This is a genomic window from Alteromonas sp., from assembly GCF_984505615.1.
On sequence record NZ_CFHOXV010000001.1, the window covers coordinates 1 to 57,671 of the forward strand.

A 57,671-nucleotide genomic window follows, 5' to 3' on the forward strand; every position below is an offset into this window, starting at 1 on the left:
TTGCCTAACTCTAAGACTAGCTTAGAGGTGAGGCGGACCATCTAATTAAACCGCCTGTAAAAGGCGGTTTTCAAACAAGATTTTATTTATGCTATGACGGGCTCTGCGTACCGGATGGGCATCTCATCCTGGTTTTCATAAGTGATATATTCCCAGCAATCTTTCTGCTCCAGCACAGCATTCAATAATTTGTTGTTCAGGCCGTGACCGGTTTTATAGGCTGCCAGTTCACCAATGATGCTGTGTCCACCCATATAAAGGTCGCCCACAGCGTCCAGAACCTTATGCTTCAGGAATTCGTCATCATAACGCAAACCTTCAGGGTTCAGAATACGGAACTCGTCCAGAGCAACAGCATTTTCCATGCTGCCACCCAGTGCCAGATTATTCGCGTTCATGTACTCAAGGTCGCGCATGAAACCGAATGTCCGGGCACGGCTGACTTCTTTTACATACGAACAACTGTCAAAATCCATCACCATATGCTGATTAGTCTGGCTAATCACAGGGTGATCGAAATCGATACGGAAATCCACACGGAAACCATCGTAAGGACGTAACTCGGCCCACTTGTCTCCGTCTTCAACCCGCACTGTCTTCGTAATTCGGATAAAACGCTTAGGCGCATTCAGCTCTTCAATACCTGCAGATTGCAGTAAGAAAACGAACGGGCTGGCGCTGCCATCCATAATCGGCAGTTCGTTGCTGTCTACTTCAACAATGATGTTGTCAATGCCCAGACCAGCTAACGCTGAAGCAAGGTGTTCCACAGTGTGGATACTGACACCATCTTCATTGTTTACACACGTACACAGCATGGTATTACCCACCGCGTTTGCACGCGCATGGATATCCACATAAGGTTCCAGGTCAATGCGTCGGAACACAATTCCTGTGTTCGCAGGCGCAGGCCGGAGAGTCATAGTGACCTTTTCCCCTTTGTGTAAACCAATACCGGTCTCTTGTACCGATTGTTTGATTGTACGTTGTCTAATCATTTCGTTGCTTTTACCTGTTCAAAAAGCGGTCGCGTACTATATAGACAAAAGTTTATTTTGTCAAATTTCTGTCACACTTGACCTTGGTTAAACACCAACTTCTTATACATTGACAACAATTCCGGAGAAAAATTCCCCGAAATGAACAGCTTAGTCTGCCTGTTTACGCAAGAATGCCGGGATATCCAGGTATTCTAAATCGTTATTCGGCTGTGCTTCACTTTCTACTTTCAGTGCCTGGTTACCATCGGTAGAGCCTACAGCGCGGGCTTCACTGGTACTTGATGTACCGAACTCGCGGGCTGCACCTGATAAACGGGAACCTTCAGAACTTACCAGTGAAATGTCGGGCTTACGCTCTGCGCCGATACCGGTTGCAACAACCGTTACACGCAGTTCGTCGGCCATTTCCATATCGATAACCGTACCCACAACCACGGTAGCATTTTCAGATGCAAACGCTTTAACGGCGTTACCTACGGTTTCAAATTCGTCGATGGAGAAATCAGGGCCGGCAGTGATATTCACCAGAATACCCCGTGCACCGGACAGATCGATGTCTTCAAGCAGCGGACAGGCGATAGCGGCTTCAGCAGCTTCTTCAGCACGGTCTGCACCGGATGCAACACCGTTACCCATCATCGCAGTACCCATTTCAGACATCACGGTTTTCACGTCGGCGAAGTCAACGTTAATCAGACCAGGACGGGTGATCAGTTCAGCAATACCCTGTACCGCACCATTAAGTACGTTGTTGGCTTCGCTGAAAGCTTGCAGAAGTGGCGTGCCCGGGCCCATCACTTTCAGCAATTTTTCGTTTGGAATGGTGATCAGTGAATCAACGTTTTTCGCTAACTCAACGATACCCTGTTCAGCAAAAGCAGTACGCTTTTTACCTTCAAACGGGAAAGGCTTGGTCACTACAGCAACCGTCAGAATACCCATTTCGCGGGCAATTCTGGCAACTTCAGGCGCAGCGCCTGTACCTGTACCACCGCCCATACCGGCAGTGATAAACACCATGTCAGCGCCATCTAAAGCCTGACGGATGGTTTCACGATCTTCCTGAGCGGCTTCACGGCCGATATTCGGATCAGCACCGGCACCGAGACCTTTCGTCAGCGATGAACCGATTTGCAGTGTCACGTCTGCGCTAGAGCTGCGCAATACCTGAGCGTCAGTGTTCACCGCGATGAACTCTACGCCTTCGATATTCTGTGCCACCATGTGTTCTACAGCATTACCGCCGCCACCACCGACGCCGATAACTTTGATTACGGCTTCTTCGCCGTGGCTATCCATTAACTCAAACATACTTACTCTCCGGATTGGTACGTCTTACAACACTAAGCCAGGTCATAGTTACGCCGGTCGGATGCCTCCGTGCGACCGTATGCCGTAGTCTTAGCGCCCCCAAAATAAAATTAAAATTCACCTTTAAACCAGCTTTGCACCCGTTGAAAGAAACTTTCGCCGGACTTCTGCTTACTGGATTTTTTATTATCACTTTGCATTTTGCCGTAGTGGAGCAAGCCCACCACAGTTGCAAAACTTGCGTCATCGGTATATTCCGATAACCCGCGCATATTTATTGGTTTGCCCACTCTCACAGGCATCTGGAAGATTTCTTCCGCAAATTCAACAGCCCCTTCCATCTTGGCGGTACCGCCGGTCAGAACCAGGCCTGCTGCAATTTGTTCTTCAAAACCGCTGGCACGGATCTCTTTATGCACCAGCTCAAATAATTCCTGATAACGAGGTTCAATCACCTCTGCCAGGGTGTGTCTGGACATGGCTCTGGCTGGACGACCGCCCACACTGGGCACCTCGATATTCTCTTCCATACTGACCATGTCTTTCAGCGCACAGGCATAATTCACCTTGATCTCTTCCGCATTACTGATAGGAGTGCGGAAAATCTTGGCAATATCACTGGTTATCTGGTTCCCCGCCACAGGGATCACAGCAGTGTGACGAATTGCGCCGTCGGTGTAAATAACGATATCCATGGTGCCGCCACCGATATCCACCACACAAACGCCTAATTCACGTTCGTCATCAGTTAAAACAGCGTAACTGGATGCCAGAGCAGAGAAAATAAGCTGATCTGAACTCAAATCACAACGCTCGATGCACTTCACCAGATTTTTTGCCATATCATCGGCACAGGTGATGATATGGGCTTCAGCTTCCATACGGACGCCGGACATGCCAACAGGATTTTTAATCCCTTCCTGCACATCAATCGTAAATTCCTGCGGCAGCACATGAAGCAGGCGGCGTTCTGACGCAATAGGCACCGAGCGCGCTGCATGAATCACGTTATCCACATCTTCCTGTGTCACTTCCTGGTTGTTGATCGGTACCATGCCACTTTCGTTCTGGCACTTCACATGACGGCCGGAAATCGACATGAATACGGATGAAACCTGACAATCGGCCATCAACTCCATTTCACTGACTGCACGTTGTACAGATTTCACTACCAGGTTGAGATCGTTTACACCACCTTTATCCATACCCTGCGCAGCATGCGTGCCTACACCAACAATGCTGATCTGGTCATCGGCCAGTAATTCGCCGACAACGGCTTTCACCTGGCTGGTACCGATATCCAGTCCGACAATCAGGTTGCGTTCAGCAGGTTTTGACATGGTATTCCTAAACTCTCTCATTAACTTTTTTTGTCTTGTGCATCCTGCCAGCCGACTGCCAGCCCGGTGTCGTAGCGTAAATCCACATACTTCACCGCTTTAGGTTGCTTCGCCAGCAACGGATACACATCAATGAACCGTTGCAACCGATCTATAAATTCCTGTCTGCCCAGATTCAGCTCAATGCCGTTGGCCAGCTGAATCTGCCAGGCAAACCGCTCGCTTAACGTCAGCTCTGCGATAGGCATGGCAGTGGTAGCCAACAATGACTGCATGGCGTTGTAGCCCTCCAGCGCGGTTTTCTCACTGCCGCCCGGTCCGAAAAGTTTGGGCAGCGCCATATCGTCCACACTGGCGCTGAAGGTATCCCCGTAGGGATTCAGCAAAAAGTCATCGTTCCACTGCGCCACCGGCTTTTGCTCGACCAGATAAATCTTTAACGTATTTGGCCATTGCTTACGTACCGATGCGCGATAAATCCATGGCTGGGCTTCCACCAGCTTGTAAACTTCATTGACGTCCAGCGAGAAAAAACTTCCCGGTTGTGACTTGCGGATCAGCCGCTCCAGCCTGGTTACATCCACATGGCTGAACTCACCGGAAAAATCCACCACCTGTACCGGTGCCCTCTGGGCATCCTGCAGGTAATCCTGAATTTTAATGCCGCCCACAATCAGACCACCAATGACCGCGAGCAGAAATGCCACGCCGGACCAGAATTGAATCTTCTTGTGCTTCGCCTTTGTCATGCAAGCTCCGTTTAGTCTGATGAGAGACTGGTCGCCAGAATTTCCAGCGTCAGTTCATCAAAATTCAAACCGGCCACTTTCGCCGCTTTCGGCACCAGACTTTTTTCAGTCATGCCGGGTACGGTATTCGCTTCAAGCAAGTAGAACGTGCCGTCAGCAGCCTGCATTACGTCAATGCGGCCCCAGCCGCTGCAAGACAATGCATTGAACGCACGAAGCGACAATGCTGCCAGTTCAGCTTCTTTGTCTTCCGACAAACCACCGGGGCATTGATACACGGTTGTATCGTCCTGATACTTGGCCGCGTAATCGTAAAATGTATGGGGGGTAGACATGCGGATCGACGGCAATGCCCTGCCCTGCAAAACAGAGACAGTGAACTCGGGGCCATCGATGTACTGCTCTAACAGGACCTGATTATCATATTGAAAGGCGTCCTGAACGGCAGTTTCTAGTTGTTTAGCGCTTGTCACTCTCGCCATCCCGATACTGGAACCTTCGCGGGCTGGTTTGACCATGACTTCATTCCCCAATTCCATCATTATAGCCCCGCATGATCCAGCTTCAAAGTCACTTTTGTCAGCAATTTGATATTTTGCGGTAGATAAACCAAGACATTGCCAGATTTGTTTGGTATGGATCTTATCCATTGCCAGTGCAGACCCCAGCACGCCACTGCCGGTATAGGGGATTTTCAGGTGCTGTAATGCGCCCTGCATCGCACCGTCTTCGCCACCACGTCCGTGCAACATGATTAACACACGATCAGCTTTTTCATCAACCAATTCAGTAAGTTGACGCTCAGCAGGGTCAAATGCGAAGGCATCTACGCCCTGCCTCAACAGGGCATTCAGTACCGCTTTCCCCGAGTTCAGCGATACTGCACGCTCAGCAGAATCACCACCAAACATTACTGCTACACGACCAAATTTTTGTGGATTTACCTGTTCAGCCATCACTGCCACTCACGTTGAAATTTTTTTAGTTCTAATTCAGATTTTGCCAGTTTTTTAGCAATCTGGCCGATATTACCGGCTCCCTGAGTCATGATCACGTCGTTTTCCTGCATCACACTGGCAAGAATCTCTGCCAGAGAATCCGGTTCACCCACGTAAACAGGTTCCACCTGGCCTCTTAAACGGATGGACCGGCAGAGTGCTTTACTGTCAGCACCTTCAATGGGCTGTTCACTGGCTGCATACACATCCAGCAATAACAGCACATCCACTTGTGAGAGCACTTCAACAAAATCTTCATATAAGTCACGGGTACGTGTGTACCGGTGTGGCTGATACACCATGACCAGCCGCTTATCCGGCCAGTTAGTGCGGGCCGCAGCGATGGTTGCCCTGACTTCAGTCGGATGATGGCCGTAATCATCAACCAGACACACATCACCTTTGCTGGTTGTAAACTCGCCCAGCACTTCAAACCGGCGTCCGATACCGCCAAAGGATTTCAGCGCCGTCACGATAGCGTCGTCACCGACCCCTTCGTCTGTGGCGACAGCAATGGCAGCAAGGGCATTGAGCACATTATGGATGCCGGTGAGATTCAGCGTGACATTCAGTACCGGCTTATCAGGACGGAGCACGTCAAACTGCGCCTGACCGAACCTGAGTTCAATATTTTCTGCGCGCACATCGTTACCTGGCTCAATACCGTAAGTAAGGATGTTGCGGCCAATTTTCGGCCGCAGAGAACGGATCACTTCATCATCACCACACAAAATGGCCTGTCCGTAGAATGGCAGGTTATGCAGAAACTCCAGATAGGTGTCTTTCATTTTGTTGAAATCACCTTCATAGGTACCCATGTGGTCCGGCTCAATATTGGTCACCACGGACACCATAGGCTGAAGATGCAGAAACGACGCATCGCTTTCGTCTGCTTCAGCAATCAGATAGCGGCTCTTACCCAAACGTGCGTTTGTGCCCGCACTGTTAAGCAGACCACCGATAACAAATGTGGGATCCCAGCCGGCTTCGGCAAAAATAGTGGAAATCAGGCTGGTCGTGGTAGTTTTTCCGTGGGTACCCGCAATGGCAATACCATGACGGAAGCGCATAAGTTCAGCCAGCATTTCTGCCCGGCGGATAATAGGAATGCGGTGTTCACGGGCATAGCGGATTTCCGGATTTGACTCGTTGATGGCGCTGGAGACCACCACCACATCAGACGCTGTAACATTGTCTTCATGATGGCCAATAAAGATTTCAGCACCCAGCTCTTCCAGCCGTGCTGTCATCGCACCGGCCTGTATATCTGAGCCGGCGATATCATAGCCTTCGTTCAGTAGTACTTCTGCAATACCGCCCATGCCCGCGCCACCGATACCGATGAAGAAAATGCGCTTCACTTTACGCATCTGCGGGTTTTGGAATGGTTTTTCACCTACCATTACGCTTTGTCTCCTGTCAGCAGGGCACACTGTTCTGCGACCCGCTGTGTTGCATTGGTTATCGCTGCCTGACGGGCTTTTCTGCCAGCGGCCAGACAGGATTGGGGATGACGCAGCCAGTTTTCCAGCACTTTGCCCAGCCCGCTTTGTAATTCTGTTTGCGGTAATAACACCGCAGCCCCGGCCTCTACCAGAGACAGGGCATTCTTTGTCTGATGATCATCAACAGCATGAGGCAGTGGCACAAACACCGCCGGTAAACCCGCCGCTGCCACTTCAGCTACAGTCAGTGCGCCGGCGCGGCAAACGATAAAGTCAGCCCAGTCATAGGCTGCCGCCATATCTTTAATAAATTCACTGACCTGCACATCCACACTGCCACTGGCATAAGCACTTCGAACCGCTTCTGCATTACCTTTCCCGGCCTGGTGACGGATAGTTAACCCATAGAGATTCTTGCATACAGCAGGCACAGCCTCATTGAGCGCTTTAGCGCCCAGGCTGCCGCCAATCACCAGCATACGCAACGGGGAATGGGTTTCTTTTTTCGGCGCGATGGCCACAATATCCCGGCGCACCGGATTACCCACCGTCATGCATTTGCTTCCTGCACTGCCAAACCCGCCTCTGGCATTATCGAAGCCCAGTAAAATGCGCTTTGCCAGTTTACCCAGCATACGGTTCGTCATGCCTGCGGCCGCATTCTGCTCATGCACGATTAAAGGAATTCCCCTTAACCACGCAGCAACACCACCCGGTCCGCTGGCATAACCGCCAAAGCCGATGACCACATCAGGCTTGAGTGAGGAAATCAGTTTTCCGGCTTCTGCCATGCCTTTCATCAGCGCCATAAATCCGCTGGCTCTGGCTGATAACCCTTTACCCCGTAACCCTTTCACGTGGATAAAATGGATGGGGAATCCGTTTTCAGGCACAACCTGCGCTTCCATCCTTTCTGCGGTGCCGAGCCAGTGTATATCCCAGCCGTCGGCTTTAAGCGCATGTGCAACGGCAAGTCCGGGAAACACGTGTCCGCCGGTACCGCCAGCCATGATAAGACAGCGCTTAGTCATTCAACGCCCCCTTTTCTACTTCTTCTAACATGGCTCTGATATCTTCTTTACTCTTTTGTTCCGGTTGTTCACCGTCTTCAGCAGCAGAGGAAACCGGAGCCGGCTTCTTCTTACGTTTATCTTTCCGGCCGATAGCCTGAACACCGTCGACCCGCAATTCAAAATCTATCCGCAGCAACATGGCCACCGACACCATCATCACAATCAGGCTGGTACCGCCATAACTGATAAGTGGCAGTGTTAAGCCTTTCGTAGGCAGAATGCCGGCACTGGCACCAACGTTTACGGCAGTTTGGAAGCTCAGCCAGATCCCGATGCTGTAAGCCAGATATCCTTCAAAAGGCCGTTGCTTAGCCAGTGCGTGATTGCCGATTTTCAGGGCACGGACAACGAGGAAAAGAATGAGTCCCAGTACAATCAGCACACCGGTGAAGCCCAGCTCTTCGGCCAGTATTGCCATGATAAAATCGGAGTGAGCCTGAGTCAGAAACTCCAGCTTCTGATAGCTGTTGCCCAGCCCCTGTCCGAACCAGCTGCCACGGCCATAGGCCATCAACGACTGAGTAAGCTGATAACCGCTGCCAAAGGGATCGGCCCAGGGATCAAGGAAAGACGTGACCCGCCGCATGCGGTATTCTTCAAACACGATCAGGAACACGATGGCCAGTAAGCCAACGAACACAATGGCAAAGAACTGCCAGAGCCGCGCGCCTACCAGAAATAACAATCCCATTGTGGTGGTGAACATTACCACCGCAGTACCGAAATCCGGCTGCAGCAGCAGTAAGCAGGCGAGTACAAAGAACACCACCAGCGGCTTAATAAAGCCTTTAATGTTTTCTGTCACCTCTTCATAACGGCGCACCAGATAACCGGCCAGATAAGTAAAGAAGAACAGTTTGGCAGGTTCCGCCGGTTGTAAGGTCAGCGGCCCTATTACAATCCAGCGGGTACTACCGTTAATAGAACGCCCCATCACCAGTACCGCCAGCAACATCACAATGGCTGCCAGCAATAACCAGGGATTGATCACACGCCAGAAACTCATGGGTACCTGCAGCACCACACCGGCAGACAAGATAGCGACAAGAAGATAAATGCCGTGACGGATGGAAAAATAAAAGGGATTACCGTACAAACGGTCAGCCACAGGCATGGAAGCGGAGGTCACTATCACCAGCCCCAGTGTTGCCAGCGCCAGTGCCACCAGAATCAGACCGGCATCATAAGGTGAAGCGGACTTTGCCGCACCGTGACGCTGAGAAAAAATCTCAGATAATTTTGTGCCTGTTTGCTCAGACGCTGCTGTACTCATTTACCGGATACTCCGTGAACCGCTTCAGCAAAAACCCGTGCCCGGTGAGCATAATTATCAAACATATCGATACTGGCACAAGCCGGAGACAACAGCACCATATCACCGGGCTCAGCTTGTTGGGCTGCCAGCTGAACCGCAGAAGGTAAATCGGGTAAATAATGTGCCCCGGGGATCAGTTCGCTGATTTGTCTGCCATCTTTTCCGATGGTAAGCACCAAATCCACATACTGCAGCAAAGGCTCCCTGAGTACGGACAAATCAGCTCCTTTGCCATCTCCGCCGGCAATTAATATCAGTTTTCCGGTTTTATCCCGGCCCAGCCCTTCGAGAGCCGCCAGCGTAGCGCCGGCATTTGTCGCTTTAGAATCATCAATCCAGCGCACGCCTTGCGTATTGGCGATTTCCACACAGCGGTGAGGGGCTGGTTCAAAGGTCTTTACTCCGTCGCAGGCGATGTCAATACTCACACCGGCAACAAGCGCCATTGCCAGCGCGGCCTGAATATTCAGCACGTTGTGTGTACCTACCAGCTTTACTTCACTCATAGGCAAAACAGCTTTGCCCTGCCAGGTAATCGCCTGATTGACAAAGCCGAAGCCGGTTTTACTTTCACCGGCCTGATAGAGTGTCTTTTCAGCAACGTGAGACTGAGGAATGGTTTCCGGATGTCCCTGCCAGATAACAGCATGGTGACAATGCGCAAAAATACGCTGCTTAGCGTTTGCATATGCTGCCATGGTGCCATGCCGGTCAAGGTGGTCATCACTCACGTTCAGAATCGTGGCGGCGAGTAAATTTAAAGATGATGTGGTTTCAAGCTGGAAGCTGGACAACTCCAGCACCATATAATCAAATCCTTCACCGATGGTGTCCAGTACCGGACGGCCAACATTACCGGCAGCACAGGCCTTCAGTCCGGCCTGATTAAGAATATGTGTAAGCAGAAGCGTTACAGTGGTTTTTCCGTTTGAACCGGTGATGCCGAAAGCCGGCGTGCGCGACAATCGTGCAAACAGCTCGATATCACCAATGACTTCCACACCGGACAGCGCAGCACTTTTCACCGACGGATGGGACGGCGAAATCCCCGGACTGAGCACGAGGGTATCAACATTTTCCCAGTATCCCGGCGGTACTTCACCGGCGGTGACAGGAACAGTGATATTGTCAGGTACTCTGGCGTCCGGTCTGGTATCCCAAACTTTCACCGACGCACCGGTTTCTGTTAAAAAACGCACAACAGACTGACCGGTCATTCCCAGACCGGCCACGACAACATGTTGTGATGCCAGCAATTCGTTCATAAATCAGCGCAGCTTCAGTGTAGCCAGTCCCACCAGCACCAGAATCAGAGAAATGATCCAGAACCGCACAATAACGCGGGGTTCCGGCCAGCCTTTGAGTTCGAAATGATGGTGGATGGGTGCCATGCGGAAAATACGTTTTCCACGTAACTTAAATGAACCGACCTGCAGGATCACCGACACGGTCTCCATCACAAAGACACCGCCCATGATGATGAGCACGATTTCCTGGCGTACCAGGACTGCCAGAATACCCAGCGTGCCGCCGAGAGCCAGTGAACCCACATCGCCCATAAATACCTGAGCCGGATAAGTGTTAAACCATAAAAAGCCCAGTCCGGCGCCCACTATGGCGGTACACACAATAACCAGTTCGCTGGTCAGCGGAATGTGAGGAATGTTCAGATAAGTCGCAAAGTTCACATTACCGGTGACGTAGGCAAAAATGGAGAGCGCCCCGGCAACCAGTATGGTGGGTACAATAGCCAGTCCGTCCAGTCCGTCCGTGAGGTTGACTGCATTCGATGTGCCTACGAGCGCAAAATACACGACCACCAGATAAAACAGACCCAGTTGCGGCATGACTTCTTTGAAAAAAGGCACCAGCAAAGACGTTTCAGCGGCGAGGTTTGCACTGCTGTACAGATAAAACGCCACGCCCAGTGCAATGACTGACTGCCAGAAGTATTTCCAGCGGGCAATTAAGCCTCTGGAGTCTTTACGCACCACTTTACGGTAATCATCAACAAAGCCGATAATGCCGTACCCAATCACCACAGCCAGAGTCACCAGCACATAACGGTTGGTTAAATCTGCCCATAACAACACGCTGACCACAATCGCCGATAAGATAAGCAGTCCGCCCATCGTCGGCGTGCCCGCTTTTGAAAGGTGACTTTGCGGGCCGTCGTCACGTACGGTCTGACCGATTTGCAGACGCTGCAACCAGCGAATCATTTTCGGTCCGATAACAATCGCAATCACCAGTGCCGTCAGGGTACTTAAAATTGCCCTGAGCGTCAGATAGGAAAATACGAAGAATCCCGGTTCAAACTGTTTAAGCCAGTCGGCCAGCCATATCAACATGCAATGCGCTCCCGACGGCGTTCAAACTTTCCCAGGCGGGATACCTCAATGGCCTCCACTACCCGTTCCATCCGCGAGCTGCGCGAACCTTTAACCAGCACGGAGATATCCCGCTGATCGGCCATCAGCACACTGCTCAATGTTTCCATCAGCGCTTCTACACTGGTGAAATGAAATCCCTGCTTACCATAGACAGCGCTGGCGCTCTGGCTCAGTACACCCAGTGTAAAGAGGTAATCAATGCCCTTTTGCTGCGCGTACTCACCTACCTGCTCATGATAAAAGCGGGCTTTTTCACCCAGCTCCGCCATGTCACCCAGGATCAGAACCCGTAAACCGGAGAACGTGGACAGCGTATCAATAGCCGCATTCACCGAAGCCACATTGGCGTTATAAGTATCATCAAGCAACCGGAAATGGTCAGACAGCGCTTTTACATTAAGACGCCCTTTCACCTGCGCCATGTTCAGCAGTCCGGTACGTACGTCTTCCAGGGTCGCTCCCACCTGCATGGCCAGCGCGGCCGCTACGAGTGCGTTACCCACGTTATGAATACCGGGGATGCGTAACTGGATGCCGGTTTGCCCCTGCGGGGTGACCATGTTGAATTCAGCACAGCCGTCGAGTCCGACGGTGATGTCTTCTGCTGTAAAATCCGACTGATTTTGTTGTTGGGGTGAGAAAGTAAGTACGTTGTTGTACTTCAGTTTGCCCAACCAGAACTCTGCAAACTGACTGTCAGCATTGACGATAGCCACGCCCTGTTCGTTCAGCCCTTTAAAAATTTCGCTTTTTGCACGGGCAACACCTAACAGACTGCCAAATCCTTCCAGATGAGAAGCGGCGGCATTCACGATAGTCGCCACATCCGGCTTCACCAGTTCGGTGGTGTACGCAATTTCCCCCAGGTGATTAGCACCCAGTTCCATTACCGCGTAATCATGGCCTTCTTCCAGACGTAATAATGTCAGCGGCACACCGATGTCATTATTGAAGTTACCCGCTGTTGCCAGCACATTGCCGCGGCGCGCCAGAATTGCCGCTGTCATCTCTTTTACGGTGGTTTTGCCGCTGCTGCCTGTCACGGCAATAGTTTTTGGTGCGACCTGCGCTTTTACCGCAGCACCCAGTAAACCCAGAGCAAGTTTCGTGTCTTCAACCTGAATGACAGGCAAAACAGTATTCACCGCTTCGCTGGCGATTATTGCACTGGCACCGGCCTGCTCCGCCGAAGCAATAAAACGGTGACCATTAAAATTTTCGCCGCTTAAGGCAATGTACACATCACCTTCTTTCAGCGTACGGGTATCTGTACTTACCCCGTTTACGTCCCGGTCTTCCCCTGTAAGGGTGCCTTTCACTTTACCGGCAATCCAGGACAGCGTGGTCAGAATCATTAGCTGTACTCCCTTTGCAGCCGCGCTACCACGGCCCGCTCGTTATAATTTTTCTTTTGCTCACCGATGATCTGATAATCTTCATGGCCTTTACCCGCCACGAGGATCAAATCCTCCGGTGCTGCCTTTTCCAGGCAGTGGCGAATGGCCTTTTCTCTGTCCGGCTCATCCACCGCACGTTGTGGCTGTGTCAGTCCTTCACGGATATCACGGGCGATATCTTCCGGCGCTTCTGAACGGCTGTTATCGGTAGTGATGACAAGATGATCGGCTACAGCCTCAGCGGCCTGTCCCATAAGAGGACGCTTGCCTTTATCACGGTCGCCGCCACATCCGAAAACACACCACACATCCCCCGGGGTATGCGCTCTTGTGCTTAGTAACGCCTTTTCCAGCGCATCCGGAGTATGGGCATAGTCCACAATGACATTCGCATGCGCGGTAAAAGGAAATACTTCCATTCTTCCGGCTACCGGAGAAACCTGTGGTAACAACGCCACCACTTCTTCAAAACGAAGCCCCTGCACCAGCATCACTGAAATCACAGCCAGCAGGTTGTGCACGTTGAACGCTCCCAGAAGCGGCACCTGAATATTCCGGCTTCCCCAGCTTGATACCAGTCTGAACTGACACCCGTCCGGATGATATTTCACATTTGTGGCCAAACAATGGCGATCTTCTGACTTTTGCACTGCCAATTCCGACATGCCGTACCACACAGTGGTAACACCGGAGGGCTTGTCGGTATGCCAGCGGTCGCTTTCAGGATCATCGGCATTCAGTACTACCGTACTGACGCCCGGCAGTTGCATGGCCAGACGCTTGGCCGCACCGTAATCTTCCATGGTGCCGTGATAGTCAAGATGGTCTCTCGACAGGTTGGTAAACACCACAATATCCGTTTTGATTTGACTGAGCCTTCCCTGCACCAGGGCATGAGAAGACGCTTCAAATGCCACTTGCCGCGCGTTTTGTTGCACAAACTCTGCCAACAAATACTGCATGCGGATAGCGTCAGGGGTGGTATTGCCGGCAGGTGTGGGTTCCCACTCTGTATCTGCACCCTGAAACAGGCCTGCACCCAGCGTCCCTACTGCTGCACAGCGTGTTCCGCCGGCGGTAGTGAGTTGGGATAACATTTGCACGACGGAGGTTTTTCCGTTGGTACCGGTGACAGCAACAGATTGCATTTTGGTGGCGGGATAGTCGTAAAACGCCCCTGCCAGTGATGACAGGATGTCTGTTAATTCATACAGATGAACAATAATCGTGGTGCCACGCATTTCCATGCGGCCGTGTTCCCGCACCTTTTCGGTTTGCGCAAGTATGGCTTTGGCACCGAGACTGATGGCCTGCGGAATGAATTCCCGGCCATCCATGCTGTGTCCTTTTACTGCCACAAAGGCCAGTTTCGGAGTAACCCGACGGCTATCCAGCGTCAGCCCCTGAATGCGGACGTCCGGCGCTGTAATACCAAACTTTGCCAGCAACACGCTTAAACTTTGTTCAAATGCATTAACTACCATTGCGCCCTCCGTTCAGCCACTTCGTAGACGTGACCTGTTTGTCGTCCGGGGCAATATTCAGCAGTTGCAGGGCACCGCCCATAATTTCAGAAAACACCGGCGCCGCTGTATCACCGGCATGGTACAGATCGCCACCGGGTTCATTGATCAGTACAACCGTAACGATTTGCGGGTCAGACAAAGGCGCTACACCGGCGAAAATATTCACGTACTCATCGCCATAACCACCGGCGACGGCTTTACGGCTGGTACCGGTTTTCCCGCCCACGCGATAACCCGGCACAGCGGCTTTCGTGGCTGTACCGCCACGCTGCACAACGCTCTCCATCATTTCAAGCACGGCACGGGCATTCTTTTCAGACACCACCCGCTGAGGTTCCGGTTTATAACCGGTAGACTGAGGCTGCTTAACAATATTCAGCGGCATGCTGACACCGCCGTTAGCCAGAGTGGCGTACATCCGTGCAAGTTGTGCGGTAGTCACAGATATACCGTAACCAAAAGACAAGGTAGCCAGTTCGAAATCAGACCAACGGCTGCGCTCATGGAAAAGACCGTTACTTTCACCCGGCATGTTGGTACCGGTATCACTCATCAGTCCCATGTTGTAATAGGTATCGAGCAAAAATGGTTTCGGTACACCCAGTGCCAGCCGGGAGGTCCCCATATTTGACGAATGCTGAATAATTTCTTCTAAGGTGAGCTTGCCGTAGTTACGGGCATCTTTTACCAGACTGCCGCCCAGACGCATCCAGCCGGGGTTGGTATTTACAATATCACCCACTTTTACACTGCCGAATTCCAGCGCAGACAGCACAGCCAGCGGCTTCAGCGATGAACCGGGTTCAAAAGCATCGGTCAGCACACGGTTACGCATCCGGTGCGGAGACACATCGCTGCGATCGTTGGGGTTAAAAGAAGGGGCGTTGACCATGGCCAGCACATCACCGGTGTGGGCATCGAGCACAATAGCGGAAGCAGAAGCAGCCTGGTAGTAAAGCATCGCTTCTTTGATTTCACGGTAGGCCAGCGCCTGAATCCGCTGATCGATTGTCAGTTTCAGATTCCCCGCTTCCTCTCCGTCAGTGGATTTCAGAATTTCCACCTGACGACCTTTAGCGTCACGACGAATAACCTTTGAACCCGGTGTGCCGGTTAACCAGTCATCATAAAGCCGTTCCAGACCTTCCAGACCGGAGTCGTCCACATCGGTGATACCAATCAGTTGCGCTGTCACTTCGCCATTAGGATAGTAACGACGGCTTTCACGGCGCAGATAGATACCGGGGATATCCAGTTTGGCAACATAATCCGCCATTGCCGGAGACACCTGACGTTGCAGATAAACAAACCGGCGTTTGGGATTTTGTACTTTGCTGCGTAAGTCCTCTACATCGCGGCCCAGGACATCGGCAAGCGCTTCCCAGCGTTCAAACTGCTCCAGTCCGCCCTGTTCGTGGATAATTTTCGGGTCGGCATAAATAGCACGCACCGGCACACTGACAGCCAGTTCTACGCCATTGCGATCGGTAATGATACCGCGGTATGCCGGCATATCTTTGGTACGCATAGTACGGTTATCGCCCTGAGCAATCAGGTTATCCGGAGCAATGACCTGAATGTAGGCGGCGCGGACGCCAAGCGCGGCGAACACCAGCATGACAATGGCAATGACCAGTACAAAGCGCCATTGCACCGGTGACGGGGTCACATTCTGTCTGGCACCACGTTTCACTTTTTTGGCAGGGAGTGCAAATATGCTCATTTCAGTCTTACCACCACTTCCTGATCGGCGGTTGGCCGGTACATATCTAATTGCTTTTCCACTTCGTTTTCAATGCGGTTGTGTTCTGTCAGTGCCCGTTGTTCCAGCACTAAATTTCGCCACTCCACATCGAGATCATCTTTCTGCTGCATGAGTGTTTCCATGGCGATATTTTGCTGACGGTTCAGGTGACTGCCGAGCACCACAGCCATAGCACTGGTTACAACCATTAAATACAACAAAACCCGCAACTTGTTGCGGGTCAAATCTGAGACCAGAATCAGTATTAAACTGAAGTTTGTCGGAGACGTCGTCCGTGAATTCTGCCGGTCCGTCATAGTTTTTCGGCCACCCGTAATACAGAACTCCGGGAGCGCACATTCTGTGCAATCTCCTCTTTGGTCGGTTTAATCGCTTTGCTCAGCGCCCTGAGAACTTTGTCAGCATCGATCTCAGCTTGTGTTACCGGTAAGTTGGCCGGTACTACTTTGCCGCGACTCTGATCTTTAATGAAACGTTTAACCAGACGATCTTCCAGAGAATGGAAAGAAATCACAGCCAGACGGCCATCTTTCGCCAGTACATCCACAGCCGCTTTTAACCCCACCCGCAGTTGTTCCAGCTCCGCATTAATGTAAATGCGGATCCCCTGGAAAGCGCGTGTAGCAGGATGCTTGAATTTGTCTTTTACCGGTACCGCTTTATCAATAAGCTCAGCCAGTTGAGCGGTACGTGTGAGAGGCGTTGTTTGTCGGGTTTCCACGATGGCGTGGGCGATACGTTTGCCAAACTTCTCTTCGCCGAATTCTTTTATTACCTGGGTGATATCCTGCTCATCAGCTTCTGCCAGCCACTGGGCAGCACTCTGGCCACGGCTGGTGTCCATGCGCATATCCAGCGGACCATCTTTCATAAAGCTGAAACCACGCTCAGCATCATCGAGCTGCGGAGAAGAGACACCGAGATCCATCAGCACACCGTCGATCTTGCCCGTCAGAGACATTTCGCTGATAACACGGGCCATCTCGCCAAAGGGTTCATGAACAATGGTAAAGCGTTGGTCATCTGCGAAACGCTGTGCAGCTTCAATCGCCTGAGGATCACGGTCAAACGCGATCAGACGGCCTTCAGCACCAAGGTTTTCGAGGATTTTGCCGGAATGTCCGCCGCGACCGAATGTGGCATCAATATAAATGCCGTCCGGTTTAATCGCCAGTGCGTCAATACATTCATTAAGCAACACCGAAACATGACTGAATGGGGTGTTGCTCATAGTGAAAATTCCTGCAGGCGGTCAGTAAGCTCAAAAGCACCATCACGCTCGGTTTCCATGTCTGCATCAATTTGTTTAGCCCAAATATCAGCATCCCATATTTCAAATTTGTTAAGCTGTCCGACGAGCATGACTTCTTTGGAGAGTTTGGCGTGTTGGCGCAAAGGCGCGGATAAGAGAAAACGGCCGCTCTTGTCCATGTCACCTTCGGTGGCATAACCAAGTAGCAGCCGCTGCATCCGGCGTTCAGCCGGAACCATACTGGAGAACTTACTCAGTTTGAGTTCGATCTCCTCCCATTCGGGAAGTGGGTAAAGTAGCAAACAGCTTTGCTGTGTATCGATTGTGCAGACCAGTTGTCCGTTACAATCATCCAGAAGTGACTGGCGGTATTTTGTTGGTATAGCCAGTCTACCTTTGGGATCCAGATTGATTGCATTAGCGCCGCGGAACATTCCCCTAGCCTTTTATATTTTTGTGCTCTTGTTGTTCTTGTTTTCTGAGTACCAATCTGCAATTCGTTGATGACTCGATCCACAATTCGCCACATTTACCCACTTGCTAGACAGTTTGGTCTCTACTTTCCCCACTGTCAAGGAAAAACACGGCTAAAACCCACGTAAACACTGGGCTGCAGCCTGTTTTTATATACAGTTGTTTATGTAAAGCCCATGAAAAGATTAAAAAAGAATCAGAATGGATACGTGAAAAGTTTTTTAAAAAATTTACCGGCAACGAAAAAAGCCCCGCAGGACGGGGGCTTGAAAGCGATCAAAAGGCAGGATTTAGATCGGTTTTTCCGGTGACCAGCCCCGTAATACGGTGGCTTTATTGTAGAATTGACGTTGCTGTTCACTGAGTGAGTGTTGCCAGTCCACTCTGTCTGAGCCGGCAGCGCCCTCTCCCGTATTCCCGCCGGTTTCATAACGGCTGGTTTGTTCCTTCGACGGATCCCCCCAGTTGTGCCAGCCGGCCGGATGGATATGCCCGTCCAGTTGACTGTTCAGCACAGCCGTTGCAGCAAACTGCCGCCAGGGCCGTCCCAGATACACATTTTCAACACCCTCAGGGGCAGTAAAGTGGCTGTTATCAAACACCAGTCCGAAAGGCTGTTCCTGTGGTGTGGACGCAGCGGTCACGTACGTATTGCTTATCAGCGAGCGTATTTCACAACCGCTGAATAATGCCGTTCCTTCACCAAAGATAAAATCCACTGAGCCGCTTATCATACTGTTTTCAAAGTAGCTTCTGTGGCCCTCACCGGCGACATAAAGGGTATCCTGGTAGCCTTCAATACTGACATTATAAAACGCCGCCCTGTCAGACTCTACATGCAAAGCAACGGCTTGCCCCACCGGCCCGGCAGTGTTACGGATAGTCAGGTTGGCAGCGGTAAAATCGTTGCCGGCCACGCGTACCGTGTAGGTATGAAAGGTGCTGTTTCTGCCTTTCGCCAGTTTATCAAAATGGTCATCCATAGTGATAATCGTGCCTTCCCTGCTTTCTCCTACCATTTTGATGCGGGTGTTCCAGGCAAATACGTTGACCTTCTCTTTATAAACCCCGTTCTTAATAAACACGGTGACGTCTGTCCAGGGAAAGGCTTTGGCAGCGTAGATGGCATCCTGAACGGAGGTATAATCACCGGAACCGTCAGCGGCAACGGTCAGTCTCGTTTCATAAGACTGTGCAGACGCAGAAATGCTGATAACAAATAAGATAAGACTGATAAATCGCATGATAGCTCCTTTAATAACAAAAGCAGGCAACCTCAGATTGCCTGCTTTTCAACACTGTGCCGGTGGCGGTTAAAAGGTATAACGTGCACCCAAGAAATACTGTGAACCTGTGTGGCTGTATTCCCGGGTCAGATCCATATCACCGTCACCGGTACCGTAAATCCGTTCAACCTCATCGGTAAGGTTAATAATTTCCAGCGTGACAGTGAGTTGCTCATTAATGTTGTAAAAGGCCGAAGCATCAACATGAGTCGGGCCATACTTCATTTCCTGCGCATGCCCGTTTCCGCCCGGCTCATTAAGCAGATAATCATCCCGCTTGTTCATTGAGAAGCGTGCGCCATACTGGTCGGTTTCGTAGTACAGAGTGAAATTGTAGGAATTGGGCGACAGACCTGTGGAATCTTCTGCCAGCACCCGCGTGTAGTTTGCCACCACACCGAAGTTCGACATCCAGCCGTCCAGGAATGTGAAAGGCTGCTGATACATTACCTCATAGCCTTTCACGGTAAAGCCATCATTATTATTAACCGGAATGCTATGGGTATAAATTTGCGTTGCCGGATCACCAATTGGCGCCGTTGCCTGATATTGGGGATTGTTATAAATCACCGGCCAGAATTCTTCATCGACCAGTTTTTCCACCTGTTCAGTTTCCAGTGATGTAACGATGTCCTTATTGAATAACGTTACCGCAAATACCGCTTCCTCGTCGAAATACCATTCAAAAGCCAGATCAACATCGTTGGACTCGTATGGATTCAACCCCGGATTACCCAGATTACTCACCGTAAAGGTTGTAAAACCAAAGTTCGGGGCAGCGATGTTCAATGAACCCAGGCTTGGGCGTGTCATACTTCTGGCGTAAGAGAGACGGGTGACAATATCGTCCGTGACTTCTAATGCCAGGTTCATGGATGGCAGGAAATTATTGTAATCCCGTTCAACACTTACCGGACTGCCACTGACCAGCGCCTCTGAAGTCACCTTTGTATTCACATAACGGACACCCGCATTGGCTCTCAGCAGCATATTGCCCACATCGAAGTCGGTGTTAAGCTCAGCATAGACGGCTTTGGTTTCTTCTGTTACTACCCAGCTGGCGTCCAGGTCCTGTGTGTAGTTATGGGTGAGAATGCCATCAGCTTCCAGGGCGTCAAAATCAGCGACAAGAAACGGAACCAGAGTCGCACCGTCCAGACCGGCACCGAAATCATCATAGGGAAATGCTGTGGCATACTCAGACGGGTCGAAAGCGGTAAATTCTCCGTTACCCTGACGGTAATCTACTTCCCGGTTGTTAAAGGCCACACCGGTTTTGATATCAAACTGATCTGCCAGCCAGGTCAAATCAATTTTCGTGGTGTAGTTTGTTTTCTTAACCCGGTGATTTCTGTTAGCGGCATTTACCGCATCAACAAAGTTATCCGGGTCGGTGGTATCGTAGTCGCCATAATCCACTGTGGCTGCATCGCCGCTGCTGTAATCATACGCATAGTAGTGAGGGACTGAACGGTAGTAATAGCGGATCTCTTCCCTGTCTGCGTCGTTTTTGGCATAACCCGTCATCAAATCAAGAGACAGAAAATCATTGATTTGAATATCCCCGGACAAGACAACCTGATCAAATGTCGAGTCCGAAACCTGATAGCGGCTCTCATACCAGGAGGTCACGTTATCGAAGCTGGCAGCTTCCAGAATACGGCCGGTGTCATCGATGGTAAAAGACAGCGGCGTCTGCCCCTGAAAGTTGCCCGGCGCCCCGCGATCAATAAACCACTCCATAGAGTTATAATTACGGCGGTTGTTTTCCAGCTCTGAATGCAAAATATCCAGGGTAAATAACATGTCGTCTGAAGGTTTGACCTGGAATGAACCGGTTACGCCCAGGCGCTTCTGATCGTTACCGAAAAAATCAGCGCGGGGCAACCGGGGTACCCACAAACAGGAAATCGCCTCTTCGGCACCGCAATAATTCTCAGGTGTGCCGTTGATTTCTGTCAGTTGAGACGTATCGCCCCAGGTGCCGTCACCAATCTGATAAGTTGGCTGCCAGCGGACGCTGCCGAATCCTTCCTGACGGATGGTACGATCTGACAGGGCAACAGAAAACAGCGCCCCCACAGTATCGTCTAAAAACGTGTTACTGATAAGGAATGCCATTCTGGGGTCCACTTCTTCAGTCAGGTCGTTATAGCCCCCTTTAACTGAAACTGTCGAAGCAAACCCCTGGTAATCGAAGGGCCGCGCAGAGTACATATCCACAGTACCGGCAATCCCGCCTTCCTCTATGGATGCAGTCTGTGTTTTTTGTATATCTATCCGGTTAAATAACTCTGAGGCAAATACGTGAAAATCGAAAGCACGACTATTGTTCACAGTCACACCGCCGGAGTCGAGTCCGTCACTGCCTGCCGGCACTTCCATGCCATTTAGGGTAGTTCGGGTGAAGCCGGGACTAAAGCCCCTCAGTGTAATGTTGCGCCCTTCTCCGCCTTCACGGGAAATAGCGACACCGGGTACACGCTGGATGGCTTCAGCAACGTTCAAATCAGGGAACTTACCGATATCCTCGGCCATAATGGATTCACGTACGTTTGATGCGTCACGCTTGGCATCGAGCGCCTTAATCAATGCGCCGCGAAAGCCTTTCACTGCTATCACTTCGACTTCTTTATCTGCCTGATCAGCGTCTGTCTGCTCCTGTGCAGCAAGAGGTAATGATACGGCTGTCAGGCTCAGGGCCATCAGAATGCTTCGGGAGATGCTGTTTTGTCGGAATGTGTGGTGTATTTTCATGTGTTGTCCTTTCCGGTTGACCAATGTTCAGGGTCCGGCATTCCACTACTCATCCATGCTCTCCCTGATTTTTCACATTTATATAACAAAGCAACACATAATGCCACCGGTAGCATTAATTGTTTTGCATTTATTTAACACAAATCATGAAAAAACATTCTTTAACGAACTGAAAAACGGGAATTATTATAAATTATCTTAAAGGTGTGTTTATTATTATTTGAACAATAGACACTTCACTGCCACCGATAGCACTAAAATTTACATCTGATTAAACAAAAAAACCGGAACGCTACACGCCCCGGTTTAAGCAGTTAAAAAATGATTAATAGATCAGAATCTCCAGCTGGCCGATGCCGTTATAGTATCGGTAACGGAATCTCCGGTAGACAGATCTGTCCCGGCTCCCAGGCTGACAGCTAATGCGTCGCTAAACCAGTAGTTAACTGAAAGACCGGCGAAGTCATAGTTCCTGTACCCTAAATCCCGGTGGGTATAATCCAGTTCCAGGCTCAGTTGCGGACTGAAGAAATACTGGGCCCCCGCTTCAATCAAATCATTGCTGTCGATATACCATGCCAGATCGAAATCCCAACCTGCCCCGTCAGTAATATCTGTATAACGGGTGTAGAGCCCCCCGGTAAAGTCAGTTTCGGTGTTCGTCACACCCTGAAGCTGGATCACGCCGTTCACGTCAACAGGCACATAGACCCGGCCTTCAGCATGGTCATATGTCAGCGACACACCCGCCTGCCATTTATCATTAATAAAGTAACCGGCTTGCGTTACCAGCTGGCTGACTTCGGAAGAATAACCACGTGACTTATCGTAATTTAAGTCAGCAGAGAATACCCAGTCACCGGTGTAATAATCACCGCCAATACTGTACAAATGGAACGCATCTGTATTTGCATATCCGGCTCTGACAGTATTAATACGCTGCAAATAAGGCGCTATCTGCAAGGGGTCACTACGGGTGTCAATATTATCCAGATAGCGGGAATACTGCATACCGAAGATATCGCCACCATACAGGTTGGTATCCGCATAACCGGCTGAGATTTCATTTTGCGCAGCCATCGCGGAAAACGGAAGCGCCAGGGTGGCGATGATTAGAGAAGAAAATTTGAATTGCATGACGAATCCTTATCGTTGTTTACCTCATAACCGGCGCTCAGTATAGAGATTAAAACTGAACGCCGGATGAACCGTTCCTTAAGCCTGCGCTTCCTGATTCTGGCGTCCCATAGCAAGCACAAGTTCAACTCCGTTGATTTTGTCCTCACTGTGGTGGTTCACATACAACAACGTGCTTTCCTTGCCTGCGGCGATAATGCCAAGCAGTGCCAGTACTTTCAGACGGTTAATTTCATCCAGGCCGTTACATGGCTCATCAAGAATTAACAGTGTGGGATGCTTCACCATCGCCCGCAGAATAAGTAAAAGCCGTTGATCACCGAAAGACAAAGACTGGAAAGGTTCATTAGCTCTGTGTGCCATACCAGCCAGTGCGAGCCATTCACGGGCCAGTTGTTTTTGTCTGATATCGGGTTGTTCGTATAAACCGATACTGTCGTAAAAGCCGGACAATACCACATGTAATACACTGCAATTGACACGGTACTGAAGATGGAAACTGTTAGACACTAACCCGATATGTTGCTTGATATCCCAGATGCTTTCACCACTGCCCCGCTTGTAGCCAAAAACTGTCAGTTCATTGGTGTAACAGTGCGGATCGTCACCGGTAATCATATTTAGCAGACAGGTTTTACCTGAACCGTTAGGGCCTGTAACCTGCCAGTGCTCACCGCGGTTAATCTGCCAGTTCAGACCCGAGAAAATAATACGGTTGTCATAGCTTACTTTACCGTTAACCAGCTTCACCAGCACATTATCACCTTCTGCCATTTGCGGCGAATACCGTGTTTCGTCTTTCTCCGGTAAGGTAATAGACGTATTCTCCATGTGCAGCAATTGTTTAAGGTGAGCTAAATCGCTTTGCTCAACTCCGCCGCCGCCTGACTGCCAGGACAACTGCCCTTTCTGCATCAGCCAGAGTTGTCTGACGAAAGGCGGGATCTCGCTGAGCCTGTTCAGCGCCATCACGATGGTGCAGCGGTGTTGAATACTTTGCAGGTGCTCCTGCAAAAACTCACAGGATGCAGTATCGAGTCCATCCATAGGTTCATCAAGCACCAGCACATCAGGTGAAGCTAACAGGGTGCGAACCAGCAGCACTTTCCGGGTTTCACCGGTAGATAACCCCAAAAAGGCGTTATCAAGAAAATGGGTCATCCGCAGGCCGTTCGTCAGCAGAGCGAATGCTTCCCCGCAATCAGCCATATTGATCTGGCGTAAAATAACTTCCCTGGCTGTGCTGGGCACAGGAATGACATCAAGAATGTCTGCGTCATCCTTTTTCTTTTCCTGAGCAATTAATGCCTGCTGCTGTGCAGTACTGACCCACCCTGTCTTACAGGTCAGGCGTCTTTCACCACTGAACACTTCACCCTCTCCGGCCAGAATGGCCGCCAGCGCCGATTTACCACTGCCGTTTTTCCCAGTTATGGCAAGATGCCGGCCTTCAGTCAGTGACGCATTTACCGGGCCAAAGGTAAAACCCGGTGCCAGTGACACCGCACAGTGTTGTAATTCAATCATGATCCCTCCTCAGGCGTCTGATGGTAATCAAACACCCCGGATAAAAAAAGAATAGTGCGACAGTGCATTGTTTTATTGCGTTTTTCCGGCACTCTGGAATAATGCGCTGTCCCGGCAACATGGTCGTTCTGACACACTCTGTTTGTTGCCTGAAAGACATCAAAATCATTGTAACAATGTGATGGCCAACCCGGAATTTGCTGGTTGTTGTGCACGTAGTGTGGAGCAAGAATAGTAATGAATCCCTGTATACAATGTGGTGCCTGCTGCGCCACGTTTCGTGTATCGTTTTACTGGGCAGAATCTGACCCGTTTACCGGTGGTAGCGTACCGCCGGAACTGACTGAAAAGATCTCCCCTTCCCTGGTCGCAATGAAGGGCACAAACCAACCTTCTCCCCGGTGTGTGGCCCTGGAAGGTGACATCGGCGGCAATATCGGCTGCTCTATTTATGAAAAACGCTCGTCCACCTGCAGAGAGTTTGATTACGGCACCGCAGACTGTATGAAAGCCAGGATGAAACACGGTATCACCGGCGATATTATCCCCTTTGTGGCGGCCTGAGAATTCACACCGCAAAACAGACACAAAAAAGCGGGCAATGCCCGCTTTTTAATTTTCTGAAACAATCATTTATGCATTTTCAGCTGGCTGTGCGGCCGCCTGTGCTGCTTCACCGGTGATTTGCATGCTGGCAATCGGATTCGCCGTGTCGTTAGACAGTTCAACCAGACGGTTCAGCTGACCCAGAGACATCATAACCGCATACAGTGCACCCAGGAAACCTTGCTTATGCAGTTCCAGCACTTTCTCTTCCGGCAGTTCCATCAGACGTTTTTCGTTGATGCTATACATACCGGTCACATTGCGCTGCTGACCATCTTTGTAAGTCAGACGAATTTGAATGGCGTCCAGTAATTCCAGCTCAACCACTTTCTGAATGAAGCGTTGAGTCAGCATTTCGCTGTTTGCCAGGTCACCTAAGAACTTCTGACGGTTATCAAGAAACTCAGACGGAGAACCGTCTTCTTTAAATAACGGCTGACCTTCTTCTTTACCTACCAGCTCACTTTCTTCATCAATGTAAACGCCCAGCTTTTCACCTTCAGGACGAACATCGAAAGGATAGCGCAGAATGTTCATTGGTACGTGCGGGCCTTTCCACTTGTCTGTCGCCAGGAAAAGATTCTGATTTTGTTCCATACCCAGCATGGCAACAGTGTGGTAACGGTCGCTGTTAGGATCCTGGATAAATACGATTGGCATAGTAGACGCCAGTTGCGCGTATTCACGGATAGACGCTGCAGATAAGTGTGTATTTTTCGCGAAAGCAAACGCGTTGTTCACCGCTATTTTTACATCTTTATGTTTTTCTTTATTCAGCGGGGTGTAGTTAATCGCCATAATTCTGTTCTCATTACGTTTATTGGTGGTAATCAACAAATGGAATTCGCCAGGGGAATTGCCCTATTGGTGAAAGCCTGCAGTCCCTGCGTACGCGACCACTAACAACTCTGGTCAATGGACTCACCAAACACAGATTAGGAGAGGATTACCACGAAGATTATTCTTGTAGCCTGCCACCGCATTCAATTGCCGGTAACAGGTCGACAGGCAGTATCCCGTATTTAAAGCGGGAAGTCACGCCCTGAAAACCATATCAAAATTTAAACTTTTATTACAAGCTTCTTTCGTTGACGTAACAACCCCGGATAAGCATTTCATTTTACCTGTTATTTCAGTGCATTTAGCTGGCGCAACGGGTGTGACGATTGTAGGTAAATTAAATATTTCGTAGGCTACGTTAGCACGATTGCTTAAGTTACCCGTTGCCGGAACGCTTGCAATTCACGAACACACACAACACAGATAATAATGAACGAAGGAAAATCCATGGGACGTTTAACTAAAAAGCCATTGTCGCTTCTCATACCGGCACTGTTACTGACCGGCAGCTATGCTGCACATGCAGAAACCATTCCCCCGGTTTCTGCAGAAGCTGAGGCTATCGCACAGGAAACTATCATTGTGGATGGTCACATTGATGTTCCTTACCGCGTACACGCAAAATGGGAAGACGTGAGCGTTGCGACAGAAGGCGGCGACTTTGATTACCCCCGCGCGAAGAAAGGTGGCCTGACAGCGCCGTTTATGTCTATTTATGTACCGGCCAGCCTGGATAATTCTGACGAGTCTACGGCAGTTGCCCACCAGCTTATCGACCTGGTTGAGGCTATGGTTTACCGTTCACCGGAGAAGTTTGCCATCGCAAAATCCGTGGCGGATGTAAAAGCCCAGTTTAAGAAAGGACTCATTTCTTTGCCTATGGGCATGGAAAACGGTTCACCGGTTCAGGGAAGCATGGAAAATCTGAAAACGTTTTATGAGCGCGGTATCCGCTACATTACGCTGGCTCACTCGCTGTCAAACCATATTGCTGACTCATCCTATGACCTGCGCCGTCAATGGCATGGTCTGAGCCCGTTCGGTAAAGAACTGGTGGCCGAAATGAATAACTTAGGGATCATGGTGGATATTTCTCATGTCTCCGATGACGCCTTCTATCAGGCAATTGAAATCAGCAAGGTACCGGTTATCGCTTCACACTCTTCCCTGCGTAAATACACGCCGGGATTTGAGCGTAATATGAACGACGACATGGTGAAAAAGCTGGGTGAAAACGGCGGCGTCATCATGATTAACTTTGGTTCCAGCTTTGTTTCAAAAGAAACCCAGGACTGGCGAAATAATCTGACTAAGCAGAAAAACAAACTTATCAAAGAAATGGGTGAAGACAGTGCAGAAGTCGCTGCCTTTGATGAAAAGTACCGCAAGGAAAACCCCTATCCGTATTCTACGCTGAGTCAGGTGCTGGACCACATTGACCATGTCGTAGAATTGATTGGTATTGACCATGTGGGTATCGGCTCAGATTTTGATGGTGTGGGTGATTCTCTGCCAACCGGCCTGAAAGATGTTTCCACCTACCCGAATCTGGTTCAGGGTATGCTGGATCGTGGCTACAGCCGTGCAGATATCGAAAAAGTACTTAGCGGCAACCTGCTTCGGGTATGGTCTGAAGTCGAAAAATACGCTGCAGCACACTAAGTTCTGATTGCAACTCATCACAGTGCCACGTTCTGTGGCACTGGTTTGTTTTCCGCCATTTCAGGCCTGATATGCCATCACCACACTGGCCGTTTATTAAAGCAAAAATCACGACTCTGACAGGCGGCTGTCTGCAGTAAACTGCACTGCCACAGCCAGACCATTTCTCACCGCTTTAACTTCGAATCGCCCGGCGGCATGATGTAAGGTGAGTCCTTCTGCCACGTCATCGCTCAGGTGCTTTCTGATAAAGGCATCCAGTGTGATGTTTTTTGTTTCTCCCAGGTCCAGACCATATGCATGACTTATCTCATGGACTCTTGCCGCGCCTTTCAGCACTAACTCTCCGGATTTAAAAGCTGACGGTTCCAACTGCGATATGTGGGAGAAAATACAATCGATGAAGGGCCGTAGTCCCGGGCGGATAAGTATAAAAATATGGTCCCCCGGCAGTAACAACGTTGAGCCCCTCGGCGGAAAAACCGCATCACCACGGGTTATCATTGCCACCACCGCACCTTCAGGCAGTGCCAGTTCAGCCAGCGTCCGGTTAACAGCTTTGGCGGAGTCTCCCAGCGTGTACTGAACAATATCAGCGTTAACTTCACCCAGGGCACTGATTTCCAGGGTAGCAGCCGGTGTTACCGGCGCCTTTTCAATCAGCTTCAGTTTCTTCGCCATCCACGGCAATGTTGAACCCTGTAAGGTAGCCGAAATCAATACAACGAAGAACACCACATTGAAAATGAGATAGGCCTGGGGAATTTCAAACAATAGCGGAAAAATAGCCAGAATAATCGGCACCGATCCGCGAAGCCCCACCCATGATACCAACCCGATTTCCCGCTTATTGAAGCCGGCAAAGGCCAGAAACGGAGCAACAGCCAGCGGACGGGCGACGAAAATAAGAACAGCTGCAATGAGCAACCCTTCCAGCCAGACCTTGAGGAGCGATGCCGGATTCACAAGCAGTCCAAGCATTACAAACATGCCGATTTGGCTTAGCCAGGCCAGACCGTCGTGAAACATAAAGGTAGCCCGTTTCAGTACAAACCGGCTGTTACCGATAAAGACCCCGGCGATGAACGTTGCCAGAAAGCCACTCCCGCCCAGACTGGCAGATATGCCAAACGTCAGAAAGCCGCATATTGCGACAAGGACAGGATACAGCCCTGCCGCACTCAGTGTGATACGGTTGATGAGTTTTACTGCAGCCCAGCCGACGCCAAGCCCGACGACGGTACCAATGCCCATTTGCTGAATAAACAGCTGCGCCAGATCCCATCCCGGCTTCATCTGACTGGTGAGCAGCTCCAGTATGCCCACAGTAAGGAAAATCGCCATGGGATCGTTCGAAGCACTTTCAATTTCCAGTGTGGCTTTCAGGCGCGGACTGATATGCACACCGGCGTTCCGCAAAATAGAGAATACTGCGGCAGCATCGGTAGAACCGACGATAGCCCCGATGAGTAATCCCACCATAGATGGTACACCCAGAATAAAGGCTGCTGCATAACCTGTTATTCCGGCCGTAATGGCTACGCCGAATGTCGCCAGAAATGAAGCCGGTTTCCATACCAGCTTGATAGAAGAAAAAGAAGTTTGCAGCCCGCCATCGAAGAGGATCATAGCCAGCGCCAGTGTTCCCAGCGCATGTGCCGTGCTGGCATCATCGAATGCCAGCCCCAGTCCGTCTTCTCCTGCCAGCATCCCTACCAGTAAGAACAGTACCAGCAGAGGTAAGCCCAGCCTCGGGGACAGTTTGCTGGAGAGAATACCGACAAACAGCAATACAGCGGCTATCAGGATCTGGTAATCAATGGCGAACATAGGTTTCCTTTTTACAGGTTATTTCCGTTTCAGTAAGAGTCTGCAAGTTACCTGAAGTTGCAGACTCTGTTCGTGGCGACGCTCAGGGTATGTGCGCCAGTGATTCTCTCACCTCCTCTGCGGTGGGGCGCAGTTGCTTTAACCCTTTCTTTTCACGCCGCTTTCCAAGGTAATACAAAATAGGCGATGCTATAAAAATAGAGGAACTGGTACCAATTACGATGCCAAAAAGCATGGGTAGCACAAAACTCGCGACAGACGCCCCGCCGGCCAGCCCCATAGGCAATAAAGCCAGAAATGTGGTCATTGAAGTAAACAGTGTTCTGGACAAGGTCGCAGAAATACTGCGGTTAAGCACTTCAATAATGGGCTTATCCGGTGTTGCCCTGAATCCTTCCCGGATACGGTCAAACACCACGACCTTATCATTAATAGAATAGCCGATGAGGGCCAGCAATGCTGCCACTGCCGTGAGGTTGAATTCCAGCCCGGTGAGCGCAAAGAAACCGATGGTCTTTGTCAGATCAAGCGCAATCGTCGCCGTTGCTGCCAGTGCAAAATGCGATTCAAACCGCAACCACAAATACAGCAGAATACCCCCTCCGGCAATCAGCACAGCAAGCACAGAAGCATCAGCAAAACCGCCGCTGACCTTCGCACCAACCATGTCCACACGGGGGAAGGTTGCCTGGTCATCCAGTGTGGTTACTGCAGATTTCACCAGTTCAACCTGCTGACTTTGCAATGCAGCCTGTTCAACCGGCGTGTCCGCAGTTACCTGAGGAACGCGGATAAGATAATCACCTTCTTTGCCAAACTCCTGAATGCTGGCGCCTTCAATGTTACCGTCTGTCAGAGCATTTCGCAGCTGTTCCACCTGCACGTGATGGCTTTTCACTTCCACCAGTGTACCACCGGTGAAATCAACGCCGTAATGTAATCCCGGGCTGAAAAACAGCACCACGGAAGCCACCGACAAGACAGCAGACGTAATTAAGCCTGCCACCCGGCCTTTCAGGAAGTTCAGCGGCTTCTTATCTGTCCGCGACAGCCAGCGGAATCCCGGGAAATGGAGCACATCTCTTTCACGGCGTCTGATAGCAAACAACATTAACAGGCGGGTTACCGCAATGGCCGTGAACATGGACGTGAACAGGCCAATTCCGATAGTAATCGCAAAACCTTTTACCGGCCCGCTGCCAAACATAAATAGCAGACTCACGGCAATCAGGGTCGTCAGGCTTGAATCCAGGATGGTTGACCAGGCTTTGTCAAAACCGGCGCGGATTGCCGCCCCGGCGACACGCCCTTTCAAAGACTCTTCTTTGATACGTTCGTTTATCAGAATATTGGCATCTACCGCCATACCCAGAGTAAGAATAATGCCGGCAATTCCGGGTAACGTAAGTGTGGCCCTGAATAAACTCAGCACGCCAAAAAGCAGCCCCATGTTAATCATCAGGCTTACGCAGGCGATCGCCCCCCAGCGCCGGTAAAGAGCCGTCATGAACACCAGTACCAGTGCAGCACCGGCAAGTCCTGTACTCAGCCCCATCTTGATAGCATCACTACCGAGATCAGGACCCACAGTCCGCTCTTCAATCACAGTCAGAGGCACAGGCAGCGCACCGGCACGTAACATCAGTGCCAGATCTTTAGCTTCATCCGGTGTGAAATTACCACTGATCTGGCCGCCCGATGCACCAATTACTGCCCGTATTACCGGTGCGGTGATGACCTTACCGTCCAGAACGACTGCCAGCGGCTCACCGATATGCGTGCGGGTCATAGCTGCAAAAATATTGCCGCCGGTACTGTCGAGCTTGAAAGTCACTACCGGGTTTCCTGTGTCGGGATCGAAAGCAAGCCTTGCATCAGTAATATGCTCACCTTCCATCGCAACCCGCTTTTCCAGACGGTATTGTTGCTGGCCATCCATATCCTGCATTATCACGGTACTGCCACGACTGCTATCCGTGACTACCCAGTGAAATTCCATTTGTGCGGTTGTTCCAAGGAGCTCCCTGATACGTGACGGGTCTGTAACGCCCGGCATCTGTACCAGCACGCCATCGTTACCCTGCCGTGAAATACCGGGGTCGACCAGTCCGGTCTCATCCAGACGACGGCGCACCACTTCCACGCTGCGCTCCAGCGCATCACTTACGAGGCTCTCCTTAAACGACTCTGACAAACTGACAGTGAGCAAGTTATCGTTTTGCTCAATGGTGAACTGCGGCTCGCCCTGCCCCGTTGTGCGGTAAGCAAAGGCGAGCTCACGGGCTTGCTGAAATTGCCCGCCGCCTCCTGATAAGGATAAGCGCAGGGTATTGTCGGAAGCAGACAGTACCTGATAGCGGATCCCCGCTTCCCGCAAATCCTTAGTGAGACTTTCTTTCATGCCGGTAAAGGCTTTATCAAACAGTGGCTGAGTATCAGCGGCCAGCAATAAATGGGAACCGCCCTGTAAATCAAGGCCTAAAGACAACTGGTTTTGGGTATACCAGCCGGGTAATTGTTGTTGCCATGACGGCGGTAAAATATTGGGCATTGCGCTCAAAAGGCCGAGCACAATCACGAGTGCGGTCATCACGCCCCGTGCAGAAAATGGTTTCATAATTGTCCTTCAAAAATTGTAAACAGGGCCAGAGGCCCGTAAATATCAAAAATGAAGGATTAAGGAGACGCCCTGGCAGGAGGGCGCGAAAAAACAGGCTGTGCAGGCCGGGCAGCCAGCTCAGAAAAACCGGAAGCGACACTATGAAGCATCCGGTAAACGCCAGCGAGTTTCAGTTCAGCGCCGGTAAACAGCAGCGGTTCCGGACGGTCACCGGAATGGGACTGGGGCTGCAGATATCGTGTGATCAGACCTTCTGAACGGCCCGATGCTATTGCGGCGTGTTCAGAGCTTTGCAGGCTGTCTGACTGGGCATGGACCTGCCGCTCTGCACCGTTCCCCGTGGTAAACGCAATCAACAGCCACAACAAAAAGAAGACCAGTTTCACTGACGGTCCTCTGTCGTTATAGTCTGTTTCAATTTCCTGCGTCAACAAGGATATAGCTTCCGGTTAGCGGACAAACCTAAATGCAGGTCTGTCTCTGCGGTTTACCCGATATGGTGGCAATATCCGTATTTTCAATGGCCGCATTGCTATTGGCCACATTGCCATTGGCCGGCCACTTAAAAAAACGGAAGGTAAGCAAAATCATCTACACATAATCTATCAGATCAACGCCGAAGAAGTTATCGATGGCGCATTGCCACTCTCCTTCTGCATTTTTTCTGAATACATAAATGGCTTTTTTCATATTGCAGTCCACCGCGCCGGTTGCATTCAGGTACAGCTTGCTTATGACCAGCGCAGTGTCACCGGCTTCAATGACAACCTCGTCGCCCTGCGAGACGATATGTTCAGGCATATACCGTTGTTTAAAAGCACTGAGGGCACGCTGCAGATCAGAGCGCGAGGATACTCGTGGTTTATCTACCAGAAAGGCGTCTTCACAATACAGGGTTTGTAATGCAGTTAAGTCGTTATTATTAACTGCATCGTGCATGGCATGTAATTGCCGGGTTACCGGGTGAGTCATGGCTGTCGTCTCCGTATTTTGTTAAAACCGCGAAGACGAAAACAAAAAACCCGCCTTCGCGGCGGGTTTTCTTCAGTTCATTTACGTACTAACGAACCCGCCAATTGCTGAGAATAGCGAGTAGAATAATGAGTGCAGATTGTGGCTTGCCTGATTGTGACAAAGTTTGAAAAATCATGTTGACCAGTTTTGCAATGTTAGTTCGTAGCGATAATGGAGTTAAATTAATCAATCCCGGGCACTGTGTCAATCAATTAACCGGCTTTCTGTGCCGCTTCATCCATAAAGCTGCCCAGCATCATAATCATCTGGCGGAACAGCGGATTTGCGCCGGGAGCTGCACAGGGATCACGTAAATCCACACCGGATTTATCGAAATGCATATCACTGAGCATTTTCTTATTCACCACCACATCAGCATGGCATAACTTGTAACTCTCATCGATGATGAAAAAGGTATTGGTTTTCGTGGTTGCCCGCGACATTAAATCTTCAATACCTGTAATGGGCGTAGTGGTGTCTGCCTGAGAATGCGCGGCAAATACCGGTACGTCTACAGTTTTCCCCTGTTCAAACTGGTCTCTCACATCATCAATCACTTCCATCAGTTCAAGTCCGGAAAAACTGGCAATGGTGGGATATTTATAAGGATTCGGGCCCTGTGTTTCATAGTGACCGTCAAGAAACCTGGCGACCCACTGAATTCCCCAGATCCCGGATAACCGCTCTACGCCGCTGTCGAGTGCCAGAGCACCGGAAAATAACATCAGGCCGTCAATGTTGTCAGGGTGATGCAAATAATGCTGAACAGAGAGCGCGCCGCCGGTGGAAAAACCGCCCAGATAAACGTGCTTTCCAAGTTGCGGTGCCAGCGCCATAACGTCATTCAGGTGTGCACCCCAGCGTTCTGCAAGCTTGCTGTCGCTCATTTCGTCGCTGGCATCCAGTTGGCCGTGTCCTACGTTTAAAGGCACAATAACGTTGTAACCTTTATCATGCAGTGCCCGTGCAATGCCAGACATATAAAACGGCGAATCGCTCAATCCGTGAAGCAGAACAACCACTGTATCGACAGGTTTTCCGTGATGCAGAATATACGGCGCATTGCCATCGTTACGAAGAGCAGGAGAACACACACTGAAACGCTGAAATGTGGGGTTCATGCATGCCCTGATCTGGCCGAAACGTTCTTCATAGAGATGACTGAATGAATCAAACGCTTCATCCATTGCATTATTCTGCCCGAAACTGACTGTGCTGAATGCCAGCAGAAACAAACTCAACAGGGATGTTTTTACCACTCCCTTCTCCTTATTTGCGGGTATAGTTTTCAATAACACCATGTGTTGGCATATTAACAGATATAACTTGAATTAGAATGATTTACACGGGTGAACCACGGGTTTTAAAGTCCTGCAGCCCTTTAGTCGCCACCGGCCACCTGGTCTGACAGGTATATTTTTTTATTCTTAAATATCGTGAGGCATGCGGCGCACACCGTTTGTTTTAACTAGTATCCTGATTACCGGTAAGCCATGGCATCCCCGCCGCTTACCCGAAAATGTACTGTTGAAAAAGGCAAAGCGGTGCGAAAGCCCGTGACGCAAAGCCTCCGGTCTGCCATCTGATTACAGATAATGATAGCGGGGTTACCGAACAAGCATAGTCCTTAATCCGGCTCATGTTCACTTTTTCAGTCACATTCGTTAACCGTTTATCCGTGATGACGGATCAAAAGTTGAGGAACGAACGATGATCGTTTTGGTTGGTGGCGAGAAAGGCGGCAGTGGCAAAAGCTGCCTTGCACAAAATATCGCTGTTTATCTGAGAACTGAAAAAAATGCCAGTGTGCTGATGGTCGACTGCGATCCGCAGCGCACTACCTCAGACTGGATTCAGGAACGCAAAGCTAATGATAAATTGCCGTCGATTAACTGTGTGCAGTTGTACGGCAAGATCCGCAACGAATTACTGAGCCTGCGCGAGCACTACGATTACGTAGTCATTGATTGTGGCGGACAGGATAACCTTGCGCTGCGCTCCTCGATGGCAGTGGCTGACCACATTCTTATTCCGTTACGTCCCAAACGGCGGGATCTGAAAACGGTTCCCCATATGGAAGATATTCTTTCAACCTGCAAAATGGTGAATCCCGACATGAATGCTGCTTTTGTAATTACCCAGTGCCCTTCTCTACCTTCGCTGGGCAGCAGGATCCTGGAAGCAAAAGATGTCTGTCGTTCATTTGAAGTACCGGTACTGGACTCAGTGACATACAGCCGCAATATGTATGACGATTCTGAAGAGTCTGGCCAGTCAGTCATGGAAAGTGAGCCGGACGGAAAAGCATCAGCAGAAATTCGCAATATCATTGAAGAACTTCTGTCGCGGAGAGAGGGGAAATCTTATGAGTCTGTGCAGCCTCAAAAAATCCACGCCGTCAGCTAAACCTGTTGAGCCGGTGAGCGTTGATGAATTTATTGACGATGCACTGGCTTACGCAGCAGGTAAACATGTTATCAGGCAGATCTATCCGGCAACGGACTCTGCTAACAAAGACAACATTACACCTTGCGGTCCCATGCGACGTGCTACATTTACATTATCTGAAGACGCAATTGAGAAGCTTGGAAAGTTGTCGGCAGAAACAGGGATCTGCCGTTCCAGACTCATCAGAATATGGATAGAAAATCAAAGCAGTGAAGACATCAGGCCTTTACTGACAAATAAAACACCCTGACAGACATACCACAAGGTGGCGGCCGGGTGCAGGCGTTTGCATGGAATGCAAAGCGCGCCAATACGCAACAACGGGAGCACGGTGTCACTGTGCTCCCCGGTTTTACTTTTTCTGAACAGGATGAAGATGAAAAGTTATCTGTCAGGCAGTTTGATTACACTGCTTGGATTATTTCCCTCGCTGCTTAGTGCCCAGGGGACGGTCAGGCAGGAAGATTTGCAGGCTTACGCCGCCAGCCGGGAAACCACCGTCGCCCGGTTTATTGCGCACCAGACTGCCGATAATGACATCGCCCCCCGTCTGGACGTGCTGCCTCCTGCCTTTTTCACTTCTGTTGACGAAACCATCGCCAGGCTGGAACACCAGATGGACACGGAGCAGGCGATCTACTTTGAGAAGCTGAAAGCCAAAGTGGAGATGGAACGTCAGGCAAGGGATTTCGAGATTCAGGAGAAAAACCGCACTGTTGAACTGGCTCAGGTGCGTCAGCATAACCTGGAAAGTATGTTATCGCTGGGTAGCCTGGTGTCCCTCTTGCTGTTTCTTTTTTTGCTGTGGAGCCGTTATAACCAGTACCGGCAAAATCAGCGGCTGGCACTGGAAGTCCGCAACCGGACCACCGAACTGGAGCAGAAAAATCAACAGCTGGAAGAAGCTTATCATGCGCTGGAGCAGGTCAGCATGCGTGATGCACTCACAGGCTTGTATAACCGCAACTTCCTCTCAGCCCAGTTGCCGGGTGAGATCAGCCGGGTGCAGCATCACTATGCCAGTCTTAAAGGTGAAATCTTTCCGCCGAATCATGACTTACTCTGCTTTTTAATTGATATAGACCACTTTAAGCAAATCAATGATGAATACGGACACCTTGCCGGTGACCGCTTCCTGGTACAATTTACCGGTATCTTAAAAGAAGTATTCAGGCAGACAGATTTGCTTATCCGCTGGGGTGGCGAAGAATTTCTGGCGGTGTGCCGCAACGCCAACCGTAATGATATGGTGGAACTGGCTGACAGACTTATTGAGGCGGTGCGTCAGAAGCGTTTTCACTTACCTGATGATGTGGTGATCAACGCCACTTGCAGCGTGGGGTTTTGTGCAATGCCTCTGTGCCGCAGAAATCCTTATGAAATGGACTGGGTAAAAACCTTCGCGGTGATGGATTATTGCCTGTACGCAGCGAAAATATCCCAAAGAGACTGTTGGGTGGGCGCCATTGAAGCCTGCAAAGAAAGCGACAATGTTCTGCCGCCCTCTCCGCTGGAAGGGAAGTTCTCACTCACTGATGTGCAGATAAAAACGTCCCTGAACAATCTGGCCAGTATTGAGTGGCCAATGGAATAACCGGCGGGGTTACACGCCGGTTTTAATATCTTCCATATGGTATTTGTCGATAAGAGAATACAAGGTCGGCCGGGTCACACCCAGTAACTCTGCAGTCTTTGACATATTTTTATCGGCTGTCTGATAGGCCCGTCTGATAGCACGGCTTTCCGCCATCTCACGGACTTCCCGCAAATTCAGCGTTTCCGGTTCGTTGTCTCCCCGGGGCGCCATAAGGCCCAGATCTTCGGCCTGCACCACAGAGCCTTCAGCCATAATGACGGCAGACTTCAGCTTATTCTGCATTTCACGGATATTACCGGGCCATTTATGATTCAACATGGCCTGAATGGCGGTATCAGAGAAGCTCTTGGCTTTAGCACCGAACTCTTCCCGGTATGTATTCAGGAATGTACGGGCAAGCAGAATGATGTCCTGGTCGCGGTCACGCAGTGGCGGAATAAAGATAGGAATTTCGCCCACACGGTAATATAAATCCTCCCGGAAAGTTTCATTCGCCACCATCTGTTGCAAATCTCTGTGGGTTGCACAGATCACGCGGATATCCACCGGAATTTCTGTCCGGCCGCCTACCCGTTCAATCACCCGCTCCTGCAGGAAACGAAGCATTTTAGCTTGCAGGCCAATAGGCATATCACCGATTTCATCAAGAAACAGTGTGCCGCCCTGGGCCGTTTCGATTTTACCCAGAGTCGTTTTATTGGCCCCGGTAAATGCACCTTTTTCGTAACCGAATAATTCACTTTCCAGCAAGTTTTCAGGAATCGACGCACAGTTAATCGCGACAAAAGGCTTGTCTTTACGCGGGCTGTGTTCGTGAATACTTCTGGCAAACACTTCTTTACCAGTACCACTTTCGCCCTGTAATAACGTACTGATATCGGTGCCGGCAATTTTTTCGGCCTTGCGCATAACAGCCTGAATTGCCTCTGAATTACCAATAATACGTCCCATGGCAGGACGGGCTTTCGCCAGAATACGGTTCTGATGTTCCAGATTAGCCAGATTCAGGGCGCGGTTGACCAGCAGCTTGATAGTATCGGAGTCGATGGGCTTCTGATAAAAATCGTAAGCCCCGAGATCGATTGCCTTCAGCGCATTCTCTTTATCGTTATTGCCGGTGACAACAATCACTTTGGTCCGCGGTGCCAGTGCCATGATTTCTTCAAGGGTTTTCAGCCCCTCAGAGGCATTAGCAGGATCAGGTGGCAGACCCAGGTCCAGAGTCACTACTTTGGGTTCATGACGACGTAACTGGGCAATCGCAGAGGTTCTGTCATCTGCAAATACCACATTGTAGTCAGTAAAGCTCCATTTTAACTGTTTCTGGATGCCGAGATCGTCATCGACAACAAGAATCGTATCCGTCATTCGCACGTTTCCATTAGTAAATATGAATTATGGGAAATGAAATCTGTTAATCCAGCGGGAACACCAGGGTAAAACAACTTCCCTTTCCTGTTTCGCTTTCTACCGACAATTTGCCGCCAATAGACTGCATATAATTTTTTGCGTCATAGGCACCGATACCCATGCCCGCGTTACCTTTTGTGGTATCAAACGGCTTAAACAACCGTTGTTCAATAAATGCTTCATCCATGCCACAGCCATTGTCTTCAATCCGCACAATCTGGCGCTGACCGGCCAGGTCACTTTCCAGCGTGATACGGACAAAACCGTCATCGCCGGTGGCTTGCTGCGCATTACTGATAAGATGGTACATCACATTACTGAATTTCTCAGGATCGACCACTACCTTTTCTTCACTTTCCACCACCAGTTCAGGTACCGGTTTGAGTGACTGACAACGGGTTTCTATCAGCTTGCCGGTTAAATCAGAGAGTGTGTGCGCTGAGAACACGCCGGGCTCATCGACCTTTTTCTCGGTGAGCTGACGCAGCATTTTATCCATGCGCGCCTTAGTATAATGCAGGGTTTCAAAGGTATCTTCAATAAACTCAGGGTTATGTTTGTGCTGTTCGGCATTACACAAAATGAGGTCGATTTGCGCCATCACATTTTTTAAATCGTGAAGTACAAATGCTGACATCCGGTTGAAAGCAGCAAATTGCGCGTTCTCTGCCACAGCGTTAGCGGCTTCATGGTGTAGTAAGTATGTACCAACCTGTTCAGTCACAGCGTTAAGATAATCGCGGACTTCCCAGTTCAGTGTCAGTGCCTCACTGTCTTTTGTTTTTAGCAGGGCAAAGCCCCAAATTTGTTCTGAATTTAACAGTGGCAGTGCCAGTTGAAAGCGACAACCTTTCAGCGCTTCTCTGTCCAGCAGCAAGCCATTGTATTCAAAGGGCTTTGATGCGTACTCATCCACATCAACCAGCCAGTTGGTTTGCTGACAGAATGGCATAAGTTGCTTAAGGATCTTAATTTCGTCTGCCGATATTCCTTCGCTGTTTACACTGGCCACCACGTCAAAATCGATACCGGTGGCTTTCACCAGTGTGCCGTTTTCATAGTTGATGGCACCCAGCACACCCCGCAATGCATTGCCATAAACATCCGGCGCTGCATCAGCTTCTGACGAAGACAGAGCCTGAGTCAGCTTCACCCATTCAACCCGGTAATCAAACTGGTTGGCAAAGAAGTGCTTGGTGATAAATACTTTTATCCGCGTCCGGAAACTGTTCGACAGGACCATTGTGATGAGCAGTGCCAGAGACAGTACCACCAACACAGTCTGAATCGTGGAACTCCAGTTACCGCCGATGTAATTCACCACATACCCGGCCAGTGCCATTACCAGCAAATAGATACCGGCCACCAGCAGCAGGGAGCTGTGCAGTACCACTTCACGGGAGATAAAGATATCGACGCCCCAATGCTTGATACGGCGGATAGCTACCACCAGCAGCGGCATCATCAATAAATAGATATATCCTCTTGATACCACGTAGACCAACTCGATTTTTGTGACCATAGTGGCATTGGCGTACATCACAAATTCGAACAGGTGCATGGCGCCAAGGTAGAGCACCAGCGGTTTATACGCCCACTGATTTTCACCTGCCTGCCTGAATAAAACTTCAAGCAGAATAAGCACTTCCAGTGATAGCACGGTAAGAAAGAGAAACTGCCAGGAGTGAGGAATTGTAGAAATAAAGGGAAGAAATAACGCCAGCACCGGCGGCGTGAGGATCACCATCGTCGCCGGCCTGCGCAGCACCTGCCAGAGATTATTGAAGTTATCCTGCAGACAGCCGGCAATGAATAACAACCACACCATTTGCTTGAGAGTGTCTGCTATGAGCAAATGCGGGCCGGAAACCGGACCGGTAAGCCTGGTTACGAAACTGAGTGACCACACCATGGTTGCCATCGTGGCGAGCACAAGCAAGTGCTTCGCCAGACCAGATTTACGGACTGTGAATAACAACAGCAGCAGAACCAGATAGCCTGCTGCATTCAGGCCGTAACCAATATCTGAAATCATAACTTCCCTATTTCCGGCAACTTATTGCTTTTGGATAACTAAACTTCCGATGGAGTATCCGGCACCGAAAGAACACAGCACGCCCACATCACCGGACTGAAGATCCTGATGATGCAGTGCAAATGCGATGACTGAGCCTGCTGATGCCGTATTCGCGTAACGGTCGAGTACGATTGGCGCTTCATCTGCCGTAGCATCCCGCCCTAACAGACGCTTAGCAATTAGCAGGTTCATATTGATATTGGCCTGGTGCAACCACCAGCGGCGTACATCTGCCGGCGTAAAACTGTGACTGGCAAGGTGTGCCTCAATATGGTCAGCAGCCATCGGGCATACTTCTTTAAATACTTTACGGCCGGCCTGGTGAAATAATTTGTCTTCACCGTATGGATCAACATCGTGTGCGCGGCTGATGTAGCCAAAGTTCGAACGGATGTTATTTGAAAACGACGTCACCGCTTTTGTGCTCAGCACCGAAAATACGTGGTCGCTATTCGCGGTGTCTTCGCTTTCTACCACCGTGGCCGTTGCCACATCACCAAAAATAAAGTGACTGTCACGGTCGGTGTAATTCACCTGAGGTGACACCAGTTCAGGATTGATAACCAGCACGGCCCGGGCATTACCTGATGCCACCATTTCCCATGCGCGGTGCATGCCGAACGTGGCCGCCGAGCAGGCAACCAGCATATCAAAACCGAAACCTTTAATACCCAGCTGGTTTTGCACTTCAATGGCAATGGCAGGATAAGCCCGTTGTGTATAAGCACAGGATACGATCACCGCATCGATGTCTTCCGGTGATTTATTCGCCGCTGCCAGCGCCTTCTTCGCAGCCTCCAGGGCGATTTCTCCCTGATGGGACAACTCTTCGTCCTGCCGCTCAGGAATGACCGGGCGCATACGTTCAACATCCAGCGCGCCTTCTTTACGGTAGATATAGCGTTGTTTTATACCGGACGCTTTTTCAATGAACTCCGCGCTGGAGTGAGGCTTGGCAGCAACGGTGCCGGCATCAATTTGTGCCGCGTTTTCTGCATTAAACTTGTCTGCGTAGGCGTTGTAGCTGGCGACGAGTTCTTCGTTAGTGATTACGTGTTCCGGTGTCCACAGGCCGACACCACTGATAACAACTTTTTTAGTCATGAATAACTCTCTCGTTTTTTCGTAGCTTAGCCGTTTGAGACCCAAAAGTCATCGGACTTCTGTCAAACAAAAAAGCCTGAATGCTAATGCATTCAGGCTTTCTGAAGAGGTATAAAGAGGCAGATGTTTTATTTAGCAGTTACCTGCCACAGTGATACTGAGCCACTGACTTCGTTACCCACTACAAGTAAAGCTTCACCGGTAGGGCTGTCTTCCGGGCTGATAAATACCAGACTTTCCGGCGCCAGATCACCGATACTGTCATCAGCCGTCAGCCCTTCCGTCAAATCACGGTTTATCACGTATTCAGAGAAGCTGACATCGTAAGGGTTCGTGATGTCGTAAACAAAAATGCCTCCCATACGCTCAGTACCGATAAAGGCATAAGTGCGATCGCCCACTGTACCTGTGGTAATGGCTTCCGGCTCAGGCCCTTTATTTTCGGAGCGGCTGTCGCCTTCATTTTCATCATCACCGTTATTAAACGCTTCACCGTGTACAGAGGCGGTAATGCGTTCAAAATCGTCGCCTGAATCAAATACAACCTGACCGTTCTGATCCCAGATAGTGAAAGAACGTGCGCCATACGTATACGCTGCATCATATTCACCGTCACCGTCGGCATCGCCCATACCCAGCGTCACCCGCAGATCATCAGCTTCACCGTTTGCCTGCAACATGGCCAGCTCTGAATTTGTTGCGGCAGTGAGATCTTCGACTTTCACTTCATCGGTGTAAGCCAGACAGTCGCCGTCATCAAACTCCAGACCGCCGGCAGCCAGACAGGATGCTTCATCATCTGCACTGAAAATGTACTCACGGGCATCACCTTCGTTTGCAGTCAGCAGGAAAGTTGCCCCCTTCCACGTGGTTCTGGTGATTGTGTCCGGCATATAAACGCCATACAGACCTTCGTACTGACCAAAGCTGACTTCACCATTTTCCTGCACGTCAATTTGGTACTGACTCCAGTCTTTTACGCCCAGTCCGATAATGCTGATAGTCATGGCTTCCAGATCAACCACGGCGACACCGTTATTTTCCTGCAAGGTCACGTAAGCAACAGAATCGGTGGCTGTGATGTACTCAGGCTCTAAATCCATAGCGACTGTGGTGTTGATGGCAACACCATTTATCGTACGGCCGGACGGATTAGGGAACTGCATGCCCATGGCTTCAAGCTCTGCCTGCTGGCCGTTGAAGCTTTCAAATGTAAGGGTTGTTGCAGTGTCTGCCGGGACACCGTCTGTGACAGTGATAACACTTACAGAACCTTCAGGGTCAATGGTGTAATCATCTGACGGTTCGCCCTCGTTCGCAGTGAGTACCTTTGTACCATCCGGAGTGAAAACAACATTATCAGGCAGATTGCCAACTTCAACAGCAGATAGGAAAACCGGCTCGCCGGCATCAAGGCCGTTGTAGAAAAGAACAAAGCCGTTTTCAGCTTTTTCATCTGCGGGAATAGCGACAGCCAGCAAGTCGCCGGAAACGGCAATGCTGGTAAGGCCGGCCAGCGCTGTGCCGTTTGCTTCAACAGGTAGCTCGATTGATGTGTTTGTGAGGTTGGTAGAGGTAACCGGCGCTTCCAGGGCATCTCCGGTGAGTTCTGCAATGCTGATCACTGAAATGGTATCTGACTCACCGTTGGTCGCATAAACGGTTTGTGTACCCGCATGATACTGCACAATTTCAGCAGCACCGGCCCCGCCGACAACTGCACGGCCAACAACTTCCAGTGCGACGCCTGTTGTGGCGTCCTGACCATCACTCCCGGTTTCGCCCTGTTCACCCTGAGGGCCCTGAGCACCATCGGCACCGTCATCGCCATCTAAACTACACCCTGTCAGAGCGGCAGATACCACCAACGCCAGTAATCCCAGTTTGAATTTATTTTGCATCAACATGCTGTTTCCTTTAGAAGTTATTATAGAAATACGTCGCATGCGGCTGAGTGTGCATACAACAAAATTTCAATAACCTAAGGAAACGGTGTGACAGCAATAAGTCAGGGAGATGACGAGTTTGTGTCAATTTATCCTCCCCCTCTTTTGTTATCTTAGCACTTCCCCACAACGGAGCTGAACCGCTGCTTAACAATAAAAACTCTTTTGGTTACCGCTTCGTAGTTAACCTTTGCCAGTGGCTTTTTAACAGGCACTTAATTAGTATTAAGCAATGAAAAAACGCAGAAGAGGGACACAAATGAAACAACGGATGAAGGTGCTCGCAGTGGCGGGACTGGCAAGTGTGCTGAGCGCATGTGCTACATCCCCGACCGGGCGCAACCAGGTGTTGTTGTACTCTGAAACACAAATGGCCGAAATGGGCGGTCAGGCGTTTTCAAGTATGAAAGAGGAACTGAAGGTTTCCAGTAAACAGGTAGAGAATACCTATGTTCAGTGTGTAGCAAAATCGCTGACGCCACTGGTACCGGACTCGGTGTTTAGCGGCGAATGGGAAGTGGTGGTTTTTCAGGATGACCAGGTCAACGCCTTTGCATTGCCCGGTGGTAAAATCGGTGTTTATACCGGCTTGCTCAATGTGGCGAAAACCCAGTCCCAGTTAGCAGCCGTTATCGGACACGAAATCGGCCATGTTATTGCCCATCATGGTAACGAGCGCATGTCGACTTCCACACTGACAAACCTGGGTACGCAAGCCGTAGCAACGGCAATTGAAGCAAACCAGGTGGCATACAGCGGTGCGATTATGGCGGCTATTGGCATGGGTTCACAGGTTGCGATTACGCTGCCCTTCTCCCGTGCCCACGAGTCTGAAGCCGATCTTATCGGCCTGGCACTGATGGCGCAGGCAGGCTTCGATCCCAGAGAGTCAGTAGAGTTATGGAAGAACATGGATGCCGCCAGCAACGGTCAGCGTCCGGTAGAAATTCTTTCCACTCACCCTGCCCCGCAAAGCCGTATTGAAAACTTGCAGGCCAATATGCAGGCTGCCATGACGGATTATCAGGGAACAGCTAAACGCCCTTCCTGTAAGTAGCTGTCAACCAAAGTGAAGGTGTCAGGAGCTGACCCGACGGGCACCAATAAAAAACCCCCTTTCGAAAAAGGGGGTTTTTAGTATCAGTGTTAAGTACTCAAAATACTAAACCGAATTATGCTGATTCTTTCGCAGATACTGTTTTGTCAGCTTCTTTGAAAAAGTGCACATCCATTTGCGGATAAGGAATAGAAATACCTTCCGCGTCAAAACGCAGTTTCACCGCTTCAGTGAATGCCAGGCGCACAGCCAGGTTGTCCGAAGCAGCCACCCACGGGCGAACAGTAAAGTTAACGGAGCTGTCACCTAATTCAGCCACGCCGATTAAGCAGGCAGGTTCTTTCAGAATACGGGTTTCTTCATCTACCAGCTCCTGCAAAATGCGCTTGGCTTTCAGCAGATCATCATCGTAACCGATACCGAACGTCATATCACAACGACGGGTGTCTTTTGCAGAGTAGTTAGTGATGTTGTCGCTGTAAATCTTACCGTTCGGAATAGTGATTTCTTTGTTATCCAGAGACGTCATCACAGTGTGGAAAATACCAATCTTCTGAACGATACCGGCAGTACCCGCGGCTTCAACATAGTTGCCTTGTTTGAAAGGCTTGAATACCAGCAACATAACACCGGCTGCGAAATTCTTCAGAGAATCCTGCAGAGATAAACCGATAGCTAAACCGGCTGCACCCACGATAGCAACAAGAGAGGTGGTATCCACGCCCAGTTGGTCGAGTGATGCCACAATAACGAACAACATCAGTATTGCAGAGACAATCGACTCTACAAAATTGATAAGCATTTCGTCATATTTAGATTTTGCCATCACACGGCGGAATACAGACAGCAGTATACCGACAATGATTCGTCCAATAACGAAGATCGCAATTGCCATAGCGATATTGATCGCCCAGGGAATAGCGTATGTATTAATATACCGTTCAATATCTGAAGCAGTAAACATTGATAAAGTTTCTTCCATTTCTGTTTCCTTAGTTAATGCGCGAATCGTTGCACAGTGCGGGGATACGATAGCAATATAGCGGTAGATCACGCAATGCCACTGGTCTGCTTTGTGCGTTATACAATGGTATAAATTCAGATGATGAAACACTTATAAGCTGACGATAATATTTCTGTCATCGCATCAACGTAAAGTTTGCAGTGCGTGAAAAAACAGCGCGATGAATGCTCGACAACGTGTTTCTTTAACCAACTGATTTTAGTGCTAATAACAAAATTGAATAAATCCGGCATCGGGAAAGGCTGGAAATTCGCGGATTTTAGTCTATATTCAGTCATCACTTTTCGGCTTACAAGTCGTTCAGTGGCAGGAAATACGAACCAGAATACCGGAAGAAAGTGACTTCTTTCGTATGGATTTAACAACATCAGGATCCGATGTTGGATGTAAGACGTATTGACGTATCTGGTTATTTAGCTATCGCCAAGTACCGGTTTGCTAAACTAAGGGATTTTAAAATGTTATTTCTATCTGTTCTTTTTGTGATTGTTCTCTTCATTCTGGGTTTTGCCCTCACCTCTGACAAAGGTAAAAATACTGTTCATGCCCGAAAGAGCGGTGCTGCGACGGATTTAAGTAACATTTCCAAAGAAACCCGTCCGAACAGCGTTCAGGTTAACTAAATTCCCCCGCTTACTGCGGTGCAGACATTGCGTCTGCACCCGCAAACTCGCTATCATATAACGCTTATAAAACTGAAGTTATAGTGATATCACCATGCGAATCCCGCGCCTGTACCACCCCGGTAATATTCCTCTGGACGAAGAGTTCCTGCTTAATGATGACGCTGCACACCACGTAGCCACTGTGCTGCGACTCAAAGCGAACCATCCCGTCGTGCTATTTAACGGCGATGGTAATGAGTACAGTGCCCAGATTATCGCAGTGAACCGCAAACAGGTTATCATTGAAGCTGACGCCTGCCTGACTATCGGTAAAGAGTCACCTCTTCCCATTCATCTGGGTCAGGGTGTGTCGAAAGGCGACCGCATGGATACTGTTTTACAGAAAAGTGTCGAGCTGGGTGTTACTGAAATCACACCGGTACTGACACAACGATGTGCAGTGAAGCTGGATGAAAAGCGCTGGGAAAAGAAAATTCAGCAATGGCAAAAAATTATCACCGGTGCTTGTGAGCAATGCGGACGTAATGTGGTTCCGGTACTCAATGCGCCGGTAACACTGAATCAATGGCTGGCGAGTCCGACTCAGGCTGTTCGTTTAACATTAGCCCCGGGCGCAGATTCACCGCTGGTAAAAACGCCCTATTCATCAAAAGGCTATCGTTTGCTTATCGGACCGGAAGGTGGTTTGTCTGAGCAGGAAATCCATCAGGCAAATGAAAGCGGCTATACCTCTGTCAGTCTGGGACCGCGCATATTAAGAACAGAAACAGCAGCCCTTGCTGCCATTACTATTCTACAGTCCCAGCATGGAGACTTATAAACGTCATACTTGTTTTGTATGCTAAAACAGGTTAAAAAATAACTAAGCCAGAAAAACAATAAAAAGCTTATGTATCTCGTACATTCCGCCGGTAATCCGGCCATCGCCTCCGGCAGGTTGAATTTAGATCAGGTCTACAGTGCCTGCCTTGAACGTATTCTAGACGGTCAGCCTCTGGCGAAGGTGGTGACCTTCTACTTGCAATTCCTGGAACAGCACACCACCAGTTTCCGTTTTGCAGTCATGCAGGTTGTACCGCAAACCGGCAGCTTATCCCTGTTAGCCGCCCCTTCTCTGCCTGAGCATTTTATTCGCGCCATTCACGAAATGAAACTGTGTGAAAAGGAAGGCGCTTGCGGGCCGGCGGCCGTAACAGGCCAGCCCTTTTTCATCGATAATATTGCAGCCCATCCGAACTGGAAGGACTTTTCACCGGAAATGGCAGAAGTCGGGATCACCAGTTGCTGGTCATTCCCGCTGATCCGTGAAAATAAATGTATCGGGACGCTGGCGGTCACCGGTGGTCAGAAGCAAACTCCGGATCCCCACACCATTGCCCACTATCAGGCCGTGGCGGTAAACCTGAGCAAAATTTTTTCTTACTGTGATTATCAGCAAGGAAAAAACAGCGCCAACTGGATCTTACAAAAGCAGGTTTCTCAGCAGCAGGAAGAAAATAAGCATTTAAAAGAAACCGCTGAAAAACTGGCCCTGAAAATGGCAGAGGCTGAGCATATTCTTGCCAGTTGTCCGCTCCCTAAAACCTTCCGCCCCATGGCATCGGGTTTAATCAAAGAAACAGAAGCGTTACTGGCCGTGGTAAAGACCACATTTTCCTTCCAAAAAGTGATTACCGCTCAGAACAAAAGAAATGTGAGTTTAAAACAGCTCTCCCGTAAAGAACTGAATCAATTTTATAATGCATTAAACCGCTCAACCGGAGCCGGTTCAGACATGCTTGGCGAAGCGGTTCGCAGACTGGATGAATTATCCGGTTACATCAGCCTTATCACTCACAATCCGGTAAAGCAGATTTCACTGGCGAAAGCCACCGGCACCATGCTTTCTGTCATAGCCAGCACAGCAAAGCATATCGATATTAAAGCCTGTATCGACGTAGACCCGGATTGTACTTCCACCATTGCTGCCGGCACGTTTACACAAATACTCAACGAACTGATTTTAAACGTGTGCCACCACAGCTACCCCAACCGTAACGAAGGAAAAATCTGGCTTTCCGCATCTAAAACAAGCAACGGTACTTACCCGATGATCAGGTACATTGTTGAAGATGAAGGACAGGCCATTCCGCGCACTACGATTCACAATGCCATGCGGCCGGCAGCAGCCACTCTGCTCAGACGGCATTCGGCACCGGGTGGTCTGGCATTGTGCTATCAGCAAATTACCTCGGGTCTCGGCGGAACCATGCAAATTGTGCAGCGCCAGTCGGGCGGCAATAAAATAATCTTCACTTTTCCGGAACAAACCGCCGGCTAACGCGATGTAGCACGATGATTACCTGCGAAAAGGTGTTGATTTTAGCAATATCAACGCCATAGTAGAGGTATTACCCCGTTTACATAAAAGAGAATCACCCGATGAGCTATTCAGTCGGCTTTGTGATGGACCCTATCTCGTCTGTCAAACCCCATAAAGACACCAGCTTTGCCATGATGCTGGAAGCGCAGAAACGCGGCGCAACCCTGTTGTATATGGAAATGAGCGATCTTTATCTGGATAACGGCAAGCCAATGGCCTCCGTGCGTAAAGTTACTGTGCGGGACCAGGCTCAGGATTTCTATTCATTGTCGCCACGGGAGACCATGGCAATGGCAGAGATCAATGTGCTGATGATGAGAAAAGATCCGCCCTTTGACAGTGAGTTTCTGTATGCCACGCAAATGCTGTCTTTAGCGGAAGCCGGAGGCACGCTGGTAGTCAACAATCCTCAGGCGCTGCGGGATTACAATGAAAAGTTATTTACCTCCTGGTTCCCGGATTTAATTCCGGCCACGCGGGTAACCCGTAATCCTCAGTTGGTAAGAGATTTCCACGCAGAACATCAGGATATTATTTGCAAGCCGCTGGACGGCATGGGCGGCGCATCGATATTCAGGGTAAAACCCGATGGTAATAACCTCGGCGTCATCATTGAGACCCTGACCAAAAACGGGACCCAACAGATGATGGTGCAGGAATATCTGCCGGCCATTAAAGAGGGTGACAAACGGGTTCTGATCGTAGATGGTGAAGTGATGCCCTATTGTCTGGCGCGCTTACCCACGAAGGGAGAAACCCGGGGTAATCTGGCAGCCGGCGGTACCGGCCGTCCACAGGCAGTCAGTGAGTCTGATAAAGCACTGGCAAATGCGATTGCGCCGGTGCTGAAAGAGCACCGTATTTTGTTTGTTGGTCTGGATGTGATTGGCGATCGTATTACAGAGATAAATATCACCAGCCCCACCTGTGTCCGTGAAATTGAGGCCCATTTCGATTTCAGTATTATGGGTAAATTGTTTGATGCCATAGAAACTAAACTGGCAGCTTTGAGGTAACGTTGAATGACAGAACTGAAGTCCTTGCAAAATCACTTTCTGATCGCAATGCCGTCACTGGAAGACCCTTACTTTTCGCGGTCTATCACATACATTTGCGAACATAACAGTGAAGGCGCAATGGGTATTGTGATCAATCAGCCATCGAACATGAATCTGAAAGAACTGCTTGAGCAAACTGATAAAGACACGGAATTTGCTGACAGTACGTCAGAGCATATTGTGCTGGCCGGTGGTCCGGTCAGTCAGGAGCGCGGTTTCGTGCTCCACTCTGATGACGGCGACTGGAGTTCCAGTTTGAAAATGGCACCGGGTGTCGTTGTGACCACCTCAAAGGATATTCTCTCTGCCATCGGTCACAGCGAGGGCCCTGAGCATGCGATCATCGCGCTGGGCTATGCGGGATGGGAAGCCGGGCAGCTTGAGAAGGAAATGCAGGAAAATGCCTGGCTGACGGTGGAAGCCGACACAGACATTCTGTTCAATACGCCCGTTCATAAGAAGTGGCAGTCTGCCGTGAAGAAACTGGGCGTGGATGTATGGCAGCTTACGCCGCAGGTTGGCCACGCCTGATATGAGCCGGACTGTATTAAGCTTTGATTTTGGCACAAAAAGTATTGGTGTAGCTGTTGGTCAGGAGATAACCGGTACAGCCTCCCCTCTTGCCGCCCTGAAAGCACAGGATGGTGTACCGGACTGGGAAAAGGTAAAAAGGATCTATGATGAATGGCAACCGGATCTCGTCATTGTCGGGCTGCCGTTGAATATGGACGGTACAGAACAACCGGTGACGCAACTGGCAAAACGCTTCGCCAACCGCCTTCACGGCCGCTTTAATGTAAAAGTGGAGACCTGGGATGAAAGGTTGTCTACGGCGGATGCCAAAGCCATGTTATTTGAATTAGGTGGGTATAAGAAACTGACTAAAGATAAAGTCGACAGCGTTTCAGCCTGCGTGATTTTTACCAGTTGGGCAGAAAATCAGTACTGAGAAAGCCGGTCAGAAAGCCGGCTCTGCTTTCACAGCCTGACATTGCCAGCACAATGAAAAGTGCCCTTCGTTCTCTTCCCCGCAATGGGTACACTGCCAGTTCTCCCCTTTGTTACTATCCGGGGTAAGCGCATCAACGATTCCCTTCGCTTTGCCGAACCACTGCTCATCAAGCAACCACAATTCCATTTGTGTTTCCTGCCAGGGAAGTTCGCCCACCGCACCACCGGCATACTCATTTTTTACCAGGTAAGGAATACGGGCGACATCCAGTTCAGAGCGAACCTGCTGAACCAGAAAACGGTCGTCATGACCAAATAACTTCAGCATCGGAAGAATCAGTCATCCATATCGATGGACACGCCGGACAAAGAACCCAGCTCATTGCCTTCACTGCTGTCCAGTTTGATCATCAGACGTAAATCATTCGGTGAATCGGCATGGTGAATGGCCTGGTCATAGGTAATCCGGTCTTCTTTAAACAATTCATACAGCGCCATATCAAATGTCTGCATGCCCATTTCTTTGCCTTTCTTCATGGCATCTTTCAACTCACCGGTACGGTTTGTCTGAATAAGATCAGCCACAAACGGGGAATTAAGCAGAATCTCAATAGCAGCTACCCGGCCTTTGCCGTCTTTTTTCGGCACCAGTTGCTGGGCAACGATGGCCCTGAGGTTCAAACTCAGATCGAACAGCAGCTTGTTATGCATTTCTTTAGGTGCAAGGTGCATGATGCGCTCTATCGCCTGGTTAGCGTTATTGGCGTGCAGAGTCGCGACGCACAGGTGGCCGGTATCAGCAAAGGACATGGCATATTCCATGGTTTCCATGGAGCGGATTTCGCCCAGCAGGATCACATCGGGTGCCTGACGTAGAGAGCTTTTCAATGCGTCATCAAAGCTCATGGTATCAATGCCCACTTCACGTTGGGTAACCACACAGGAACCGTGCCGGTGAATAAACTCGATGGGATCTTCAATAGTAAGAATATGCCCTTTGGAATTGTGATTGCGGTGGTCAATCAGTGCCGCCAGCGAGGTAGACTTACCGGTACCGGTAGCTCCCACCATCAGCACCAGACCACGCTTGCTCATGATAATGTCTTTAAGCACCGCAGGCAGTCCCAGTTCATCCACTTTAGGAATTTCTGTGACAATCCGGCGGGCGACCATACCTATGGAGTCCCGTTGCCAGAATGCGCTGCAACGAAAACGTCCTACATTAGTAATACCAACTGCAAAGTTACTTTCTTTCAGTTCATTCAGTTCGCGGATGTAACGTTCTTCCATCACACTCTGAACCAGTTCCTTGGCCTGAAACTGAGATAACGGCTCATCACCTAACGGGGTCAGCTGCCCGTCTATTTTGGCACTGACAGGGAAACCTACGGTAATAAAAATATCCGAAGCCCCGAGTTCTGTCGCTTTCTCAAAATACCCCTGCAGTTTCACCCTTTATCTCCTACATCATTTTATTTTTATCGGTGGATTTCGCCGCTGCATCCTGATGGCTCACGACGCCTAATGCAACCAGTTTTTGCAGTGCCTGATCCATGGTTTGCATACCATGCGCCTGACCGGTCTGGATAACCGAGTACATCTGAGGCACTTTGTCTTCACGGATTAGGTTACGGATTGCCGGTATGCCCACCATGATCTCATGTGCCGCTACCCGGCCACCGCCGACTTTTTTCATCAGGGTTTGCGAAATAACTGCCCGTAATGATTCTGACAACATGGAGCGGATCATTGCTTTTTCTTCCGCCGGGAAAACGTCAATAATACGGTCGATGGTTTTCGGCGCTGAGTTGGTGTGCAACGTACCGAATACCAGGTGACCGGTTTCCGCTGCGGTCATCGCAAGACGGATGGTTTCCAGGTCCCGTAACTCACCCACCAGCACCACGTCGGGATCTTCACGAAGCGCCGAACGTAACGCGTTGGAAAAGCTGTGTGTATCGCGGTGCACTTCACGCTGGTTCAGAACACTCATCTTGTTTTCATGAACAAATTCAATGGGATCTTCAATGGTAAGAATGTGGTCCCGCTTGGTGTTATTGATGTGATCAATCATGGCTGCCAGCGTGGTACTTTTACCCGAACCTGTCGCACCGGTCACCAGAACAAGGCCGGTAGGCTGGTCAATCAGGTCACGGAAAATGGGCGGGGCAGCAATATCATCCAGTGATAATACTTTACTGGGGATGGTACGAAGCACCGCAGCAGCACCACGATTCTGTACAAAGGCGTTAACACGGAAACGGGATAAATCCTTTACTTCAAAGGAAAAGTCAACTTCCAGATTCTCTTCATATTCCTTGCGCTGCTTGTCATTCATGATTTCATAAATGAGCGAATGTACCTGCTTGTGATCAAGCTCAGGGATATTCAGTCTGCGCATTTCCCCGTCGACACGAATAATCGGCGGCAGTCCTGCCGACAAGTGCAAATCGGAAGCTTTATTTTTAACACTGAAAGCCAAAAGTTCGGTAATATCCACAACCACGTCTCCAAACACCAGATGATTAATGCAAACAATAGCAGAACGACTGAAATCCGCCCAATCGCGAATCGAACAAGCTACTGCCAATGCGCATCGTCCTCCAAAATCCGTGCAATTACTAGCGGTCAGCAAGACTAAACCGGTATCTGATATCAACCTGGCGTATGAAGCGGGACAACGTTTGTTTGGTGAGAATTACGTACAGGAAGGCGTTGAAAAGATTCAGCATCTGTCTGCGCTCACTGATATTGAATGGCATATGATTGGCCCGCTGCAATCGAATAAAACCAAAGTCGTTGCAGAGCATTTTGACTGGGTGCAGTCAGTGGACAGAGAAAAGATTGCCCGCCGGCTGAACGACCAGCGACCTTCTGACATGCCGCCACTGAATGTGTGCATACAGCTTAATATCGATGATGAAGACAGTAAATCAGGCATTCAGATCAATGCACTGCCAGCCCTGATTGATACTATCATCGGGTTGCCCAACCTGAAATTGCGGGGGCTGATGGCGATACCAAAAGCCTCTCCGGACGAGGAAGAACAGGCGCAAACACTGACCACGCTGGCTGAATTATTCGCGGAATATCAACAAAAGCTGAGCGATTTTGATACCCTGTCCGTAGGAATGAGCAGCGATCTCGAAGCCGCCATTGAACACGGCTCTACCATGGTCAGAGTAGGCAGCGCTATTTTTGGTGCGCGTAGCTGATTGACCGGTTCGCTATTCACGAGTTTTAAACGCAATACATAAGGGTTTTCATGCAACAGAAAAAATTGGCATTTATCGGCGCAGGTAACATGAGTCGCAGCATCATCAGCGGACTTATCCAGTCAGGCTACGACAAAGACAATATTCTTGCCAGTAATCCCTCAACACCCAAGCTGGAAAAACTACAGGAAGAGTTTGGCATCCGGATCACGCAGTCGAATGATGAAGCCTGTGAGTTTGCCGATGCTATTGTGCTGGCGGTAAAGCCACAAATGATGGGCGACATGCTTGCCGCCTTGCAGGAAAAAAACGACCTGTCCGGTAAACTGTTTTTATCCATTGCAGCCGGTTTGCCGGTATCACGCCTGCAGGAAATGCTGGGCGGCGATTATCCGGTGGTGCGCATTATGCCCAATACTCCAAGCCTTATCGGCAAAGGTATGACGGGCTTGTACGCTGACGACACAGTAAGCAGCGCAGACCGCCAGTACGCTGACGACGTCATGGGCGCAGTGGGTGAAACGGTTTGGGTGAAGGAAGAAGACGGCATTAACGGCGTCATCGCCGCCGCAGGCAGCAGCCCTGCGTACTTCTTCCTGTTTCTGCAGGCCATGCAGGAAGAATCCATGAAAATGGGTTTTGATGCGCAGACCGCCAGAAACATGGTTCAGCAAGCTATGCTGGGTGCGGCTGAAATGGTTTGTCACAATCCGGATATTGAATTAAGCGAGTTAAGAGCTCAGGTTACTTCTAAGGGCGGCACAACCGCTGCTGCTATCAATACATTTATCGATAAAGGCTTGCAGGACACGGTTAGCGCAGCCATGCGTGCCGCAGTCGACAGAGCCGAAGAAATGGCGAAACAACTTTAAGTTTAAGCTTCACAGGAAAAACAGTTAATGAGCAACGCGTCGGTCTTTCTTATCAGTACCTTGTTTGATTTGTATCTGATGGTGGTGATATTACGATTGTGGTTACAACTGGTCAGGGCAGATTTTTATAACCCGGCCAGCCAGTTTATCGTTAAAGCAACACACCCCATAGTGGGGCCTCTTCGCCGTATCATCCCGTCTGTCGGTAACTTTGATACGGCAACGTTCGTGCTTGCCCTGCTTGTCGCGGCACTGAAGTTTGTGACGCTGGTCATGCTGTTTGGCAGTGGAAACATCAATCCGGCATCTATTATCCTGCTGGCGTTTTTAACCGTAGTGAAAGAAACCCTCTCGCTGATGTTCTGGATCCTGATTATCCGCGCGATCCTCAGCTGGGTATCGCAGGGACAAAATCCTATTGAGTACGTGATGTATCAACTGACAGAACCATTTCTGTCTCCTATCCGCCGTATTATTCCGCCCATTGGTGGCCTGGATTTATCGGTACTGATAGCCATCATCGGATTACAGTTCCTGCAAATCCTTTTGCAAAATACGTTTGGTTTATACTAAGTTTTAAAAGGGTAGCGGTTTCGCTACCCTTTTTTGTTTATGTACTGATTTTGTGTGATTAGTTGAATTTGGTGAAGACACTGTGAACTACCTTGCCCGTCTGCCGGCCCTCTGCCTGCTTTTATCTTTACTGTTTACCGTACCTGCGGCATTAGCCGAACAAAAACAAACGCTGGGAAAATGGGATGTACATTACATCGTAGTGAACACCACGTTTTTCACCCCGGAAACCGCGCAAAATTACGGCATTGTGCGCAGTAAATATAATGCACTGGTGAATATTTCGGTGCTCGACAGCACAACAGGAGAAGCTCAAGTCGTGTCCGTTAAGGGTCAGGCGAGAAACCTTTTAGGTAACAGCAAAACACTGAATTTCAAACGGGTAAAAGAAGGCGAAGCGATTTACTATCTTGCCCCGCTTTCCTTTAATGACAGAGAAACCTTTCGCTTCAACGTCGATATTCAGCGGGGCAATGAAGTTCAGACACTTAAGTTCCAGCAGGAGATGTTCGTCGAGTAATCTCCTGCTTCAAACTGTCAGTGGGATGTTACAGCGATGCGGGCATATGCGCTTTTTCGTTTCGCCATGCCTTCTCATAGGCGGGCCTGGAAAGTACCCGATCTGCATACTGTTTCACATTATCAAACGTCAAATCCATACCAGACCCTTTCGCCCATGACAATACATGTCCGGCGACGATATCTACTCCGCTGAACATGTGTCCGGTAAGGAAATCCTGTTCTCCGAGCAACGCAGAAAACCCTTTCAGCGCCACACCGAATTCGTAAATACTGACATCTTTCATGCCTTCAAGACGCTGTGCCTCCGGTAATGCAAAGTCATGCTTTGCCATGTTCCATAACGGTTGCTCCAGCTCTGTTATCACAAATGCCATTGCCTGTTCGTACAGCATGCGCGCCTTGCTACCCAATACCGGCATAAATTCTTCGTAACCATGCTTATCCATCAGCCAGGTCACGATGGCAGCAGATTCGCTCATTGGCCCGCAATCTGTCATCAGTGCAGGAATTTTACCCGCCGGATTAAGCGCGAGAAAATCTGCTGATTTATGCTCTCCCTTACGTAAGTTAATAAACGTGTAGTCATAAGGCAGGCCTAACTCTTCCAGTGCCCATGCCACACGCACTGAACGCGTTTTTGCAAATCCGTATAATGTATACATCCCCTCTCCTTTCCGGTGATTTTGATTGTTTGAAACTATACACAAATCACCGGCTTCAGCGCATCAATTTGTTCCGTTATCCCATGTGACTATTGCAAGCGCAAACTTCATCCCTACACTCTTTCTATTCGGTTAAAGGAGGCATTATGTCTGAATATAAAGAAATCAAACTCGTTAAACGTCCGGTGAAAGGTCAGATCGACGCATCCCTGTTCAGCACAGAGCAAAAGCAGGTTCCCATGCCCGGAGAGGGTGAAATACTGATCAGACAAACGCATATGTCGCTGGATCCCGCCATGCTGGGCTGGATGAGTGAAGACAGAGAAAGTTACATCCCGCCCGTGGAGCTCGGTGAGGTAATGCGCTCCAGCGGTGTGGGTGAAGTCATAAAGTCTAACCATCCCGATTTTTCTGAAGGCGACAAAGTGATGGGTATGACAGGCTGGCGGGAATACCTTGTCAGTGATGGTAAGGGCTTCAACAAGTTACAACCCGGCATCAGCGAAGAGATGGCCCTGTGTGTATTTGCCTTACCCGGTCTGACAGCCACCACGGGGTTATATAAGTTCGGCAAACCTGAGGCCGGTGAAACTCTGATTGTAACCGGCGCTGCAGGTTCTGTGGGCTCCATCGTTGGTCAGCTAGCTAAAGCTGACGGTTTACGGGTAATCGGCGTTGTGGGCAGCGATGAGAAAGCAGACTGGATTGTCAATGAGTTAGGTTTCGACGGCGCCATTAATTACAAGACGGATAACCTGAAGGCGCAGCTGGATGCCCTCACCCCCAACCGTATTGACGTATTTTTTGAAAACACCGGCGGCCCTGTACAACAGCTTATCGTTAACCGGA

52 protein-coding genes and 1 riboswitch (1 of these 53 running past the window's edge) are annotated in these 57,671 nt (G+C 49.8%); of the genes, 17 read left to right on the top strand and 35 right to left on the bottom strand.

What is annotated here, in order from left to right; genetic code table 11:
* Positions 1-86: 86 nt before the first annotated feature.
* The 20 genes from lpxC to modF form a co-directional block, all read right to left on the bottom strand.
* The gene (lpxC, locus tag AC4PME_RS00005; protein WP_474842934.1) at positions 87-998 is read right to left on the bottom strand and encodes a UDP-3-O-acyl-N-acetylglucosamine deacetylase; all 912 of its coding nucleotides are present in this window, start codon (positions 996-998) and stop codon (positions 87-89) included.
* 150 nt (positions 999-1,148) lie between these two features.
* Complete coding sequence (gene ftsZ / locus AC4PME_RS00010) at positions 1,149-2,312, bottom strand: cell division protein FtsZ (RefSeq protein WP_119502183.1); 1,164 nt, start codon at positions 2,310-2,312, stop codon at positions 1,149-1,151.
* A gap of 110 nt (positions 2,313-2,422) precedes the next feature.
* Positions 2,423-3,652 (bottom strand): cell division protein FtsA, encoded by a 1,230-nt coding sequence (gene ftsA, locus AC4PME_RS00015; protein WP_119502184.1) that lies wholly within the window; start codon positions 3,650-3,652, stop codon positions 2,423-2,425.
* Positions 3,653-3,672: 20 nt separating this feature from the next.
* The gene (locus AC4PME_RS00020) at positions 3,673-4,401 is read right to left on the bottom strand and encodes a cell division protein FtsQ/DivIB (RefSeq protein ID WP_491046753.1); all 729 of its coding nucleotides are present in this window, start codon (positions 4,399-4,401) and stop codon (positions 3,673-3,675) included.
* An 11-nt stretch (positions 4,402-4,412) separates the two neighbouring features.
* The gene (locus tag AC4PME_RS00025; RefSeq protein WP_491046754.1) at positions 4,413-5,357 is read right to left on the bottom strand and encodes a D-alanine--D-alanine ligase; all 945 of its coding nucleotides are present in this window, start codon (positions 5,355-5,357) and stop codon (positions 4,413-4,415) included.
* On the bottom strand, positions 5,357-6,802 hold the full coding sequence (gene murC, locus AC4PME_RS00030) for a UDP-N-acetylmuramate--L-alanine ligase (protein WP_119502187.1): 1,446 nt from the start codon (positions 6,800-6,802) through the stop codon (positions 5,357-5,359). Before murC ends, AC4PME_RS00025 begins: the two co-directional genes overlap by 1 nt.
* Entirely contained in the window at positions 6,802-7,875 is a 1,074-nt protein-coding gene (gene murG / locus AC4PME_RS00035; RefSeq protein WP_491046755.1) for an undecaprenyldiphospho-muramoylpentapeptide beta-N-acetylglucosaminyltransferase, read from the bottom strand. The genes murC and murG overlap by 1 nt, the downstream gene beginning before the upstream one ends.
* Positions 7,868-9,190 (bottom strand): cell division protein FtsW, encoded by a 1,323-nt coding sequence (gene ftsW / locus AC4PME_RS00040; protein WP_349588434.1) that lies wholly within the window; start codon positions 9,188-9,190, stop codon positions 7,868-7,870. The genes murG and ftsW overlap by 8 nt, the downstream gene beginning before the upstream one ends.
* Positions 9,187-10,497, bottom strand: a complete 1,311-nt coding sequence (murD, locus tag AC4PME_RS00045; RefSeq protein WP_491046756.1) for a UDP-N-acetylmuramoyl-L-alanine--D-glutamate ligase — start codon at positions 10,495-10,497, stop codon at positions 9,187-9,189. Before murD ends, ftsW begins: the two co-directional genes overlap by 4 nt.
* A 3-nt stretch (positions 10,498-10,500) precedes the next feature.
* Entirely contained in the window at positions 10,501-11,583 is a 1,083-nt protein-coding gene (gene mraY, locus AC4PME_RS00050; RefSeq protein ID WP_119502191.1) for a phospho-N-acetylmuramoyl-pentapeptide-transferase, read from the bottom strand.
* Positions 11,577-12,980, bottom strand: a complete 1,404-nt coding sequence (locus AC4PME_RS00055; protein ID WP_490709546.1) for a UDP-N-acetylmuramoyl-tripeptide--D-alanyl-D-alanine ligase — start codon at positions 12,978-12,980, stop codon at positions 11,577-11,579. The genes mraY and AC4PME_RS00055 overlap by 7 nt, the downstream gene beginning before the upstream one ends.
* A complete protein-coding gene (locus AC4PME_RS00060; RefSeq protein WP_491046757.1) occupies positions 12,980-14,506 on the bottom strand; it encodes a UDP-N-acetylmuramoyl-L-alanyl-D-glutamate--2,6-diaminopimelate ligase in 1,527 nt (508 codons plus the stop codon). Before AC4PME_RS00060 ends, AC4PME_RS00055 begins: the two co-directional genes overlap by 1 nt.
* A complete protein-coding gene (locus AC4PME_RS00065; protein ID WP_491046758.1) occupies positions 14,496-16,271 on the bottom strand; it encodes a peptidoglycan D,D-transpeptidase FtsI family protein in 1,776 nt (591 codons plus the stop codon). Before AC4PME_RS00065 ends, AC4PME_RS00060 begins: the two co-directional genes overlap by 11 nt.
* Positions 16,268-16,609: a cell division protein FtsL gene (gene ftsL / locus AC4PME_RS00070; RefSeq protein WP_119502195.1), complete on the bottom strand. Its 342-nt coding sequence runs from the start codon at positions 16,607-16,609 to the stop codon at positions 16,268-16,270. The genes AC4PME_RS00065 and ftsL overlap by 4 nt, the downstream gene beginning before the upstream one ends.
* Positions 16,606-17,544 carry a 16S rRNA (cytosine(1402)-N(4))-methyltransferase RsmH gene (gene rsmH / locus AC4PME_RS00075; protein WP_119502196.1) on the bottom strand — a complete coding sequence of 313 codons (939 nt, stop codon included), beginning with the start codon at positions 17,542-17,544 and terminating at the stop codon, positions 16,606-16,608. Before rsmH ends, ftsL begins: the two co-directional genes overlap by 4 nt.
* Positions 17,541-17,999: a division/cell wall cluster transcriptional repressor MraZ gene (mraZ, locus tag AC4PME_RS00080; protein ID WP_119502197.1), complete on the bottom strand. Its 459-nt coding sequence runs from the start codon at positions 17,997-17,999 to the stop codon at positions 17,541-17,543. The genes rsmH and mraZ overlap by 4 nt, the downstream gene beginning before the upstream one ends.
* 330 nt (positions 18,000-18,329) lie before the next feature.
* Positions 18,330-19,283, bottom strand: a complete 954-nt coding sequence (locus AC4PME_RS00085; protein ID WP_491046759.1) for a pectinesterase family protein — start codon at positions 19,281-19,283, stop codon at positions 18,330-18,332.
* 69 nt (positions 19,284-19,352) lie between these two features.
* Positions 19,353-22,082 (bottom strand): TonB-dependent receptor, encoded by a 2,730-nt coding sequence (locus AC4PME_RS00090; RefSeq protein WP_491046760.1) that lies wholly within the window; start codon positions 22,080-22,082, stop codon positions 19,353-19,355.
* 333 nt (positions 22,083-22,415) lie between these two features.
* Positions 22,416-23,219: a putative porin gene (locus AC4PME_RS00095; protein ID WP_491226047.1), complete on the bottom strand. Its 804-nt coding sequence runs from the start codon at positions 23,217-23,219 to the stop codon at positions 22,416-22,418.
* Positions 23,220-23,297: 78 nt separating this feature from the next.
* Positions 23,298-24,746: a molybdate ABC transporter ATP-binding protein ModF gene (modF, locus tag AC4PME_RS00100; protein WP_491044588.1), complete on the bottom strand. Its 1,449-nt coding sequence runs from the start codon at positions 24,744-24,746 to the stop codon at positions 23,298-23,300.
* A gap of 237 nt (positions 24,747-24,983) precedes the next feature.
* On the opposite strand from modF, the gene AC4PME_RS00105 reads away from it, so the two are divergent.
* Positions 24,984-25,310 (top strand): YkgJ family cysteine cluster protein, encoded by a 327-nt coding sequence (locus tag AC4PME_RS00105; RefSeq protein ID WP_119502202.1) that lies wholly within the window; start codon positions 24,984-24,986, stop codon positions 25,308-25,310.
* Between the two features lie 69 nt (positions 25,311-25,379).
* On the opposite strand, the gene AC4PME_RS00110 is transcribed toward AC4PME_RS00105, so the two are convergent.
* Positions 25,380-26,150, bottom strand: coding sequence for a SapC family protein (locus tag AC4PME_RS00110; protein ID WP_119503449.1), 771 nt, complete (start codon positions 26,148-26,150; stop codon positions 25,380-25,382).
* Positions 26,151-26,639: 489 nt separating this feature from the next.
* Between AC4PME_RS00110 and AC4PME_RS00115 the strand changes: the two genes are divergently transcribed.
* Positions 26,640-27,854: a dipeptidase gene (locus AC4PME_RS00115; RefSeq protein WP_491044587.1), complete on the top strand. Its 1,215-nt coding sequence runs from the start codon at positions 26,640-26,642 to the stop codon at positions 27,852-27,854.
* A 108-nt stretch (positions 27,855-27,962) separates the two neighbouring features.
* Here the strand turns inward: AC4PME_RS00115 and AC4PME_RS00120 are convergent, their stop codons facing one another.
* The 5 genes from AC4PME_RS00120 to AC4PME_RS00140 form a co-directional block, all read right to left on the bottom strand.
* On the bottom strand, positions 27,963-29,684 hold the full coding sequence (locus tag AC4PME_RS00120) for a potassium/proton antiporter (RefSeq protein ID WP_491044586.1): 1,722 nt from the start codon (positions 29,682-29,684) through the stop codon (positions 27,963-27,965).
* Between the two features lie 82 nt (positions 29,685-29,766).
* Positions 29,767-32,301: a protein translocase subunit SecD gene (gene secD / locus AC4PME_RS00125; protein WP_491044585.1), complete on the bottom strand. Its 2,535-nt coding sequence runs from the start codon at positions 32,299-32,301 to the stop codon at positions 29,767-29,769.
* A 59-nt stretch (positions 32,302-32,360) separates the two neighbouring features.
* The gene (locus AC4PME_RS00130; protein ID WP_491044584.1) at positions 32,361-32,738 is read right to left on the bottom strand and encodes a hypothetical protein; all 378 of its coding nucleotides are present in this window, start codon (positions 32,736-32,738) and stop codon (positions 32,361-32,363) included.
* Positions 32,739-32,895: 157 nt separating this feature from the next.
* The gene (locus tag AC4PME_RS00135; protein WP_491044583.1) at positions 32,896-33,276 is read right to left on the bottom strand and encodes a YybH family protein; all 381 of its coding nucleotides are present in this window, start codon (positions 33,274-33,276) and stop codon (positions 32,896-32,898) included.
* Positions 33,277-33,530: 254 nt separating this feature from the next.
* On the bottom strand, positions 33,531-34,577 hold the full coding sequence (locus AC4PME_RS00140) for an alpha/beta hydrolase (RefSeq protein WP_161599165.1): 1,047 nt from the start codon (positions 34,575-34,577) through the stop codon (positions 33,531-33,533).
* A gap of 266 nt (positions 34,578-34,843) precedes the next feature.
* A riboswitch (cyclic di-GMP riboswitch) is annotated at positions 34,844-34,933 on the top strand.
* A gap of 95 nt (positions 34,934-35,028) precedes the next feature.
* Between AC4PME_RS00140 and AC4PME_RS00145 the strand changes: the two genes are divergently transcribed.
* From AC4PME_RS00145 to AC4PME_RS00155, 3 genes are all read left to right on the top strand, one after another.
* Positions 35,029-35,724: an AAA family ATPase gene (locus tag AC4PME_RS00145; protein ID WP_119502210.1), complete on the top strand. Its 696-nt coding sequence runs from the start codon at positions 35,029-35,031 to the stop codon at positions 35,722-35,724.
* Positions 35,684-36,016, top strand: a complete 333-nt coding sequence (locus AC4PME_RS00150) for a ribbon-helix-helix domain-containing protein (protein ID WP_119502211.1) — start codon at positions 35,684-35,686, stop codon at positions 36,014-36,016. The genes AC4PME_RS00145 and AC4PME_RS00150 overlap by 41 nt, the downstream gene beginning before the upstream one ends.
* Before the next feature lie 126 nt (positions 36,017-36,142).
* A complete protein-coding gene (locus AC4PME_RS00155; protein WP_491044582.1) occupies positions 36,143-37,360 on the top strand; it encodes a GGDEF domain-containing protein in 1,218 nt (405 codons plus the stop codon).
* 9 nt (positions 37,361-37,369) lie between these two features.
* On the opposite strand, the gene prsR is transcribed toward AC4PME_RS00155, so the two are convergent.
* From prsR to AC4PME_RS00175, 4 genes are all read right to left on the bottom strand, one after another.
* On the bottom strand, positions 37,370-38,731 hold the full coding sequence (gene prsR / locus AC4PME_RS00160) for a PEP-CTERM-box response regulator transcription factor (protein WP_491044581.1): 1,362 nt from the start codon (positions 38,729-38,731) through the stop codon (positions 37,370-37,372).
* Between the two features lie 46 nt (positions 38,732-38,777).
* Positions 38,778-40,808 carry an XrtA/PEP-CTERM system histidine kinase PrsK gene (gene prsK, locus AC4PME_RS00165; protein ID WP_119502214.1) on the bottom strand — a complete coding sequence of 677 codons (2,031 nt, stop codon included), beginning with the start codon at positions 40,806-40,808 and terminating at the stop codon, positions 38,778-38,780.
* Between the two features lie 21 nt (positions 40,809-40,829).
* The gene (locus tag AC4PME_RS00170) at positions 40,830-41,954 is read right to left on the bottom strand and encodes a beta-ketoacyl-ACP synthase III (RefSeq protein WP_119502215.1); all 1,125 of its coding nucleotides are present in this window, start codon (positions 41,952-41,954) and stop codon (positions 40,830-40,832) included.
* A gap of 128 nt (positions 41,955-42,082) precedes the next feature.
* Complete coding sequence (locus tag AC4PME_RS00175; RefSeq protein WP_491044580.1) at positions 42,083-43,861, bottom strand: choice-of-anchor I family protein; 1,779 nt, start codon at positions 43,859-43,861, stop codon at positions 42,083-42,085.
* Between the two features lie 298 nt (positions 43,862-44,159).
* Here AC4PME_RS00175 and AC4PME_RS00180 point away from each other — a divergent pair, with 298 nt between their 5' ends.
* Positions 44,160-44,957: a M48 family metallopeptidase gene (locus AC4PME_RS00180; protein ID WP_119502217.1), complete on the top strand. Its 798-nt coding sequence runs from the start codon at positions 44,160-44,162 to the stop codon at positions 44,955-44,957.
* A 115-nt stretch (positions 44,958-45,072) separates the two neighbouring features.
* Here the strand turns inward: AC4PME_RS00180 and AC4PME_RS00185 are convergent, their stop codons facing one another.
* Positions 45,073-45,939: a mechanosensitive ion channel family protein gene (locus AC4PME_RS00185; RefSeq protein ID WP_119502218.1), complete on the bottom strand. Its 867-nt coding sequence runs from the start codon at positions 45,937-45,939 to the stop codon at positions 45,073-45,075.
* A 500-nt stretch (positions 45,940-46,439) separates the two neighbouring features.
* Between AC4PME_RS00185 and AC4PME_RS00190 the strand changes: the two genes are divergently transcribed.
* From AC4PME_RS00190 to ruvX, 6 genes are all read left to right on the top strand, one after another.
* Complete coding sequence (locus tag AC4PME_RS00190; protein WP_161599167.1) at positions 46,440-46,604, top strand: hypothetical protein; 165 nt, start codon at positions 46,440-46,442, stop codon at positions 46,602-46,604.
* A gap of 94 nt (positions 46,605-46,698) precedes the next feature.
* The gene (locus tag AC4PME_RS00195) at positions 46,699-47,427 is read left to right on the top strand and encodes a 16S rRNA (uracil(1498)-N(3))-methyltransferase (protein WP_119502220.1); all 729 of its coding nucleotides are present in this window, start codon (positions 46,699-46,701) and stop codon (positions 47,425-47,427) included.
* A gap of 69 nt (positions 47,428-47,496) precedes the next feature.
* Entirely contained in the window at positions 47,497-48,927 is a 1,431-nt protein-coding gene (locus AC4PME_RS00200) for a sensor histidine kinase (RefSeq protein ID WP_491044579.1), read from the top strand.
* 101 nt (positions 48,928-49,028) lie between these two features.
* Positions 49,029-49,985 (top strand): glutathione synthase, encoded by a 957-nt coding sequence (gene gshB, locus AC4PME_RS00205; RefSeq protein WP_491044578.1) that lies wholly within the window; start codon positions 49,029-49,031, stop codon positions 49,983-49,985.
* A gap of 6 nt (positions 49,986-49,991) precedes the next feature.
* Complete coding sequence (locus AC4PME_RS00210; RefSeq protein ID WP_119502223.1) at positions 49,992-50,558, top strand: YqgE/AlgH family protein; 567 nt, start codon at positions 49,992-49,994, stop codon at positions 50,556-50,558.
* A 1-nt stretch (position 50,559) separates the two neighbouring features.
* Positions 50,560-50,976 carry a Holliday junction resolvase RuvX gene (ruvX, locus tag AC4PME_RS00215; RefSeq protein WP_119502224.1) on the top strand — a complete coding sequence of 139 codons (417 nt, stop codon included), beginning with the start codon at positions 50,560-50,562 and terminating at the stop codon, positions 50,974-50,976.
* Between the two features lie 9 nt (positions 50,977-50,985).
* Here the strand turns inward: ruvX and AC4PME_RS00220 are convergent, their stop codons facing one another.
* The 3 genes from AC4PME_RS00220 to AC4PME_RS00230 are packed head-to-tail and all read right to left on the bottom strand — an operon-like array spanning position 50,986 to position 53,478.
* On the bottom strand, positions 50,986-51,306 hold the full coding sequence (locus AC4PME_RS00220; RefSeq protein WP_491044577.1) for a putative signal transducing protein: 321 nt from the start codon (positions 51,304-51,306) through the stop codon (positions 50,986-50,988).
* 8 nt (positions 51,307-51,314) lie between these two features.
* On the bottom strand, positions 51,315-52,430 hold the full coding sequence (locus tag AC4PME_RS00225; protein WP_119502226.1) for a PilT/PilU family type 4a pilus ATPase: 1,116 nt from the start codon (positions 52,428-52,430) through the stop codon (positions 51,315-51,317).
* 10 nt (positions 52,431-52,440) lie between these two features.
* Positions 52,441-53,478 (bottom strand): type IV pilus twitching motility protein PilT, encoded by a 1,038-nt coding sequence (locus tag AC4PME_RS00230; RefSeq protein WP_119503450.1) that lies wholly within the window; start codon positions 53,476-53,478, stop codon positions 52,441-52,443.
* Between the two features lie 28 nt (positions 53,479-53,506).
* Here AC4PME_RS00230 and AC4PME_RS00235 point away from each other — a divergent pair, with 28 nt between their 5' ends.
* The 4 genes from AC4PME_RS00235 to AC4PME_RS00250 all read left to right on the top strand — a co-directional run bounded on the left by AC4PME_RS00235 (position 53,507) and on the right by AC4PME_RS00250 (position 56,158).
* A complete protein-coding gene (locus tag AC4PME_RS00235; RefSeq protein WP_119502227.1) occupies positions 53,507-54,193 on the top strand; it encodes a YggS family pyridoxal phosphate-dependent enzyme in 687 nt (228 codons plus the stop codon).
* A 50-nt stretch (positions 54,194-54,243) separates the two neighbouring features.
* Positions 54,244-55,065, top strand: a complete 822-nt coding sequence (gene proC / locus AC4PME_RS00240) for a pyrroline-5-carboxylate reductase (protein WP_119502228.1) — start codon at positions 54,244-54,246, stop codon at positions 55,063-55,065.
* A gap of 27 nt (positions 55,066-55,092) precedes the next feature.
* Positions 55,093-55,638: a YggT family protein gene (locus AC4PME_RS00245; protein ID WP_119502229.1), complete on the top strand. Its 546-nt coding sequence runs from the start codon at positions 55,093-55,095 to the stop codon at positions 55,636-55,638.
* A gap of 115 nt (positions 55,639-55,753) precedes the next feature.
* The gene (locus AC4PME_RS00250) at positions 55,754-56,158 is read left to right on the top strand and encodes a DUF4426 domain-containing protein (protein ID WP_119503451.1); all 405 of its coding nucleotides are present in this window, start codon (positions 55,754-55,756) and stop codon (positions 56,156-56,158) included.
* Between the two features lie 28 nt (positions 56,159-56,186).
* On the opposite strand, the gene AC4PME_RS00255 is transcribed toward AC4PME_RS00250, so the two are convergent.
* Complete coding sequence (locus AC4PME_RS00255; protein ID WP_491044576.1) at positions 56,187-56,822, bottom strand: glutathione S-transferase family protein; 636 nt, start codon at positions 56,820-56,822, stop codon at positions 56,187-56,189.
* A 146-nt stretch (positions 56,823-56,968) separates the two neighbouring features.
* Here AC4PME_RS00255 and AC4PME_RS00260 point away from each other — a divergent pair, with 146 nt between their 5' ends.
* Positions 56,969-57,671, top strand: partial view of an NADP-dependent oxidoreductase gene (locus AC4PME_RS00260; RefSeq protein ID WP_491044575.1) — the 5' portion only. The gene runs 296 nt beyond the window's last position; the window shows 703 of its 999 coding nt (coding positions 1-703); its start codon is at positions 56,969-56,971; its stop codon lies beyond the right edge, outside the window.

Excerpts from the sequence above, each read along its gene's own strand:
- lpxC (WP_474842934.1), bottom strand. The coding sequence starts at position 998 with ATGATTAGACAACGTACAATCAAACAATCGGTACAAGAGACCGGTATT.
- ftsZ (WP_119502183.1), bottom strand. The coding sequence starts at position 2,312 with ATGTTTGAGTTAATGGATAGCCACGGCGAAGAAGCCGTAATCAAAGTT.
- ftsA (WP_119502184.1), bottom strand. The coding sequence starts at position 3,652 with ATGTCAAAACCTGCTGAACGCAACCTGATTGTCGGACTGGATATCGGT.
- AC4PME_RS00020 (WP_491046753.1), bottom strand. The coding sequence starts at position 4,401 with ATGACAAAGGCGAAGCACAAGAAGATTCAATTCTGGTCCGGCGTGGCA.
- AC4PME_RS00025 (WP_491046754.1), bottom strand. The coding sequence starts at position 5,357 with ATGGCTGAACAGGTAAATCCACAAAAATTTGGTCGTGTAGCAGTAATG.
- murC (WP_119502187.1), bottom strand. The coding sequence starts at position 6,802 with ATGGTAGGTGAAAAACCATTCCAAAACCCGCAGATGCGTAAAGTGAAG.
- murG (WP_491046755.1), bottom strand. The coding sequence starts at position 7,875 with ATGACTAAGCGCTGTCTTATCATGGCTGGCGGTACCGGCGGACACGTG.
- ftsW (WP_349588434.1), bottom strand. The coding sequence starts at position 9,190 with ATGAGTACAGCAGCGTCTGAGCAAACAGGCACAAAATTATCTGAGATT.
- murD (WP_491046756.1), bottom strand. The coding sequence starts at position 10,497 with ATGAACGAATTGCTGGCATCACAACATGTTGTCGTGGCCGGTCTGGGA.
- mraY (WP_119502191.1), bottom strand. The coding sequence starts at position 11,583 with ATGTTGATATGGCTGGCCGACTGGCTTAAACAGTTTGAACCGGGATTC.
- AC4PME_RS00055 (WP_490709546.1), bottom strand. The coding sequence starts at position 12,980 with ATGATTCTGACCACGCTGTCCTGGATTGCCGGTAAAGTGAAAGGCACC.
- AC4PME_RS00060 (WP_491046757.1), bottom strand. The coding sequence starts at position 14,506 with ATGGTAGTTAATGCATTTGAACAAAGTTTAAGCGTGTTGCTGGCAAAG.
- AC4PME_RS00065 (WP_491046758.1), bottom strand. The coding sequence starts at position 16,271 with ATGAGCATATTTGCACTCCCTGCCAAAAAAGTGAAACGTGGTGCCAGA.
- ftsL (WP_119502195.1), bottom strand. The coding sequence starts at position 16,609 with ATGACGGACCGGCAGAATTCACGGACGACGTCTCCGACAAACTTCAGT.
- rsmH (WP_119502196.1), bottom strand. The coding sequence starts at position 17,544 with ATGAGCAACACCCCATTCAGTCATGTTTCGGTGTTGCTTAATGAATGT.
- mraZ (WP_119502197.1), bottom strand. The coding sequence starts at position 17,999 with ATGTTCCGCGGCGCTAATGCAATCAATCTGGATCCCAAAGGTAGACTG.
- AC4PME_RS00085 (WP_491046759.1), bottom strand. The coding sequence starts at position 19,283 with ATGCGATTTATCAGTCTTATCTTATTTGTTATCAGCATTTCTGCGTCT.
- AC4PME_RS00090 (WP_491046760.1), bottom strand. The coding sequence starts at position 22,082 with ATGAAAATACACCACACATTCCGACAAAACAGCATCTCCCGAAGCATT.
- AC4PME_RS00095 (WP_491226047.1), bottom strand. The coding sequence starts at position 23,219 with ATGCAATTCAAATTTTCTTCTCTAATCATCGCCACCCTGGCGCTTCCG.
- modF (WP_491044588.1), bottom strand. The coding sequence starts at position 24,746 with ATGATTGAATTACAACACTGTGCGGTGTCACTGGCACCGGGTTTTACC.
- AC4PME_RS00105 (WP_119502202.1), top strand. The coding sequence starts at position 24,984 with ATGAATCCCTGTATACAATGTGGTGCCTGCTGCGCCACGTTTCGTGTA.
- AC4PME_RS00110 (WP_119503449.1), bottom strand. The coding sequence starts at position 26,150 with ATGGCGATTAACTACACCCCGCTGAATAAAGAAAAACATAAAGATGTA.
- AC4PME_RS00115 (WP_491044587.1), top strand. The coding sequence starts at position 26,640 with ATGGGACGTTTAACTAAAAAGCCATTGTCGCTTCTCATACCGGCACTG.
- AC4PME_RS00120 (WP_491044586.1), bottom strand. The coding sequence starts at position 29,684 with ATGTTCGCCATTGATTACCAGATCCTGATAGCCGCTGTATTGCTGTTT.
- secD (WP_491044585.1), bottom strand. The coding sequence starts at position 32,301 with ATGAAACCATTTTCTGCACGGGGCGTGATGACCGCACTCGTGATTGTG.
- AC4PME_RS00135 (WP_491044583.1), bottom strand. The coding sequence starts at position 33,276 with ATGACTCACCCGGTAACCCGGCAATTACATGCCATGCACGATGCAGTT.
- AC4PME_RS00145 (WP_119502210.1), top strand. The coding sequence starts at position 35,029 with ATGATCGTTTTGGTTGGTGGCGAGAAAGGCGGCAGTGGCAAAAGCTGC.
- AC4PME_RS00150 (WP_119502211.1), top strand. The coding sequence starts at position 35,684 with ATGAGTCTGTGCAGCCTCAAAAAATCCACGCCGTCAGCTAAACCTGTT.
- AC4PME_RS00155 (WP_491044582.1), top strand. The coding sequence starts at position 36,143 with ATGAAAAGTTATCTGTCAGGCAGTTTGATTACACTGCTTGGATTATTT.
- prsR (WP_491044581.1), bottom strand. The coding sequence starts at position 38,731 with ATGACGGATACGATTCTTGTTGTCGATGACGATCTCGGCATCCAGAAA.
- prsK (WP_119502214.1), bottom strand. The coding sequence starts at position 40,808 with ATGATTTCAGATATTGGTTACGGCCTGAATGCAGCAGGCTATCTGGTT.
- AC4PME_RS00170 (WP_119502215.1), bottom strand. The coding sequence starts at position 41,954 with ATGACTAAAAAAGTTGTTATCAGTGGTGTCGGCCTGTGGACACCGGAA.
- AC4PME_RS00175 (WP_491044580.1), bottom strand. The coding sequence starts at position 43,861 with ATGTTGATGCAAAATAAATTCAAACTGGGATTACTGGCGTTGGTGGTA.
- AC4PME_RS00180 (WP_119502217.1), top strand. The coding sequence starts at position 44,160 with ATGAAACAACGGATGAAGGTGCTCGCAGTGGCGGGACTGGCAAGTGTG.
- AC4PME_RS00185 (WP_119502218.1), bottom strand. The coding sequence starts at position 45,939 with ATGGAAGAAACTTTATCAATGTTTACTGCTTCAGATATTGAACGGTAT.
- AC4PME_RS00190 (WP_161599167.1), top strand. The coding sequence starts at position 46,440 with ATGTTATTTCTATCTGTTCTTTTTGTGATTGTTCTCTTCATTCTGGGT.
- AC4PME_RS00195 (WP_119502220.1), top strand. The coding sequence starts at position 46,699 with ATGCGAATCCCGCGCCTGTACCACCCCGGTAATATTCCTCTGGACGAA.
- AC4PME_RS00200 (WP_491044579.1), top strand. The coding sequence starts at position 47,497 with ATGTATCTCGTACATTCCGCCGGTAATCCGGCCATCGCCTCCGGCAGG.
- gshB (WP_491044578.1), top strand. The coding sequence starts at position 49,029 with ATGAGCTATTCAGTCGGCTTTGTGATGGACCCTATCTCGTCTGTCAAA.
- AC4PME_RS00210 (WP_119502223.1), top strand. The coding sequence starts at position 49,992 with ATGACAGAACTGAAGTCCTTGCAAAATCACTTTCTGATCGCAATGCCG.
- ruvX (WP_119502224.1), top strand. The coding sequence starts at position 50,560 with ATGAGCCGGACTGTATTAAGCTTTGATTTTGGCACAAAAAGTATTGGT.
- AC4PME_RS00220 (WP_491044577.1), bottom strand. The coding sequence starts at position 51,306 with ATGCTGAAGTTATTTGGTCATGACGACCGTTTTCTGGTTCAGCAGGTT.
- AC4PME_RS00235 (WP_119502227.1), top strand. The coding sequence starts at position 53,507 with ATGCAAACAATAGCAGAACGACTGAAATCCGCCCAATCGCGAATCGAA.
- proC (WP_119502228.1), top strand. The coding sequence starts at position 54,244 with ATGCAACAGAAAAAATTGGCATTTATCGGCGCAGGTAACATGAGTCGC.
- AC4PME_RS00245 (WP_119502229.1), top strand. The coding sequence starts at position 55,093 with ATGAGCAACGCGTCGGTCTTTCTTATCAGTACCTTGTTTGATTTGTAT.
- AC4PME_RS00255 (WP_491044576.1), bottom strand. The coding sequence starts at position 56,822 with ATGTATACATTATACGGATTTGCAAAAACGCGTTCAGTGCGTGTGGCA.